The organism is Intrasporangium sp., from assembly GCF_030452765.1.
Taxonomy (GTDB): Bacteria; Actinomycetota; Actinomycetes; order Actinomycetales; family Dermatophilaceae; genus Intrasporangium_A.
On sequence record NZ_JAKDLO010000009.1, the window covers coordinates 1 to 46,549 of the forward strand.

The following is a 46,549-nucleotide window of genomic DNA, read 5'->3' on the forward strand; positions in this document are numbered from 1 at the left end:
GAGGGGGCTGGGCGGCATACTGGGGACATCGACGCGGAGGCGCTGCTGGCGGGCCTCAACCCCCAGCAGCGGGAGGCAGTCGTCCACGAGGGTGGCCCGCTGCTCATCGTCGCCGGGGCGGGATCGGGCAAGACCCGCGTGCTGACCCACCGTATCGCGTGGCTGCTCGGCGAACGCGGGGTGCAGCCCGGGCAGATCCTGGCGATCACGTTCACCAACAAGGCCGCCGCGGAGATGCGGGACCGGGTGGCGGCCCTCGTCGGGCCGCGAGCCCGGGCGATGTGGGTGATGACCTTCCACTCCGCCTGCGTGCGGATCCTGCGACGCGAGGCGACCAAGGTCGGCATGAAGTCGACGTTCTCGATCTACGACGCGGCCGACAGCCGGCGACTGATGAGCCTCGTGGTCCGCGATCTCGACCTCGACTCGAGGCGATACCCGCCGCGGACCTTCTCGGCCCTCGTCAGCAACGCGAAGAACGAGCTGATCGACGAGGAGACCTACGCCCGGCAGGTCAGCGAGGGCGACCCCTACCACCGCACCGTCGCCGAGGCCTACACCCAGTACCAGCGACGGCTCCGTCAGGCCAATGCACTCGACTTCGACGACCTCATCATGATGACCGTCAATATCCTGCAGGCCTTCCCCGACGTCGCCGAGCACTACCGGCGCCGGTTCCGGCACATCCTCGTCGACGAGTATCAGGACACCAACCGGGCCCAGTACCAGCTCATCCGCGAGCTCGTCGGCGTGGTGGGCCAGGCCGACGGCGACGCCCCCGCGATCCCGCCCGGTGAGCTGTGCGTCGTGGGCGACTCCGACCAGTCGATCTACGCCTTCCGGGGCGCCACGATCCGCAACATCCTCGAGTTCGAGCAGGACTACCCGAAGGCCCGCACGATCCTGCTCGAGCAGAACTACCGGTCGACCCACCGCATCCTGCAGGCCGCCAACGCCGTCATCGCCCACAACGACCAGCGGCGCGCCAAGCGCCTGTGGACCGACTCGGGTGAGGGCGCCCTGATCGTCGGCTATGTCTCCGACAACGAGCACGACGAGGCTGCCTTCATCGCACAGACGATCGACGATCTCGCCGACGACGGGGTCCGTCCGGGCGACATCGCCGTGTTCTACCGCACCAACGCGCAGAGCCGTGCCATCGAGGAGGTGCTCGTCCGGGTCGGCCTGCCCTACAAGGTCGTCGGCGGCACGCGGTTCTACGAGCGCAAGGAGGTCAAGGACGCGCTCGCCTACCTGCGGGTCGTGTCCAACCCCACCGACATGGTCAACCTCCGGCGCATCCTCAACACCCCCAAACGTGGCATCGGCGACCGGGCCGAGGCGTGCGTCGCCGCCCTGGCCGAGCGTGAGCGGATCCCCTTCGTTGCGGCGCTCGGCCGAGCCGAGGACGCTCCGGGCATCGCGACCCGCTCGGTGGCCGCGATCAGGACCTTCACCGACCTGCTCGAGCAGCTGCGGCAGGTCCGTGAGAGTGGTGACGGCATCGCCGCGCTGCTCGAGGCGGTGCTCGAGCGCAGCGGATACCTGCGGGACCTACGGGCGAGCCACGACCCGCAGGACGAGACCCGCATCGAGAACCTCGCCGAGCTCGTCGCCGTCGCCCAGGAGTTCGACGAACGCAAGGCACGCGAACGCGAGGAGTCCGGGGGGGAGCTGGCCGCGGGCCAGGAGCCCGCGGACATCCTCCCGGGCGGTGACCTCGAGGAGTTCCTCGAGCAGGTCTCGCTCGGCGCCGACGCCGACGAGGTCCCCGACGCGCCGGAGGGGGCCGACGGCGGGCCGGGCGAGGACCAGGGCGTCGTCACCCTGATGACACTCCACACCGCCAAGGGCCTGGAGTTCCCGGTCGTCTTCCTCACCGGGCTCGAGGACGGCACGTTTCCACACCTGCGCTCGCTCGGTGACTCCGCCGAGCTCGAGGAGGAGCGGCGTCTTGCCTATGTCGGCATCACCCGGGCCCGAGCTCGGCTCTACATCTCGCGTGCCGCGGTCAGGTCTGCGTGGGGGGCACCGCAGTATCATCCCGCCTCGAGGTTCCTCGACGAGATCCCTGACGAGATCGTCGACTGGCAGCGGCTCGGGCCGTCGTTCAGCGCGGCGCGAGGCTCAGGCCGACCGGCGGTCGCGACCCTCGCGGCTCGTCCCGGGGTCCGCAGCCCGGGCAACCGACCGGTCATCACCCTGCAACCGGGCGACCGGGTCACCCACGACGCGTTCGGCCTCGGCACGGTCGTGCGCGTCGAGGGGCAGGGGGACAAGGCGATGGCGCATGTCGACTTCGGTGCCGACACGGGTACGAAGCGGCTGCTGCTTCGCTACGCCCCGCTGGAGAAGATCTGAGGCACCGCCGAGCCACCTCGCCGGCGGGGCGATCGGCTCGGCCGGCGCCGAGCCAGGCGGTCAGAGGTGGACGCCCTTCTGGGTGAGCCAGGGGCGCGGCGAGACTGGCGCGCCGTCGTGCGGGTGGATCTCGAGGTGCAGGTGGGGACCGGTCGAGTTACCGGTGCTGCCGCTGTACGACACGACCTGCCCCGGCTTGACCTGCTCGCCGACGCTGACGAGCAGCCGGCTGTTGTGGGCGAACCACGAGACGGTGCCGTCCCAGTAGCGGATCTTGACGAACTGGCCGTAGCCCTCGTTGGACCAGCCCGCGAAGATCACGGTGCCGGTCGAGAGGGCGCGCACCGGCGTGCCGATCGGGGCGGCAAGGTCCTGCGCCGGGTGCATACGACCCCAGCGCCAGCCGTACCCGGAGGTGAGGGTGTAGTTGGAGATCGGCGACACCCAACGGTGCGCCTTCTTGCGGGCAGCCTCGGCCTTCTTGGCCCTTGCCTTCCTGGCCGCAGCGGCCTTCGCCGCGGCAGCCCTGGCCGCGGCAGCCCTGGCGGCGGCAGCCACCTTCTGCTCGCTGAGGCCGACCGTGCTCGCCACCGCAGACCGTGAGGTGTCTCGAGACACCTGCGAGCCGTCGCGGGCACTGCTGGCCGCGGCGGCCGCTTGGTCGCCAGTGCCGTGTCCAGACCCGGCGACGCTGGCCGAGAGGGACTGGCCGCCCGCTGCAGCTTCAAGACTCAGCTCGCCTGCGCCGGCGCTCTGCATCACGATGCCTCCGGCGACCGCCGTCGAGACGAGGGCGAGGGGAACGATGAGACGAGGGCCGTGAGGAGCCTGCGCGGGGGACCGATGCCGACCCGCGTAACGGATTTTGGACACGAATGTTGTTACCTAACTTGACCGGTTGGCGAAGCCCCCACGATATCCGTGACCATTTCGTTATGTAAAATCGGGTTTACGAGCGTCTAGGCTCAGCACCCACTGAAGGTGTGACGCATCTCGCATCTCCTTACCACATCGCACTGATGCGTTCGCGACGTGTCCAAGCCGAGTCAGGTGGTGTCGCTGGACCAGGCCGGCGTGGTCTGTGGGGCCGGCTCGCGACGCGCTCGCGATGACGAGAGTGTGACCCCCGTTGGCGGGCCGATCGGCACCATCAGGCGCGGCGCTGCTCCAACGGGATCACGCCAGGAGTCACCGTCGCGCCCGTGACGTCAAGGTGCGCCAAGGTGGACGAGATGCCGTGGACGACCGACCGGGTGATCGGCAGGCTCATGTGCCCGATGCCGCGCAGCGCGACGTTGTGGACATTGAGGTCTGGGTGGTGCAGGCCGGCATTCCGTTGCGGCACGACGAGCTGGTCGATGTCCGAGCTGTAGACGACGAACCGGGTGCGGCAGCGTGGAATCGGGGCGTCGAGCTCGGCGAACAGGGCGCTGCCCGGTCTGAGCTGGCGGGTCAGGCCGTTGGTCCACCCGTAGGCGACGTAGGTGCCCCGGTGGGGCGTGCCCAGCGTCACGAGCGTGTCCACCCTTTCGTCGCCTCCCAGCCGCGTGACGTAGTAGCGGGCGATGAGCCCGCCGAGGGAGTGACCGATGACGTGGAGCCGCTCGTAGCCGGTCTCTGCGACGATGCGCTCGACCTCCTCGCCGAGGTGTGCCGCAGCCCGCCGCACGTCGCCGGTGAGGATCGAGTAGTTCATCGTCTCGATCCGACCGAAGCCCCGGCGCCGCAGGCCGTGTCGCAGCACCGTGAAGATGGAGCGGTTGTCGACCATGCCGTGGACGAGCAGGATCGGGGTCTCGGCAGCCTCGATGTTGTGGACGGCGAGCCCGCGCTGGGTCGGCGACAGATGACCGAGCCGGTATCCACCGCGCTGGTCGCTCCGGCGTGACCCGATGTGTCCGAGGGGCCACAGCCCGAGGTGCAGCCCGATCCACGACGCCTCGAGCGCGACGCCCGCCAGACCGGTGGGGCTGCACAGCGCGCGGCCCATGGCGCGCACGTCGTCGAGGAGCCCCGGGCCATCCGATGTCTTGGCAGGTCCGGTCTTGGGTCCGTGCGGCCTCATCGCCGCGGGTGCCACCCCAGCCACGTCGCCGAGGCTACCCCCGGTCACGGCCGGATGACGTGCAATCCACACGGAGAGTTGCCATCTCGAGATGTCTGTATGGATTGCCCCTGTCCGGCACTGCCCGCCGGCATGTCCCGGCCGGACTCAAGGGCTGAGGCCGCGCTGGTAGCAGGACCGCCGCCACGACGGTCGGGGGCGAGACGTCACGGGAGGGATCATGGGCCCAACTTCGGCGGGCCTACCGGTGGGGCTACCGCCCGCGGTGGGTCTAGAGTCCGAGGGAACCTTGTCGACTGCGCGGGCGGGGCCCCTCCCGGCTGGCGGTGGTCGACGCCAACCGACGACGAGGACGGATGACCCGTGGATCTCTTCGAGTACCAAGCGCGCGACCTGTTCGAGGCGCACGGTGTGCCGGTGCTGGCCGGAGCCATCGCTACGACTCCCGAGCAGGCTCGTGACGCCGCCCAGCGCATCGGCGCGAGCTCAGGCGGTGTGACGGTCGTCAAGGCCCAGGTCAAGACCGGCGGACGCGGCAAGGCTGGTGGCGTCAAGGTCGCCAAGACCCTGGACGAAGCAGAGGAGGCTGCCCGCAACATCCTCGGGATGGACATCAAGGGCCACACGGTCGGCACCGTGATGGTCGCGGCCGGCGCCAGGATCGCCGAGGAGTACTACTTCTCGGTGCTGCTCGACCGGGCCAACCGCAGCTATCTGGCCATGTGCTCCAAGGAGGGCGGCATGGAGATCGAGCAGCTCGCGGTCGAGCGCCCCGAGGCCCTGGCGAAGGTCGAGGTCGACCCCAACGTCGGCATCGACGCGGCGAAGGCCAAGGAGATCGTCGACGAGGCCGGGTTCGACGCCGAGACCGGCGCCGCGATCGTCCCGGTCCTGCAGCAGCTCTGGACCGTCTACCGCGACGAGGACGCGACCCTCGTCGAGGTCAACCCGCTCGTCAGGACCGAGGACGGCTCGATCATCGCCCTCGACGGCAAGGTGACCCTCGACGCCAACGCCGACTTCCGCCACCCCGAGCACGCAGCCCTCGAGGACAAGGCGTCGGCCGACCCGCTCGAGGCCAAGGCCAAGGAGCTGGGCCTCAACTACGTCAAGCTCGACGGCAACGTCGGCATCATCGGCAATGGCGCCGGCCTGGTCATGAGCACGCTCGACGTCGTCGCCTACGCCGGCCAAGAGCTCAGCGGAGCGGCGCCCAGTGTTCTCGCCAGCCCAGCCAACTTCCTCGACATCGGCGGCGGCGCAAGCGCCGACGTCATGGCCAACGGCCTGAGCGTCATCCTCGGTGACGAGCAGGTCAAGGCGGTGTTCGTCAACGTCTTCGGTGGCATCACTGCTTGTGACGAGGTCGCCAAGGGCATCGTCGGGGCGCTCGAGTCCCTCGGTGGCTCCGCGAAGAAGCCGCTCGTCGTCCGCCTGGACGGCAACAACGTGGACGAGGGTCGCCGGATCCTCGCCGACCTCAACCACCCGCTGGTCACCATCGAGGAGACCATGGACGGCGCCGCCCGTAAGGCCGCCGAGCTGGCAGCCGAGAACTGAAAGGGACGCTCACTTCCATGTCGATTTTTCTGAACAAGGACTCCAAGGTCATCGTCCAGGGCATGACCGGCTCGGAGGGTATGAAGCACACCACCCTCATGCTCGCTGCCGGCACCGACATCGTCGGCGGGGTCAACCCGCGCAAGGCCGGTTCAACCGTCGAGTTCGCCACGCCTGACGGGGCCAGGCAGGTCAAGGTCTACGGCACCGTGAAGGAGGCGATGGACGAGACCGGCGCCAACGTGTCGGTCGTGTTCGTACCACCGGCCTTCACCAAGTCGGCGGTCATCGAGGCCGTCGACGCGCAGATCCCGCTCGCGATCGTCATCACCGAGGGCGTCGCGGTCCGTGACACGGCCGAGTTCTTCACCTATGCCCAGGCGGCAGGCACGACCCGGATCATCGGGCCGAACTGTCCGGGGATCATCAGCCCCGGACAGTCCAACGCGGGCATCATCCCGGCGACCATCGCCGGCCCAGGTCGCATCGGGCTCGTGTCCAAGTCGGGCACGCTGACCTACCAGATGATGTACGAGCTGAAGGAGATCGGCTTCTCGAGCGCGATCGGCATCGGTGGTGACCCGATCATCGGCACGACACACATCGACTGCCTGGCGGCCTTCCAGGACGACCCCGGCACCGACGCGATCGTGATGATCGGCGAGATCGGTGGCGATGCCGAGGAGCGCGCTGCCGAGTACATCAAGGAGCACGTGACCAAGCCGGTCATCGGCTACGTCGCCGGCTTCACCGCCCCCGAGGGCAAGACGATGGGCCATGCGGGCGCCATCGTCTCCGGCTCATCCGGCACCGCCGCCGCGAAGAAGGAGGCCCTCGAGGCCGCTGGCGTCAAGGTGGGCAAGACGCCGTCCGAGGCGGCCGCGCTGATGCGACAGGTCATGCAGGGCCTCATCACGTAGCCGCCCCCGGCCTGCGCCGCCTCCGCATCACCGATCTCATCGAGAGTGCAGTTCTCTTCATCGACAGGGCACCAATCCCGATCGACAGTGCACCAGTGCGCATCGAGTGTGCATGAGTCCCGATCGACAGTGCACCACGCGTGAACGGCAGGTATGCCGCCCAGCCCGGCTCAGCGGCATACCTCCGGCTGCTTTCGGGCACGACCTGCCGGCCTCTCGGCGTGGGCGCTCGCGTCGGCGGGGGAGTCCTGTGACCATGGCGGGGAGTCGATGTCAGGAGTGAGTCCAACGTCCAGCCACACCCCGTCCGCCCTGCCCACCGCCGCACGCGCCGGTCTGGTGACCGCGCTCGCCACATGGGCCCTCGTCGTGCTGCCCGCCCTCGTCGGCTGGGTCAGCGCGCCCGAGAGCTCGCTCGGCTGGTGGGCGGGAGTCGCCGTCGGCAGCGCGATCTGGTTCCTTGGCCACGGTCAGGCGATCGGCGGTCCCGGGATCGCCGTCTCGACGACCCCGTTGCTCCTGCTGGCGGTCTTCGTCGCCATCGCGTGGCGGATGTCGAGGCGCCTGGTGCTCGGTGCCCGGCCCGCTGTTCGGCGCGCCGAGTGGGACACGGTGGTGTGGCGCGGCCTGGTGCCCGGCTACCTGCTCGGCTACGCCGTCGCGGCCGCGGTCTTCGGTGCCCTGACGCTCGCCGGATCCGTGCACCCGGACCCCATCGGCATCGCGGGCACGATGCTCGTGCCGGTCGTCGGCCTGGCCGTCGTCCTCGTCCGCCCCGGGGCGGACACCACCCCGGCCCTGGTGGAGCGCGGGCTCGCTGCGCTGCCGCGCTGGTCGGTCGCGGCGTGGCGGGCCGCCTGCCGTGGTGCGGTGCTGCTCCTGGGCGCCGGGATGGTGCTCGTGGTGCTCAGCATGCTCGTGGCGTTGGGCGACGTGCTCCGGATCCAGGGCGAGTACGACGCTGGGCTGGTCGCGGGGGCCGTGCTGGCCATCGCCCAGGTCGCCTTCCTCGGCAACGTGGCGACCTGGGGCCTCGCCTTCCTGGTCGGGCCGGGGTTCTCCGTAGCGGTCGACGGGCTCGTCTCGCCGGCCGGCGCCCATCCGGGTCTCATGCCGCTCATCCCGATCCTCGGCGCGCTGCCGGACGAGGCTGCCTATCCCCGCATCGTGTGGGTGGTCCTCGTCGTGCCGGTCGTCATCGGTGCGATGGTTGCCCGGCGCACCGACCTGCTGCTCGGCAGTGCCGGACGTCGGGAGCGGGCCAGCGCGGTTGGTGCGGCCTGCGCGACGGCGGTGGCACTCGTGACGGTGCTGACCGCGCTCGCCAACGGTGCGATGGGTCTCGAACGCCTGGGGTCGGTCGGCGTCCAGATCTGGCCGCTCGCCGGTTGCCTGCTCGCCGAGCTCCTGGTCGGAGCCGCGGTCTGGCTTGCCGTCGCGTTCTACCGTGAGCGCACCGCTTCCGGCGACCCCGCTCGAGCGGGCACTTCTTCTCGGTCGGCCGGGCTGAAGGTCCCGGCCGACCGGTCATGAGTGCCCGCTCGACCCTGCGACAGTGCCGGCTCGACGGGGGTGAGGGCGCGGACAGGGCTACCTGATGATGAAGCCCACGCCGAACGGACCCTGCTCGCGGATCTGCTCGCAGGCCGCCCTAGCGGTGCTCGTCTGGGCGCCCGCCTGGCACTCCTCGTAGCGCCGCACCGTCGGGTAGAACACCGCCTGAACCGTGAGGCTCGTCAGGAGCAGCCCGGTCAGGGCGAGCGTGATCGCGGGCCAGACCTTCTCGCGCCCTGTACGCCCCCGAAGGAACCGCAGCAGCCGGATCGTCAGCACAATCGCGACGACGAACGGGAGAGCCGCCACGAACCGCTTCGGCAACGGAAGGTACATCGCGACGATGCCGAGCAGGACGAGCAGCGACACCGGCAGGGTGCGCTTGGCCTTCTCCCTGGCGAAGGCGATCTCTCGTGGGTCCGCTGTCACCGCCCCATCGTGTCCCATCCCCGACCGAGACGGGCAACCGGGCTACACTCACCGCCGTGTCGCGCGATGAGAGGGCCCCCGTCGACGTCGTCGTCCTCGTGTCGGGTTCCGGCACGCTGTTGCAGGCGCTGCTGGACGCCTCGCAGGACAGCACGTATGGCGTCCGCGTCGTCGCGGTCGGCGCCGACCGTGACGGGATCGCGGGGCTCGAGCGGGCCCAGCGAGCCGGTGTCCCGACCTTCGTGTGCCGGGTCAAGGACCATGCCAGCCGGGACGAGTGGGACCTCGCGCTGACTGAGCGGACGGCGGCCCACGACCCGCGGATCGTCGTCTCGGCTGGCTTCCTCAAGCTCGTCGGCGCCCGGTTCCTCGAGCGCTTCGCGGGACGCTACCTCAACAGCCACAACGCGCTGCTGCCGGCGTTCCCCGGGATCCATGGTCCGCGAGATGCGCTCGAGTACGGCGTCAAGATCACCGGGGCGACCCTCTTCGTCGTCGATGCGGGTGTGGACACGGGGGCGATCGTGGCGCAGTGCGCGGTTCCCGTCCTCGATGACGACACGGAGGAGAGCCTGACCGAGCGGATCAAGGCCTCCGAGCGGCCGCAGCTCGTCGAGTGGGTCGGGCGGATGGCGCGCGAGGGCTTCACCGTCGAGGGGCGCCGCGTCCGGGTCGGCCCTGACCCGGCGTCCCGCCCGAGTCCTCGGGGGATCGTTCCCAGCCCTTGACTGTGACGTAACGTCACATGTCACGGTGACGATATGCGAGTCAAAGAGCTTGCCGATCTGGCGGGCACCACCGTGCGGACCGTGCGTCACTACCACCACGTCGGGCTGCTGCACGTCCCTGCCCGGTCTGCCGGGCAACGGGACTACGACGTCGAGCATCTGGCGCGGCTGCTGCGGATCCGATGGCTGGCGGAGGCTGGGTTGCCGCTCGCCACGATCGCCGACGTCCTACCGGCGGCGGGCCGGTCGCCCAAGGCCACCGCTCTCGAGGACCTCGAGGCGACCCTGCTCGACATCGACGAACGACTGACCGAGCTGACCGTGCAACGCGCGCGGGTCGCCGGCTTGATCGAGCGGGTCCGGTCGGGCGCGGGCATCTCGCCGCTGCCGGCGCCGGTGGCCCTCATCTACGACGCGCTCGCCGAGCGGATGCCGCCTCGCGCCCGGCGAGTCCTCGAGATCGAGCGCGGCATCGTATCGGTGTTCGCCGTCCGCGGGCTGCTGCCCGGGGCCGCGACCCGGCTCGCCGAGGCACTCACGACCGAGGACCAGGATGTCCTCACCGAGATGTTCGAGGCGTTCGCAAGCCTCGACGCCAGCCAGGGGGACCAGCGCGACGAGGTGGTCGAGCGGCTGCTACCGGCCGTGATGGCGCTGGTCGACCGGCACGAGCACCTCCTGGCCGACCTCGTTGAGCAGTTCCCGACGGGGGCCAAAGGAGCCATCAGCTCTGCCCTGCTGAGACGGTTGATGCGACTGGGTTTCCCCGCGATGGGCCAGCAACAGCTCGTCGATGAAGCCTTTGCGGAGGCCTCCCGGCGCCCGGCGATCGCGAGCGCTCTTCGGACACGCACGATGAAGGAGGAGCTGGTATGACGACGACGAAGGGCTCACCGCGCTTCCTGCGGAGCGCGGGTGCCCAGCGGGCGGCATCGGTCATCGAGGTCTCGGGCCTGGTGAAGGAGTTCGGGGAGGTCACCGCCCTGCGAGGGCTCGAGCTGTCGGTCGAGCCCGGTCAGGTCCACGGTTTCCTCGGACCGAACGGGGCCGGCAAGACGACGACGATCCGCACGCTGCTCGGGCTGTGCCGCCGCACGGCAGGTGAGGTCCGGGTGCTCGGTCTCGACCCCGGGCAGTCCTCGGCCGAGATCAACCGTCGCGTGGCGTACGTGCCAGGCGACGTGCACCTGTGGCCGAGCTTCACGGGGTCGCAGGTCCTGGATGCTCTCGCAGGGCTTCGTGGTGACCGGGACGAGCCGGCCGAGCGGGCGCTCGTGGAGCGGTTCGGCCTCGACCCGACCAAGCGGATCCGCACCTACTCGAAGGGGAACCGGCAGAAGGTGGCGCTCGTCGCGGCCCTGTCCGCCCCGGTCGAGATCCTGCTGCTCGACGAGCCCACCAGTGGGCTCGACCCGCTCATGGAGCGCGTCTTCGGTGACTGCGTGGCGCAGGCCGCGGCGAAGGGGAGGACGGTCTTGCTCTCCAGCCACATCCTGTCGGAGGTCGACCACCTCTGCAGCCACGTGACGATCGTCAAGGACGGCCGCACCGTCGAGTCGGGCAGTCTCGCCTCCCTGCGCCACCTGTCGGCGAGCGCCGTGACGGCCCGGGGCGCCGGCGACGTCATCGACGACGCCGCCGAGCGGCTGGGCGGCTGGGGGCTGGAGGTCACCCGAAGTTCGACCAGTGCCGGCACGAGCAGCATCGAGCTGTCGGTCCCGCGGGACGAGATACCGCGGGTGCTCGGGCTGCTCGCACACGAGGGTCTGGCCGACATCACCTGTGCGACGGCGAGCCTCGAGGACCTGTTCCTGCGCCACTACGACGTCGGTGCGTCGTGAACGGCACCGTGGCCCTGGCCGGCGTGCTGGCTCGGCGCTACCGGATCATGATCCTGTCGTGGTCGGTCGGGCTGGTCGCGCTCGTCGCCGTGACGATCCCGTCGTATGCCGCGGCGTACCCGTCCCTGGCCGAGCGCGCCCCGCTCGTTGCGCAGATGCGAGCCGCGGTCGCCACCAAGATCCTCTACGGGCCGCTTCCCGAGCCGGGGACCTTGGGCCAGCTCGCCCAGTGGGAGACCGGGACCTACCTGACGATCCTGGCCGCCATGCTCGGCATCCTGCTCGGCTCGCGGTTGGGTCGCGGTGAGGAGGACTCCGGGACGACAGAGCTGGTGCGGTCCGTCGGGGTCGGCCGGCTCGCCCCCGTGCTGGCGGCCCTGACCGTGCTGCTCGCCACCTTCGTCCTGCTGGGGGCCGCGGTCGGGGGCGTGCTCGCCTGGCAGTCGCTCGACTCTGCCGAGATCACGGCCGCGGGCGGGTGGGTCCTCGGCGCCGTCGTCGCGCTCGTGGGCCTGGGTTTCGGTGCCACCGCGCTGGGTCTGGGCCAGGTCCTGCCGACTCGTGCTTCCGCGCATGCCGCGGCCTGGGTGGGCCTCGCGATCTTCTTCGTCGTCCGCGTGATCGCGGACTTCACCGACCGGCCCTGGCTGCGGTGGGCGTCCTGGTTCGGCCTGCGCGACCTCGCTGCACCGTTCACGGCGGACCGGGTCACGCCCCTGCTTGTGTTCGCGCTGGCCATCGCGGTGATCGCGGCCGCCACCGCCTGGCTGGACACGCGTCGTGAGCTGGGGGCCGGGCTGCTGACCTCGCGCCCACCCTCGAACCGCCCGGTGCGCGTCCGGTCGTCGCTGGGTCTCGCGCTGCGTCTCGACCGACGTGGCTACGCCGGGTGGCTTGCCGCCACGGGCGCCGTGGCCGCTCTCTTCGGCGGCATGAGCCACAGCATCATCGGGCTGGCCGCGAGCGACGAGCAGACCGCCGACATGCTCGGAAGCATGACTGGGCAGCAGGATCCGGTACGGCAGTTCTTCACGCTGTCGGTGGCCTTCGTCGCGATCATTCCGCTGGTCCACGGGGTAGGGGCGGTGCTCAGGGTGCTGTCCGACGAACGGTCCGGGCTCCTCGACGCCGAGATGACGACCGGTCTGCGGCGCTGGCGACCCCTCGCCGCGAGAGCTGCCCTGTCCGCACTGCTGACCTTCGGGATGCTCGTGCTCGGCGCACTCGTCCAGAGCGTCGTCGCCACCCTGGTACAGGCACCTGCAGACGCGCCGCGCTGGGCGCTGTGGACGGTCCTCGCGCAGCTGCCGGGCATGCTCGCAGCGGTCGGCCTCACCGCGCTGCTCGTGGGGCTCGTCCCCCGGGTGGCCCGTGTCGCATGGCTGCTCGTGGCCTGGAGCGAGTTCACCGCGCTCCTGGGCGATCTCGTGCAGCTGCCCACCTGGGCGCGGCACCTGTCCTACCTGTCGCTCGAGCTCAGGCATCTGCCCGGCGAGGTCGGCGCCCCGGTGGACTGGGGCACGGCGGCGCTGCTCGCGGCAGTCGCCCTCGCCGGAGCGGCGCTCGGCCTCGTCGCCATGTCCCGTCGGGACATCGTCCTCGGGCGCTGACCCGCCGCATCCCGGCCCCGGCCCGGCATGTCGAACCCGCCCGTGGGTCGCTACCCTGAGGACACGACTGGCGCAGGTGGGACACCACCAGGGAGTGACATCGGGAGCATCGACCCGCCTGGGTGCTCTCACTGCACCACCCCCTACAGCGCAGGAGTCAGCACATGTCCGACGGCCCCCGTCCCATCAGGCGCGCACTCGTCTCCGTCTACGACAAGACCGGTCTCGAAGGCTTGGCCCGGGCCCTCGCCGAAGCCGGCGTCGCGATCGTCTCGACCGGCTCGACGGCCGGGGTGATCGCCGCAGCGGGCATGCCGGTGAGCCAGGTCGAGGAGCTGACCGGGTTCCCGGAGTGCCTGGACGGTCGGGTCAAGACGCTTCACCCCAAGGTGCACGCTGGGATCCTGGCCGACACGCGCAACCCCGACCATGTCCAGCAGCTCGCCGCTCTCGGCGTCGAGCCCTTCGACCTCGTCGTCGTCAACCTCTACCCGTTCACCGAGACGGTCACCTCGGGCGCGAGCCCCGACGAGTGCATCGAACAGATCGACATCGGTGGTCCCTCGATGGTGCGCGCAGCGGCCAAGAACCACGCGAGCGTTGCCGTCGTGACGAGCCCGGCGGCATACGAGCTGGTCGTCGGTGCGCTGCGGTCGGGCGGTTTCACGCTCGGCGAGCGGCAGCGGCTCGCGGCCGAGGCGTTCGTCCACACGGCGACGTACGACGTGCACGTGGCCTCGTGGATGGGCAGCGTCGTCAGCGACCTGAGCGACGGCGACGGGTTCCCGGCGTGGGCCGGGGCGACGTGGGACAAGGCGCACACACTCCGCTACGGGGAGAACCCACATCAGCGGGCAGCCCTGTACACCAATGGGTTCCAGCCACGAGCTGGTCTCGCCCAGGCGGAGCAGCTGCATGGCAGGGAGATGTCCTACAACAACTACCTCGACACCGACGCCGCGGTCCGGGCAGCCTACGACCACGGCGACCAACCCACCGTCGCGGTCGTCAAGCACAACAACCCATGTGGGATCGCGGTCGGCGCCGACATCGCCGACGCGCACCGCAAGGCGCACGCGTGCGACCCCGTGTCGGCCTATGGCGGGGTCATCGCGACCAACCGCGAGGTGACGATCGAGATGGCGCAGACTGTCAAGGGCATCTTCACCGAGGTCGTGGCGGCTCCCTCGTTCGAATCCCAGGCCCTCGAGATCCTGCAGGGCAAGAAGAACATTCGTCTGCTCGTCGTCGCACCCCAGACCCCGGGCGGCATCGAGACCCGTCCGGTGTCGGGCGGGCTGCTCATGCAGCAGCGAGACGCGATCGACGCCGTCCTCGCCGGCGATGGGCCGGGTGGCGACGACCCGTCGCGGTGGGCTCTCGTCTCGGGGGAGGGTGCGGACGAGACGACGTTGCGCGACCTGGAGTTCGCCTGGCGGGCGGTTCGGGCCGTCAAGTCGAACGCGATCCTGCTCGCGCGAGACGGCGCATCGGTCGGTATCGGCATGGGCCAGGTCAACCGGGTCGACTCGGCGCATCTGGCCGTCCAGCGCGCAGGTCAGGAGCGGGCCCGCGGCGCGGTGGCCGCGTCCGATGCGTTCTTCCCGTTCGCCGACGGCCTGCAGGTGCTGCTCGACGCCGGCGTGCGCGCCGTGGTCGCTCCGGGCGGGTCGATCCGCGACGAGGAGGTCATCGAGGCGGCCCAAGGGGCCGGAGTGACGATGTACTTCACCGGCACGCGCCACTTCGCGCACTGACGACGCTGCCCATCGGGCGCCGGTGCAGCGCGTACGGCCTTCAGCCCGCAACACGCCCAGCAGTTGCCAACATCGACGGCTGCAACCATCGAGGCTGACGGCTGCTCGTGAGCTGGTCAGGGCAGCTGATGCGCGGGCCTTTGGCGCCGTGCGACCATCGAGCGATGAGCGATGCCGATCTCAAGCAAGCCCTGACGGCCTACCTGCAGACCGGTCGGGACGTGATGCTCTGGAAGCTCGACGGGCTGTCGGAGTATGACGTCCGCCGCCCGCTCACTGCGACGGGGACCAACCTGCTCGGCCTCGTCAAGCACCTCGCCGGCGTCGAGTCGGGCTACTTCGGCTTCGTGGTGGGGCGGCCGTTCCCCGAGCCGATGCCGTGGATGGACCGGCCCGAACCGAACGCGGACATGTGGGCGACCGCGGACGAGTCCCGTGCGGATGTCGTCGACCTCTACCGCCGGGTGTGGGCCCACGCCGACGAGACCGTCGCGGCAGTCCCCCTCGACCGGCGAGGCGAGGTGCCGTGGTGGCCCGAAGAGCGACGCCATCCGACCCTGCACACCCTGCTGGTCCATGTCGTCGCCGAGACCCACCGCCACGCGGGACATGCCGACATCGTCCGAGAGACGATCGACGGCTCAGCCGGATTCCGCAGGTCGAACGCCAACCTGCCCAGTACAGAAGGTGACTGGTGGGGCGCGTACCGTGATCGGCTCGAGAGAATCGCTCGTCGGTTCGGTGGACTGACGCCGGAGGCATAGGTTGGAGACATGGCGCTGACGACGGCCGAGGCCCTTGAGTTCATCACGCACAACAGCCACGCAGTGCTCGCGACGCGCCGCCGTGACGGGTCGCTCCAGATGTCGCCGCTCAACGCCGGAGTCATCGACGGCGCCGTCGTCATCTCGAGCCGCGCGATGCTCGCCAAGGTGCGCAACATCCGTCGCAGCCCCGAGGTCTCCCTGCTCGTCCTCAACGACCAGTTCTACGGCCAGTGGGTCCAGGTCGACGGCACCGCGGAGGTCATCGACCAGTCCCGGCCGGGCACCCTCGACCTGCTCGTCGAGGTCTACCGCGCCATCGCCGGCGAGCATCCCGACTGGGACGAGTACCGCGAGGCCATGGTCCAGGACGAGCGCGTCGTCATCCGGATCATGCCGGAGCGCGCGAGCGGCCGACTGTGACGCGGCGTGAGGTCAGGCCGGCTGGCCTTCGATCGGCGTGTCCCCATGGCTGTCCTCTCGTTCGGGTGGAGTGGGTCGTGCTGGGCTGGTCGGCGCACCGTCGATGACGGTGCCGACCGCGCCGGCCACCCCGGCGGTGATCTGGTGTACGGCGGTGATGACGGAGCGACCTCCGGCGCGCACGAAGCGCAGCGCTGCCTCGACCTTGGGGCCCATCGAGCCGGACGCGAAGTGTCCCTGAGCGGCATACTGCTCCATCTCGCCCACGCTGACGCGCCCGATCGGGCGGGCATGCGGGCTGCCGTAGCCGATCATGGCGTGCTCGACGTCGGTCGCGAGGACGAGGACGTCGGCGTGCAGCCGTTCGGCGAGCAGGGCCGCGGTGAGGTCCTTGTCGATGACGGCGTCGACCCCCACGAGCCTGCCGTCGGGCGTGCGGACGACGGGGATCCCGCCGCCGCCTGCCGCAGTGACGAGGTAGCCCGCGTCGAGGAGCGTGCGCAGCGTGTGTGCCTCGAGCATCTCGAGCGGCTCGGGGCTCGCGACGACCCGACGCCATCCCTTCGCGCCGCGGTCCTCCCACGTCTCGCCGTGGTCGATCAGCTTCTGGGCCAGGGCCAGTGGCAGGTAGCGCCCGATCGGCTTGCTGGGCCGGGCGAAGCCTGGATCGGCACTGTCGACGAGGGTCCTCGAGACGATCGCCGCAACGGGCCGCTCGACGCCGCGCCCGGCGAGGGCCGACTCGAGCGCGACGAGGATCAGGTAGCCGATCGTTCCCTGCGTCTGCGCCCCACACCAGTCGAGCGGCAGCGGTGGGACCACGTGGGCGGCGAACTCGTTCTGGACGAGGATGTTGCCGACCTGGGGGCCGTTGCCGTGAGTGAGGACGACGTCGTGGCCGGCCCTGACGAGCTCGGCGACATGTTCCATGGCACCGGTGACGGCCTCCCACTGCGCCTGCGGCCTCGCGCTGCCGTCTGGTCCGGTCATGGCGTTGCCGCCGAGCGCAACGAGCACCCTCATGCCTGCCTCCTCGTGCTTGCCGACCCTGTGGGCCCGAGCCTATGGAGCCGCAGGCGCTGCCGCCCTCGAACCGTCCGCTCGAGGTCGAGCCAGTCGGAGGATCGGGCAGCCGTGGCGGAATGAGGGAGAAAGGGCACGATGATGACTGTGACGACCTTGCCGCGGTCCCGGCCGCTCACGTGGCGCGACCTCGATGCGATGCCGGATGACGGACACCGCTACGAGCTCATCGACGGGGCGCTCGTCGTGACGCCGGCGCCCTCGCTCGGGCACCAAGGGGTCGCGTTCCGGTTGGCGAGGTGCTCGACGACGCGTGTCCGCGCCCGTTCAAAGTGGCCATCGCGCCGTTCGCGGTACTGCTCGCCGTGGAAGTGCTCTCGCCGAGCACCCGGCTCATAGACCTCAACCTCAAGCGAGCGCGCGCTACGAAGCATCGGGTTGCCCGTCCTACTGGGTGGTCGACCCGGTGACCCTCGAGCTGACTGCCTGGGAGCTCCGGGCCGGGACCTATGAGCTGATGGCGCACGTGGCAGGAGACGAGGAGCTGCGCGCGACGCGGCCGTTCGACGTCACGATCCGGCCTGGCCTACTGCTGGACTGAGCCGCCATGTCGCCCGGGCGTAGGGTCGGGACCATGGGCGAGCGAGTAGTGGTCATCATCGGTGTCGGCCCTGGCGTGGGGATGTCGGTGGCGCGACGATTCGGGTCGGAGGGGTTCCGGGTCGGGCTCGTTGCGCGCTCACGTGAGCATCTCGAGCAGCTCGGGGCGACGTTGGGAGACAACGGGATCATCACGGGATGGGCGCCGGCCGACATCGCCGACGCCACGGCCCTCGCCGCTGCCGTGCGGCGGCTCGGCGAGCACCACGGTCGGATCGACGTGCTCCACTACAACCCCAGCGTCTTCCGCCAGAAGGACCCGCTGCACCTCGGCGTCGACGAGCTGCTCGACGATGTGCGCGTCGGGGTCGGCGGGCTGCTCGCTGCGGTTCAGGCAGCCCGTCCGTTCATGTCGTCCGGGGCGCGCGTACTGGCAACGGGGAGCGTCGCGGCCGACGAACCGTGGAACGAGGCGTGCTCCCTCGGCGTGCAGAAGGCCGGGCTGCGCAACCTGGTGCGCAGCCTCGACGCGACGCTGGCGCCGGACGGCATCCGGGCGATGTCCCTGACCGTCCGCGGGACGCTGGGCGCGAGCCCGGCCCTCGCACCGGACCGTGTCGCGGAGGCGCTGTTCGCCGCCGCCATGACAGCCGACGAGAGCTGGCGAGCCCAGCTGTCCTATCCGGCCTGAGACTGCCCACCACCCCGCGCCCTTGCCCGAACGGGCCCGAGGCAGCCATCCCCGAGGCCTTCCTCGCCGCCCTCGACCTGCGTGAGGCGCGCGTCATGGACCATCCGCGCCGACAGAGCCGAGACACGACGAGCCGGCTCGTCGAGGAGCTCGAGGACCGCAGCACCGTCCTGGTCGTGGACAACTGCGAGCACGTCATCGGCGGCGCAGCCCGCCTCGTCGACGAGATCCTGCGCGCAGCACCCGCTCCCTCCCGTCGGGGCAAGCGCCACCGAGGCGAGCACGTATGCCGCTGTGTCCCTTTTCGTCGACCGCACCTCCGCGCTGCGCGCCGACTTCGCCCTTGACGAGGCGACCGTGGCTCCCGTCATCGAGGTCGTCCGGCGGCTCGACGGCATGCCCCTGGCCATCCAGACGGGCGACCCTGCCGCGACACCAGACGCTGCGGGCCGTCGTCGACTGGAGCTGGGAGCTGCTCTCCCCGCAGGAGCGGTTGCTCGCCGAACGACTCGACGTCTTCCCCTCCGGTGCGAGCGCCCCTGCGGCGCAGACGATCTGCGTGGGAGACGGACTCGACGCCTTGGCCGCCGCCGATGGGCTCGACGCGCTGGCCGAGAAGTAGACGTGATCGAGAGTGCACAAGTCCTGATCGACAGTGCACAAGTCCCCGGTACGCGGGAGATGGCACCCGGCAGATGGTGCGCTGGTGACCGCCCGGCCGCACAATAGCCGCATGGCTCTCGACACCCCGGACGGCGATGTCCTGCGTGTCCTGATCGTCGATGACCACCGCGTCGTGCGGGCCGGCCTCGTCGCGTTCCTCGGCACAGAGGAGGGCATCGAGGTGGTCGGTGACGCCGCCGACGGCCGTGCCGCGCTCGAGCAGATCGCCGTCCTCGAGGGCCAAGGCATGCTGCCGGACGTCGTGCTCATGGACCTGCGGATGCCACGACTGGACGGCGTGGGTGCGACCCGAGAGGTCAAGTCCCGCTGGCCGGCTGTCGAGGTCGTCGTCGTCACGTCGTTCACCGAGACCGAGACCGTGCGCGCAGCCCTCGAGGCGGGAGCGAGCGGCTACCTGCTCAAGGATGCCGCGGCAGAGGAGGTGGCTGCGGCAGTTCGGGCGGCTGCGGCGGGCCAGATGCACCTCGACCCAGCCATCGCCAAAGCTCTGACCACCTCTCTTCGCACTCCGCGCAGCGCGGCCGACGAGTTGACGACGCGCGAGCGGGAGGTGCTCGTGCTCGTCGCGACCGGCGTGACGAACCGGGAGATCGGGCGGCGCCTCGGGGTCGCGGAGCGGACCGCCCGCACCCATGTGTCGAACATCCTCGGCAAGCTCGGGCTCTCCTCCCGCACCCAGGCGGCGCTGTGGGCCGTCCGGGAAGGCCTCGTCGAGGAGTCGACGTGAGCACCCCGGACGACCAGAGGACGCTTCGTTCGACCTCGATGCCGACCATGCCCCTGATCGAGCCTGCCGAGGCCGCGACGAAGAGCGTCGAGGACCAGCTCGTCGAGCTCTTCTTCGACCGTGCCCCGATGGGGGTCGCGGTCTTCGACACCGACCTGCGGCTGCAGCGGTGCAACAAGACCTGGACGCACTTCTACGAGCACTACCTCGGCGTCGGCCCCGACTACACCTCGCCGGGCGTGACCCTCAACGAGCTCATCCCAGGCAACGAGGAGTCGGTGCAGGCCCTCGTCGATGCCGCTCTGGCCGGCCAGGTCATCCGCCAGGCGGCACACCGCATCGCCATCCCGGGACGCGAGACGTTCTGGGACGTCGTCTTCGCGCCGCTCTACGAGGACGGTCGCATCGTCGGGGTCGTCGACATCGTCACCGACGCGACCGACCGAGTGCTCTCGCTGCGCCGGCTCCAGGCCAGGGTCGCGACGTTCACCCGCGTCGCCACGGCCATGTCCCTCGACCAGCCACTGGACGCGATCCTGTCCGGGATCGTTTCGGCCGTCGGTGAGACGACGAGCGCGTATGGCGCCTCCGTCGTGTCGTGGGACTCGTCCGGCCAGCGGGCCGCCGTCGCGCACGCCGACCCGGCGTTGGGGGAGGGACTGGCGGATGCGATCGCGCAGACCTGGTCGCGCGACGATATGCCTGTCCGTGCGCCGGAGGGACCGCGAGTGATCCGCCGGCATGGGATGCGGCAGGTCGTCCTCGACAACCCTGCGTTCGAGGCGCTGCGCCCGTATGCCGTGACCGCCACTTGGGACGAGCTCGTCATCGTTCCCCTCATTGCCTCCGGGCTCTCCTTCGGGGAGCTGCACGTCTACCTCGACCCGGGCACCGAGCTCGACTCCGATGACGAGCAGTACCTCGTGGCGCTCGCCGACCAAGCCGCCGTGGCCGCCCAGAACGCGGAGCTCTTCGCCGCCGGTAGCAAGGCGGCCGAGCTCGAGGCGCGCCACCAGATCGCCCGCGACCTGCACGACTCTGTGAGCCAGGCCCTCTTCTCGATGACGCTGCACTCGGCCGCCGCCGCCCGTCATCTCGAAGCGACCGGGCTGGCGGACCACCCGGCTGCGACCCAAGTAGCCGAGTTGCGGGCCCTGACGCAGGGCGCCCTGGCCGAGATGCGGGCCCTCATCTTCGAGCTGCGACCCGATGCGCTCGCCGAGGAGGGGCTGGCCTCGGCCCTGACCAAGCAGGCTGCGGCGATCTCGTCGCGGGAGCGGCTCACCGTGCGAGTCGAGGCGAAGGGCGACGTGACGGGCCTTGCGCCCGAGGTCGAGGAGCATCTCTATCGCCTCGTCCTGGAGTCGGTCCACAACGCGGTCAAGCACGCCGAGGCAAGCCGGATCGACGTCGGTCTCTCGGTCAGCACCGATGGCGCGGCGCTCCTCGTGACAGTGCGTGACGACGGGCGGGGTTTCGACGCGGGTCAGTCGTATCCGGGTCACCTCGGGTTGCACACGATGGCTGAGCGGGCCGAGTCGATGGGTGCCACCCTCACCACCACGTCTCGGCCCGGTCGCGGGACGACGGTGTCGGTGTCGGTCCCCCTCCGCTGAGCCGGGGGCCGCCACGGTCCTACGTCATTCGGCCGAGACGGGATCGGCCGAAGATCCCGAGGCAACCGGGATGATCGGCCGATCCGGCCGAATGCCCTTGTCCGCGAACCTGGTTGGTGTCAGGGAACCCCACAGCCAGTTGACCCGGAGGTCTGGTCATGACCATTCTCGACACCACCACCCAGCCATCGCGTCCGACCACCAACCCGACGAGCATCGCGCCCTCGGGCTCTGACCGCCCCTTCACTCCGGTCCTCGTCGTCGCCGCCGACCACCGCATCCGCACAGCCCTGTCCGCCATCGTCACTGCGACAGCGCATCTCGAGCTCACCGGGCGGGCCGCCTCCGGCATCGAGGCCCGTGACCTGCTCGCCCACGACCGGCGGCGGCACGTCGTCATCGTCGACCTCGACGTGCCGGTCACGGCCGGGCCACTGGCGCTGATCGCAGACCTCGCCCAGAGCCACGTCGTCATCGCCCTCACCGCACGACACGCCGTCACGGTGTCTGCGCGCTCCGCCGGGGCGGTTGCGTCCGTCTCGACCATCGAGGAGGTCGAGTGCGCGATGTCGTGGGCCACCTGGCACAGCGCCGTCCGCGACGCCAAGACTGACGAGCCAACCCGTCGATCCGGTTCTGCACCCGACCGCGTCCGCCCGAGGTCGTCCGCGGACCTCACCGCGGTTCTCCTCGCGGCCTTCCTGCCCCCATGGGCCTTCTGGTTCTCGGCCATCGCCCACGATGCCGGCCTCATCGGCTGGCGTCTCCCGCAAGGGGCAGCCCTGTGGTCGATGTTCCTACCCCTGGTTGCCGTCGTCGCCTGGCGCTTCGGGCGACCGGGGCTGCGCGACCTGGCCTCCCGCGTCACCCGCTGGAAGGTTCCCGTGCGGGCATATGCCGCCGCGCTGCTCGCTCCACTCGTCATCGGTGCGAGCGCCGTCGGCGCCGCGAGGGCTCTCGGGGCCGGTGACCCGACCGGTCAGGTCCTGGCAGCCGGCCCGGCGCTCGGCTATCTCGTCACCGGCACCGGTGTCTTCCTGCTCACCGAGGAGCTGGCCTGGCGCGGTGTGCTCCTGCCACGGTTCCTTGCCCGGTGGAGCCCGTGGCACGCCTCGCTGGTGCTCGGCCTTGTCTGGGCGGCGTGGCACCTCCCCCTGCTCCAGGTCCGCAGCGGGAGCGACGCAGGCGCACCGGTGCTCGGCTTTCTCCTGCTCGTCGTGGCGACGAGTGTGCTGATGACGGCTGTCGTTGGGCTCGGCCGGGGGAGCGTGCTCGTCGCCGCACTGGCCCATGCCGCGCTCGATGCCTCCTACAGCTGGTTCGGCGTCGTCGGGCCAGACCACCGCGTCTTCTGGTCGACCGTGGCCCTGACCTCCCTCGCTGCCGTCGCCCTCGTCGTCGCCACCGGGGGGCGGCTCTGGACGAACGTCGAGAGCAGTGAGTCACCCGTCGTCACCCCAAGGTGAACACTGCATCCGAGCGCGCGGGCGAGCGTGTGCTTCGTGGAAGGGTCACTCACGTCGAGACGTGGGTGACCCTTCCACGCCCTTCGCGGATGGCCCCGAGCGGCGGATCAGCCCGGGTCAGGACCCTGGGGGGCCGGCGCGTAGCCCTCGTCGGCCAGCCACTGGCGGGCTCGCCCGCGTTGAGAGTCGTTCTCGATCTCGTGCCACTGCTCGAGCAGACCCACCTGCTCGAGCACGTCCCTGAAGTGGCGGAAGGCCCCTCGCCCGGAGATGGCCCGATCGAGGCGGTCCCGCAGGTGCTCGTCCGCCTGCTGGTCGATGAACCACTCCATGTCCCGGTATGCCGACCTCGAGCCCAACGAGTCGATGTATAGCCACCGGTCCGGGTCGAAGTCGTCGGTGTCCTCGCCAGGCAGCTCCCCGGTCTCGACGAGGTACTCGAAGGCCGAGCCCGGCAGGACGTCGCCGTTGCTCAGGTCGATGCGGCCCGCCGGGTAGTCGGGTTGCGACTCCAGCACGTACGCCAGTTCCTCCAGATCGACCGGGAGCGGGCGCAGCAGCGGCACCGGCCCGTCACCGAGGACGCCCGCCAGGGCGGCCGACAGCTCCTCGTCGCCGTCCCACTGTCGCGCGTCGAGACGACGGCGACACTCCCGGGCGAGTGCCGCTGCCCCCGCCGTACCCACACCGACCTCCCGCACCAGCGCGCCGCCGACGAGTTGGAGCGAGTGCTCGGACAGGCCCACCCTGCGCAGGCGTCCGATGAACCGGTCGCCGCCCTCGTGTGCGGTGACCCTGAGCTGCTGGACCTCGTCACCGTCCATGTCACCTGTCTACCGCACTCGTCAACGAAACGTGGTGCCGAGGGCGGGCGATGCGCGCCCCGAGCGCTACTGGGGCCGGCGCGACGAGCACAACTGTGCGGTGACCGTACCGTGCAGTGGCGCCACCGCACCGCCGCGACGCCCACGCTGATGCGGATCCTTCAGGCGTTCTGCCCGTCCTCGGTGAGCTTCATCGGTCACTCCTTCGGTATGCCGCTCGGCGAGCGGGCTCTCGGGTGTGCGGTCGTGTGGGTGGCGGAGCGTGGGGATGGCGCCGGCACGGTAGCCGGCCCAGGCCAAGTCGATGATGCCGCGGCCCCATGACCCCGCCGATCGAGTGCTTCACCCAGCTCTCGCCGCCTTCGCTCACGTTGTAGCGAGGTGACGCGATCAGTCAGCGGGTCGCCTCGCGCAGCGTCGACAGGCCCATGTAGAGCGCTCCGATGATGAGCAGCACTCCCACCCCCTGCCCGAGGTGCCCGAGCACGATCGAGACGATGGCCCAGATCCCGAAGGCCGCGACCACGACGACGCCGGCTCCGAGCAGGAGCGGGACGAGGCGCCGGCGCAGCAGGGCCTCGATGACGATCATCGCGCCGCCGAGCCAGAGGATGGCCTGGGTCGAGGCAAGGCCGACCAACATGAGGATGCCGAGGATGAGCAGCCCCAACGACGCAGACAGCGCCGTCCACACCCGCAGCGCCCGGCCCTGGACGAGCTGGTCCTGGCCCAGCGGCAGGGCGCGATGCCGCAGGTGCGCATGCGGTGACTGCACGGGAGCGGGCCTTTCGAGGGACCGTTCGGCACCCTCCAGGAGGGAGGTCAGCTCGGCGACCTGTCGCCGGGTCTCGGCGACTTCGTGATCCAGCTCCACGACCTGCCTGCCAGGGTGGTTGCTCGGTATGCCCAGCGCCATCTCTGCGGCATGAGCCCCCCGCAGCACGTCCCGGCGTTCACTGAGCCGCTGCTCTGACTCTGCCAGCCGGGTGACGAGGCGGTCGCGAATGCTGACGATCTCGTCATGCGCCTCCGCGGCTGTCGGCGCGAGCATGTCCAGCGCAGCCCAGGCGACTGGCCGCTCCCACGACGCACGCAGCGTGCCGTTCCGGTTGTACCGAAGGCCCGCAGGCGCACGCTCCCCACCGAACGGGTCCTCGGTGTCGAGACCCCAGAGGCCGGAGTAGTTGCGGACCCACGGTGTCGTGTCCTCGACCAGCACCGGTGTCCAGGCCAGGTCGCCGCCCTCACCGACCGTGGCCCCGTCTCCGCGCTTGTAGTCGATGTAGGGGATACGGAGCAGCCCGGCACCATCGCCCTTGAAGATGGCCGAAACCCTGCTCAACCAGGCCGGCAACGGTAGCTCCGACGTGATGAGGTACTCACCCTGCAGGTATGAGCCGGAGTGCGACCCCGCGCCGGCGAACACCACCGGGTGCTCCCCCACCCGGGACAGGTCAGGATCGTCCCAACGCCGTCGCAGGTCGGCTCCGACCTCGTCGTGTGACGAGTAGGCGACCCACGCGGGCCGAAGTGCCGCGGTCTCAGTCGCGACCACCTCTTCGGGCACGAGGTAGATCGTGACCTGCTCCCAGTCGCTCTCGTGGTCGTTGACACCGCCGAACGTCGAGCGCCAGTCGTTCATGGCGTAGAAGTACCAGTACTGCAGGATCGTGTAGCCGCCGTCGCACGTCACGTGGGCGTAGTAGTGCGGTTGCTGGTAGTGCTCGCTGCGAACGTAGGCCTCGTGCGCAGCGGCCGCGAAGCCACCGGGCACTCGGCCTCGGAGCAGGAGGGTGAGCCGCAGGCCGACGTCGATGAGCCGGGACGGCAGGCTGACCGCTGCGAAACGACTTGAGGCCCGGAACTTCTCCCGCTCGGGTCGCCGCCGCCAGGCTCGGTATTCTCGACGGTTCAGGGCGGCCTCGACGTGTTCGAGGGAGAGGTTGTGATCGGCTTCGGAGAGGCCGAGCTCCGCGAGCCCGTCGAGAGTCAGGCTGCCCCGCTCTGCCAGCACTCGCACCTGTTGGCCGTCGCGGGCCACGAGTCGAGAGTCGGCGACGTAGTCGGCCACCGACATCGGCAGGAAGAGCTCACCGTGCACGTAGCGGATCACCGGCTCGAAGCGCCGCAGCAGCGCAAGGTCCTGCGCCGGGTCACGCACCATGCGTCGCACTGTAGCGACTGCGGGGGTCGAGGCGGCCCAATCCAACCCCAACCTCCCCGAACGGACTGTTCGAGGTCGAGCGGGTCGCCCGAAAACTGGTGGAGCGCGGTCACCCGGGCCACCTAGGGTTGATGGGCCATGCAAGACTTCCCGCCCCCCGTTGCCGCCTATGTCGAGCGGACCGCCGACGAGCCTGACACCCGCTCGCCGCGGGCGTTCCTGCTCTGGGTCATCCGCGCACAGGGCAGCGTGTTCTGGTGGGGTCTGCTCGCTGCGCTGATGTGGATGGTGCCGCAGACCGTCGGGCCGTGGATCGTCGGCAGGGCCATCGACACCGGCATTGTCGCCGGCGATAGCGACATGACGATCCGGTGGGCGCTCGTCCTCACGGGCGTCACCGTGATCGGTGCGGTGTCCGGGATCGTCTTCCACACCTTCATCGTCAAGGAATGGCTGATCGCCCTCTACGGGACGACCAAGCTGGTCACCCGCAAGACCCTCCAGCTCGGCCACATCCTGACCCGGCGCACCCCGACCGGCGAGGTCCTGTCCGTCTCGGGCAGTGACGGCGACCAGTTCGGCGCGCTCATGGAGATCACCACCCGGGCCGTCGCCCAGCTCGCGGCCTACCTCGTGGTCGCGGCGATCGTCCTGCAGACCTCTGCCCGGATGGGTCTGCTCGTCCTCGTGGCCGCGCCGCTCCTCGTCATCCTCGACACCCCGCTGCTGCGGCCGATGCAGCGGTGGCAGGGCGTGGAGCGGGCCCGTAACTCGGAGCTCACCTCCATGGCGACAGACATCGTCGGCGGCCTGCGGATCCTGCGCGGCATCGGCGGTGAGGACACCTTCGGCGGCAACTACGCCGGCCAGTCCCAGCGGGTCCGGCAGGCCGGTGTGGCCGCCGGCCGGTGGCAGGGCGCAGTCGAGTCCGTCGGCGTCCTGCTCTCCGGCGGGTTCGTGGTCGCACTGCTCTGGATGGGCACCCGCGAGGTCGCCGTGGGCCGCCTGACCATCGGCGAGTTCGTCAGCTTCCTCGGCTACGGCCTCTTCCTCGTCCAGCCGATGCGGACCTTCGTCGAGTTCGCGCAGAAGTGGACCCGCTCGGTCGTCTCGGCTCGCAAGGCCATCGCGGTCCTCGAGCAGCAGCCGCCGTGGCGGCACCCCGCGGCGCCGACCCGCCTCCCGCATTTCGCGTCGATCCACGACGAGGCGTCCGGAGTGACGATCCACCCTGGCCGTCTGACCATGGTCGTCTCGTCCGTGCCCGACGACTCGGCGGCGCTCGCCGACCGGATCGGCCGCTACCTCCCCGCCGATGAGGGCGCTCTGGTCAGCGAGGAGATCCCGGAGGAGCTCAAGGGTCGAGCCGCCCGCCGGGAGCGGAGCGCCAGGGTCCGAGCCCGGGCCGAGCAGGCCCACCGCGACGAGGTGCGAGCCGATCGCGCGTGGGGCGTCAGCATCGGTGGCGTCGACCTCTGCCGGGCCGACCTCGATGAGATACGCCGCCGGATCCTCGTCAGCGACACGTCGCCGCACGTCTTCGCCGGCACCCTCCGCGAAGCGATCGACGTGCACGGCACCCTTACCCGTGCCGAGGCCGAACGCGCCCTGCACACTGCCGCCGCCGATGACGTCTTCGACGTGCTCCCCGGCGGCTGGCAGGGCCACCTCGACGAGTGCGGCCGCGGGCTCTCCGGCGGTCAGCGGCAGCGTCTCGTCCTGATGCGAGCCCTCGCTGCCGACCCCGAGGTCCTCGTCCTCGTCGAGCCGACGAGTGCCGTCGACGCCCACACGGAGGCCCGGATCGCCGAGCGCCTCGGCGGACACCGTGCGGGACGGACCACGGTCGTCATGACGGCCAGCCCGCTCCTGCTGCACCACGCCGACGAGGTCATCCTCCTCGAAGCCGGGCGGGCCACCGCTCGTGGCCGGCACGCTGACCTCCTCGCGAGCACAGCGGCATACCGCTCGTTGGTGGTCCGGGACGAGCCACCGACCACGCAGCCCGAGGGAGGTGTCCGGTGAGCCGGGTCGAGACTGCCGGTGCCTCCCCGCTGCCGGCCACCCTCGCGCGAGCCTCGGCAGACACGTGGGAGTCATGCAACCCTCACGAGGCGATCCCCGTCGAGCTGCGGCCACCACGTGACGCCACGGCCCAGCAGCGGGCCCGGGCGCTGCGCACGCGGCACCTGCTCCGCGAGCGGCGGGCCAAGGAGTTCGTCGCGGCGACGATGCACCCCGACCATGGCCTGCCGATCGCCGAGAACCGGCAGGTCGTCACCTTCATGGGCCGGCTTCTCGCGGACCATCGCCCATGGGTCGTGCTCGTCGTCCTCGCCAACGTTCTGGCCGCAACCGCGGGACTGCTCGTGCCGCGTTACCTCGGCACACTCGTCGACGAGACGGTCTCCCATGTCGAGGCCGGCCAGACGAGCGCTGCCCTCGCCGCAGCGAACTCGATGGCGATGCTCGTCGCCGGGCTGGTCATCGTCCAGGCGCTCTTCACCTTCGCCGCGAAGGCCTCGTCGGCGGTTCTCGGCCAGGGCGTGCTCGCCGCGGCCCGAGAGTACGTCGTGCGCGCCATCCTCCGACTCCCGCTGAGCAGGGTCGAGAGCGCGAGCTCCGGCGACCTCGTCACCCGCGTCACCCGGGATGTCGGCACGATGAGCGAGTCGGTGCGGTGGGCCCTGCCCGAGGCCATCGTCGCGTCGATCACCGTCGTGCTCACGGTCGTCGCCATGGTCGCGAACTCGTGGGTCCTGGCGTTGCCGTCGGTCATCCTGATGGCCCTCTCGCTCATCCAGGTGCGGCGCTACCTCGAGCGCGCGCCGAAGGGCTACCTCACCGAGGGCGGCACGTACTCCCGGATCAACACGACCCTGACCGAGACCGTCGAGGGCGCGCGCACCGTCGAGGCGCTCCGAATCGGGGGGCACCGGCTCGGGCAGGGCGACCTCGACATCGAGGTGTCGGCCCAGGCCGAGCGCTACACGCTGACGCTGCGCAACCTGCTCTTCGCCGTCATGGACTTCGCGTTCAGCGCGCCGCGGGTCCTCGTCCTGCTCATCGGCGCGCTCGGCTACCTGCAGGGCTGGGCCTCACTGGGGCAGATCACCACGGCGGTCCTCTACGCCGAAGCGCTGTGGGGCCCGTTCGACATGCTCGTCTCGACGATCGACCGCATCCAGGTCGGCATGGCCTCGACGACCCGCCTGCTGGGCATCGCCACCGTTCTGCCGGACCGCACCCCGGGCGTCGACGAGCCGGCCGGTGCCGAGCTGATCGGCGCCGATCTGCGCTACGCCTACCGCGACGGACACGATGTCCTGCACGACATCGACCTCGACCTGTTCCCCGGCGAACGGCTGGCAGTCGTCGGCCCGTCGGGGTCGGGCAAGTCGACGCTCGGCCGCCTCCTCGCCGGCATCCATGCTCCGCGTACCGGCTCGGTCACCGTCGGCGGCGTCGAGCTGACCTGCCTGCCGCTCGACCGGCTCCGCACCGAGGTCGCCCTCGTGACGCAGGAGCACCACGTCTTCATCGGCACGCTGCGCGACAACGTCGTCCTCGCCCGCGAGGGGGCGAGCGACGACGACGTCCTCGCGGCCCTGAGGGCGGTCGAGGCGACCGACTGGGTCATGCGCCTGCCCGATCGTCTCGACACGCGCCTCGGCTCGGGCAGCCTCGCACTCACCCCGGGACGCGCCCAGCAGGTGGCGCTCGCCCGGCTCATCCTCGCCGACCCGCACACGATCGTGCTCGACGAGGCGACCTCGCTGATCGACCCCCGCACCGCGCGCCACCTCGAGGGCTCGATGAGTGCCTTGCTCACCGACCGCACCGTGGTCGCGATCGCGCACCGCCTCCACACCGCGCATGACGCGGACCGGATCGCGGTTGTCATCGACGGGCGGATCGTCGAGCTCGGCAGCCACGAGCAGCTCGTCGCCCGGGATGGGGAGTATGCCGCTCTCTGGCGTGCCTGGACGTCGTGACCACCCGCCGATCGCGGGGGGCCGACTCGACGGAAGCACACGATCGGAGGGAGAGTGGCCTTATGAGCGACGCAGGAAGCACCCAGGGACAGACGAGCTACGTGATCATCGGAGGCGGTCTAGCAGCGGCCAAGGCGGTCGAGGGGATCCGCGAGGCGGACGCCGACAGCCCGGTCACCGTCGTCACCGCGGAACCCCACCTGCCGTACGAGCGGCCACCCCTGTCCAAGGGGCTGATGCTGGACAAGGAGGGGCCCGACGTCGTCTTCACCCATGACAAGGACTGGTATGACGAACAGCACGTCGACCTCAGGATCGGCGACGCGGCCACCGCGATCGACCCGCAGGCCCACACGGTCACTCTCACCGACGGCGCGACCATCCGGTGGGACAAGCTCCTGCTCGCGACCGGGTCCTCCGTGCGCACCCTGCAGATCGACGGTGCCGACCTGCAGGACGTCTTCTACCTGCGCACCCTCGAGGACAGCGAGGCGATCAAGGCTCGCCTCGTCGCCGGCAGCGACGTCGTCATCGTGGGCGCCGGCTGGATCGGCCTCGAGATCGCCGCGGCAGCCCGCGAGCACGGTTGCGAGGTCACCGTCGTCGAGCCGCAGCCGACCCCGCTGCACGCCGTTGTCGGCCCCGAGGTCGGCGGGTGGTTCGCCGACCTGCACCGTTCGCACGGTGTGGAGTTCCGGTTCGGCGACGGCGTGGAGCGCTTCACCGGCACTGACGAAGGCGCGGTCGACGGCGTCGTCACCTCCTCGGGCGCCACGATCGCCGCCGACACCGTCGTCGTCGGGGTAGGTATCCGGCCCAACACCGGTCTTGCCGAGGCGGCCGGGCTCACCGTCGACAACGGGGTCGTCACGGACGCGCAACTTCGTACCTCCAACCCCGACATCTGGGCCGCAGGCGATGTCGCGAACTGGTACAGCACGACCCTCGACACCCGGCTGCGGGTCGAGCACTGGGCCAACGCGAATGACTCCGGTGCCGCGGCCGGGAAGGCGATGGCGGGCGCGGATGTCACCTTCGACCCGATCCCGTTCTTCTTCAGCGACCAGTACGACATCGGGCTCGAATACTCCGGCTACGTGCCGCGTGGCGTCACGCCCGAGGTCGTCCTGCGCGGCGACCCGAAGACCAACGAGTTCATGGCCTTCTGGCTCGACGGGGAGCGGATTCTCGCCGGCATGCACGTCAACATGTGGGACACGATCCCGGCGATCGAGCAGCTGATCCGTGAGGGGAAACCCGTCGACCGCACGAAGCTGGCCGACCTAGCGGTGGACCTCTCCGAGGCAGCATCCTGATCGACATCGGCCATTTCGCACCCTAATCCCCGTATCCATCCGTATCGTCGGACATGGAGGTTGGGCGCCGGGGGGCGAACAGCAAGCCAGGGAGTATGCCGCTGAGCCCCCTCCCAGCGACCAGTACCGTTGGGGGGTGGGCTCGCCCGGCCCCGGCTGCGGGGCGCCCACCTCCGTCATCAGGTGAGCTTGACGGTCGCCGAGGCGATGAGGATCCCGAGGGCGAGGGCGAGCAGGATCAGCACGTCGAGGCCCTTGTTGCGCACGGCGATGCCCCCGGCGCCCGATCGTGTCGTGACCGCCCTGACGAGTGCTGCCACGGCGAAGCCGCCGGCCATGGCCTGACCGCCGAGCCGCACCTGCCCGAGCCAGAACAGCACGAGCCCGGCGCCGACCGCTGCGGCGACGAGCCACCACGGGCCGAGCCGGCGGAACCCGCTCCCGCGCAAGGTCATCCAGCGAGCCGAGCAGCGGTGGCCTGCTCGGCGGCATCGACGATGTTCGTCAGGAGCATCGCTCGGGTCATCGGCCCGACACCGCCGGGGTTGGGTGCGACCCAGCCGGCCACCTGCGCCACGTCGGCTGCGACGTCACCGGCGATCCGGCCCTCGACCCGGCTCACGCCGACGTCGAGCACGGCGGCGCCCGGCTTGACCATGTCAGCGGTGACGATGTTGGGTACTCCCGCGGCAGCCACGACCACATCGGCCTGAGCCACCTCGGCCGCCAGGTCCTTCGTGCCGGTGTGACAGATGGTGACCGTGGCGTTCTCGGACCTGCGGGTCAGGATCAGGCCGAGCGGTCGGCCGACGGTCAGGCCACGTCCGATGACGGTGACCTTGGCTCCCGCGATCGGGACCTCGAAGCGACGCAGCAGCTCTACGATGCCGATCGGGGTACAGGGCAACGAAGCACGCTTGCCGAGCACGAGCCAGCCGAGGTTCATCGGGTGCAGGCCGTCCACGTCCTTGGTCGGGTCGACCCGGGAGAGCAGGGCCATCTCGTCGAGCCCGGTCGGCTGCTGGACGAGGAAGCCGGTGCAGGCCGGGTCGGCGTTGAGCTCGTCGATGACGGACTCGACCTCGGCCTGGGTCGCGGTCGCCGGGAGGTCTCGACGGATGCTGGTGATGCCGATCTCGAGGCAGTCCTGGTGCTTGGCGCCGACGTACCACAGGCTCGCCGGATCGTCACCGACCAGGACGGTCCCCAGCCCGGGCACGACGCCCAGCTCCGCGAGTGCCGAGACGCGGTCCTTCAGCTCTGCCTTGATCACCCTGAGGGTGGCCTTGCCGTCGAGGATCTGTGCCGTCACGGCGCCCATCCTCGCATGCCGCGCGCGATTGGACGTGCAGCCCCGGGCATGCTCCGTGAGGGCGCTATCGTTCCCCGGGTGACCGTCAGGGCAGAACATTCGGACGATGGCAGACAGGCAGACAGCGCGGAGGTATCGCCGCCTCCAGGGCTGCGTTCGGCAGAGCGGATCACCTTCTTCACCGACGCGGTCGTCGCCATCGCGTTGACGCTGCTGATCATCCCGCTGCTCGAGAGCGTGATCGACTCCGAGGGACAAGGCCACACCGGGCATCAGTGGCTCGTCGAGCACGGCGGCCTGCTACCCGGATTCGCGCTGTCCTTCGTGCTCATCGCGACGTTCTGGATGGGCCACCACTCGCTGTACGAGCATGTCCGCGCGCTCACGCCGGCGATGACCTGGCTCAACGTGCTGTGGATGTTCACGATCGTCTGGCTACCCGTCGCGACAGCGATCACGGGGCTGCGGACCGACCGGACGAGCGTGTCCATCTACATCGGCACCCTCGTCGTCACGAGCGTGACGGCGCTGGCGGTCAACCTCATCGTCGAGCGCCGGCCGGTCACCTGGGTGCCCGGCAACCCGCCCACGGGACGGAGCATCGGGGTGGCCGCAGCCTTGAGCATCCTCTATGCCGTCGCCCTGGTGGTGGCACTCGTGATCGCCACAGTGGCCCCCGAGGGACAGCGCGGCAACGCGTACTACGCCCTGTTCGTCCTCGCGCTCACCTCGCCGTTGGCCCGGGTGCTCCGTAGGGTCCTGTCGACCCGGCCGGCGGCGACCCGGCCCTGAGACCGAAGCCGGCGCGGCCGCCTGCACGCCGCAGAACGGTCGATCGCGCTGGATGCTGCACGCTCGATCCGTGGTTCTGCACGCTCGATCGGGAGTACTGCACGCTCGATCCGTGGTTCTGCACGCTCGATCGGGAGCGGGCGGGCGGGCGCACGCCATACGACTGCGCTCAGATGAGGCCGAGTTGCTTGACGGCATCCCGCTCACCGGCGAGCTCTGCCATGGATGCGTCGATCTTGCCGCGGGAGAAGTCGTCGATATCGAGGCCTTGCACGATCGACCACTGGCCGTCCTTCACCGTGACGGGGAAGGACGAGATGAGCCCCTCCTGCACGCCGTAGGACCCGTCCGAGCGGACCGCCATCGAGACCCAGTCACCCTCGGCAGTGCCGGTCAGCCAGGTGCGGGCGTGGTCGATCGTCGCCGACGCGGCCGACGCCGCCGAGGAGGCACCGCGCGCCGCGATGATCGCGGCGCCGCGCTTGGCGACGGTCGGGATGAAGGTGTTCGCGATCCACTCCTGGTCACCCACCGCCTCGGCCGCGTTCTTGCCGCCGACCTCCGCGTGGTAGATGTCAGGGTACTGCGTCGCCGAGTGGTTGCCCCAGATCGTCATCTTGCGGATCTCGGCGACCGGCACGCCGAGCTTGGTGGCGAGCTGACCGATCGCGCGGTTGTGGTCCAGGCGTGTGAGGGCCGAGAACCGCTCGGCCGGGATGTCGGGGGCATTGCTCATCGCGATGAGGCAGTTGGTGTTGGCGGGGTTGCCGGTGACGACGACGTGGATGTCGTCGGCGGCGACCTCGTTCAGGGCCTTGCCCTGCGGGGCGAAGATGCCGCCGTTGGCCTCGAGCAGGTCGCCCCGCTCCATGCCCGGACCGCGGGGGCGGGCACCGACGAGCAGCGCGAGGTTGACGCCGTCGAAGACCTTCGCCGCGTCGTCGCCGATCTCGACCCCGGCGAGCGTCGGGAAGGCGCAGTCGTCAAGCTCCATGACGACGCCCTCGAGGGCCCCCAGCGCCGGCGTGATCTCGAGCAGGCGCAGCTCGACGGGCGTCTCGGGGCCGAGGATCGCGCCACTCGCGATACGGAACAGGATGCTGTAGCCGATCTGGCCGGCGGCGCCGGTGACGGCGACCTTGACTGGAGATGTGCTCACGGTAGGCCCTTCACGAGGAGCGGTGTGGACCCTCCCGAAACTATCAGTCGACGGGGGCGCGCTCCGAGGCCAGGTCTCAGTTGTCGAGCACGGGCTGTCCCTGCTCGTCCAGCTCGGCATTGCGGATGTCGTCGGTCGACCCGTCCACGTCCAGTGCCGACTTGTCCTCGCCGGTGATGAAGTGGAACGTCGCGCCGGCGATCAGACCGCCGAGCAGCGGCGCCACCCAGAAGAGCCAGAGCTGGCCCGGGGCGCCGTCGCCGTTGAAGAATGCCACGGCGGTCGAACGGGCCGGGTTGACCGAGGCATTGCTGACTGGGATCGCCACGAGATAGGCGGCGGTCAGCGCGAGACCGATGGCGAGGGGGGCGAATCCGCGGGGTGCATCGTCCTTCGTGGTGCCGAGCACGACGTAGACGAAGAACGCGGTGACGATCGCCTCGAGTGCGAGCGCGCCACCGAGCCCGAACCCGCCGGGGGAGTGGGCGCCATACCCGTTGGCGGCCAGGTTGCCCGTCGTGGACATCCCCTTCGATGAGACGAGGCCTGCGAGAGCCGCCCCGGCGGCGAGACCGCCGAGCACCTGCGCGACGACGTAGCCAGGGACATCTCGCCACTCGAACCGGTTCGAGACGGCGAGGCCGAGAGTGACCGCTGGGTTGAAGTGCGCTCCGGAGACGTGCCCCATCGCGTAGGCCATCGTCAGGTAGCCGAGGCCGAAGGCAAGGGCGATGCCGAGGTGGCCGATGCCGAGCTGGACCGGCTGGCTGTCCGACAGGGCCTGGACCATGAACTTGCCGTTGAAGATGGCCGCACCGCAGCCGATGAAGACGAGCCAGAACGTACCGAGTGCCTCGACCGAGAGACGAGAGAGCAGTCTCGGCTGGTACATCGGTCTCCTCCGGATGGGTCGGGTACGGCGCTTGAGCGGTTCGTGTCTCGCAGCGTAATGGACCAACCGGACAGGCCCGGCTGCGAATCACCGACCGATCTGCGCGTACACCTGCTCGGCGTGGACCTTCGCGGCCTGCCACCATTCGGGGTTGTCGCGGTACCACTGGACGGTCTGGGCGAGCCCGGCCCGGATGTCGCCGTAGCGCGGCCGCCAGTCGGTCTCCCGTCGCAGCTTGCCCGAGTCGATGGCATAGCGCAGGTCGTGCCCGGGCCGGTCGCTCACGTGCTCGAACCAGTCGGCCGGCCGGTCCATGAGGTCGAGCAGGGTCGCGACGATCTCGAGGTTGTTCCGCTCGCCGTCGGCGCCGATGAGGTAGGTCTCGCCGAGTCGGCCCTGTTCGATGATCGCGACGACGGCGTCGTTGTGGTCGTCGACATGGATCCAGTCGCGCACGTTCGTGCCGGACCCGTACACCTTCGGCCGGATGCCCTGCAGGATGTTGGTGACCTGGCGCGGGATGAACTTCTCGACGTGCTGGCGCGGACCGTAGTTGTTCGAGCAGTTCGAGATCGTCGCGCTGATCCCGAACGAGCGGATCCACGCGCGCACCAGCAGGTCGGCGCTCGCCTTGCTCGCCGAGTAGGGGCTCGACGGGTTGACCGGCGTCGCCTCGACGAACCGGTCCGGGTCGTCGAGCTCGAGATCGCCGTAGACCTCGTCGGTCGAGATGTGGTGGATTCGCTTGTCGTGGCGGCGCACCGCCTCCAGCAGCCGGAAGGTCCCGACGATGTTCGACTCGATGAACGGCCACGGGTGCTCGAGGCTGTTGTCGTTGTGCGACTCGGCGGCGAAGTGGATCACCAGGTCGTGCTCGGCCACCAGCCGGTCGACGAGGGCCTCGTCGGCGACATCGCCGACCACGAGGTGCACGTCCGCCGCCCCGTCGCCGAGGACGGGGGCGAGCGAGTCGCGGTGAGCGGCATACGTCAGCTTGTCGAGGACCGTCACCGACCACTCTGGGCGGGTCTCGCGTGCACGCAGCACGAAGTTCGATCCGATGAAGCCGGCACCGCCGGTCACGAGGACACGCATGGGGCCAGCCTAATGATCCGCCGGTGCGAGCGGACCGAGACCGGTAACCTCGCATGGCATGAAGGGGATCATCCTCGCCGGGGGGAGCGGGACGCGACTGCACCCGATCACCCGCGCGATCAGCAAGCAGCTCATGCCCGTCTACGACAAGCCGATGGTCTACTACCCGCTCTCCACGCTCATGATGGCCGGCATCCGCGAGATCCTCGTCATCACGACCCCGCACGACAGCGAGCAGTTCCAGCGGCTGCTCGGCGACGGGTCGCAGTGGGGGACGAGCATCACGTATGCCGTCCAGGCGCGTCCCGAGGGTCTCGCCCAGGCGTTCGTGCTGGGCGCCGACTTCATCGGGCCCGAGAAGGTGGCCCTGGTCCTCGGAGACAACATCTTCTTCGGCCCGGGGCTCGGCACGCGCCTGGCCGACAACGTCGACGTCGACGGCGGGCACATCTTCGCCCAGCGGGTCTCGGACCCGACCGCCTACGGCGTCGTCGAGTTCGACGAGGCCGGCCGGGTCCTGTCGATCGAGGAGAAGCCGGCCAACCCGAAGTCGCCCTACGCGGTGCCGGGCCTCTACTTCTACGACAACGAGGTCGTCGAGATCGCGAAGGGCCTCATCCCGAGTGCCCGCGGCGAGCTCGAGATCACCGCGGTCAACGAGGCCTACCTCAAGCGGGGGTCGCTGACGGTCAGCGTGCTGCCGCGAGGGACGGCCTGGTTCGACACCGGCACGTTCGAGGGGCTCATCGAGGCGAGCCAGTTCGTGCACGTCATCGAGGCTCGGCAGGGACAGAAGATCGGCTGCCTCGAGGAGGTGGCCTGGCGCAACGGGTGGATCGACGACGAGCGACTGGCCCGGCACGGGGACGACCAGCTCAAGAGCGGCTACGGCGCCTACCTGCACAGCCTGCTCGTCGACGGCGGGGGGTTGCTCTGATGCAGATCCGAGCGCTGTCGGTCGCTGGGGCGTTCGAGATCACGCCGCGCCAGTTCCCCGACGACCGGGGTGTCTTCCTCGAGTCGTTCCGCGGCGATCGTCTCGGCGAGGTGATCGGGCACCGGATGGAGGTCGCGCAGACCAACGTCTCCGTCTCCTCCCGCGGGACGCTGCGCGGGATCCATTTCGCGGACGTGCCGGTCGGGCAGGCGAAGTACATCACCGCCCTGACCGGTGCGCTGATCGACTTCGTCGTCGACCTGCGCGTCGGGTCGCCCACCTTCGGCCGATGGGACTCGGTCCTGCTCGATGCCGCCGACCGTCGAGCGGTCTACCTCGCCGAGGGCCTGGGGCACGCGTTCGTCGCGCTCGAGGACGGCACGACCGCCCACTACCTGTGCTCCTCGGCCTACAGCCCGACGGCCGAGCACGGCATCCACCCGCTCGACCCGGCGGTCGGGCTGGCGTTGCCCGACGGTCTGGAGCCGATCCTGTCGCCGAAGGACACAGCGGCACCCAGTCTCGAGGAGGCTGTGGCGTCAGGTCTGCTGCCCACCCACGAGGCGTGCACTGCCTTCTATACGCAGCTCGCGTCGGGCGCCGGCCGGTCGGCCAGGTAGCGACCGAGGGACGCCCGCCACGGGCCGACCGGCGCGATGCCTGCCGCGTCGAGCTCGACGTGGCCGAGCACGCTCCACGCCGGCCGGGGCGCGGGCCGCGGGAAGGCCGCCGTCGTGGTCGGTTCCACCCGCTCCGGGTCGAGACCGAGCTCCTCGAAGATCGCCCGCGTGAAGCCGAACCAGGTCACCTGCCCCCGGCTCGTCCCGTGGTACGTGCCGTATGGCGCTGCGCCGGCGACCAAGCGCACGACGAGGTCCGCGAGGTCGACCGTCCACGTCGGCTGGCCCACCTGGTCGTCGACGACGGCGAGGGTCTCGCGTTCCCCGGCGAGACGACGCATCGTCGCGACGAAGTTCGGTCCCGCCGCGCCGTACAGCCAGGCGGTCCGGACGACCCACGACATAGGGCACAGCGCGCGGACGGCCCACTCGCCGGCCGCCTTGGTCCGGCCGTAGGCCGAGCGTGGGCACACGGGGGCGTCGGCGGCATACGGCTCCGTGGCCTGCCCGTCGAAGACGTAGTCCGTCGAGACCTGCACGAGCTGTGCCTCAGCCGCTGCGGCTGCGCGAGCGATGTTGGCCGCGCCGAGCGCGTTGACCGAGAACGCCTGCGGCTCATGGGTCTCCGCGTCGTCGACAGCGGTCCAGGCGGCCGCGTTGACGACCAGATCGTGCCCCGCCGCTGCGATACGACAGGCGTCCGGGTCGGTCACGTCGAGGTCGGCGCGCGCCAGCGCGGTCACCTCGTGTCCCGCGGTCCGCAGTGCCGGGACGAGGTCGTGCCCGAGCATCCCCCGGGCACCCGTGACGAGGACACGGCTCATCGGATCACCCTGTCAGTTGTAGGAGTTCATCGTGTCGGTGCGGATCGCCTCACCGAGCTGCTTCATCTTGGGCCAGTCCGTCACGTCGATCGACTGGCCGTCCTTGCTCCACCCGAAGCCGGTGAACGGCGCGGTGATGAAGTGGATGTCGCTGCCACGAAGGTTGCGCATCGCCAGGGCCTGCGACCTCATCTGTCCCACGTCGAGCTTCTGGTCGACGGTGAGGTTGCTCGTAGCGGCGTCCACGAAGGTCGCGAGCTTGGCCGGGTTGAGCAGCACGTCCTTGGACAGCGTCTTCAGCATCAGGGCCTTGATGAAGGCCTGCTGCCGTTGGCCGCGCGAGATGTCGCCCTCGCTCAGCTGCTTGCGCTCGCGGACGAAGGCCAGGGCCATGTCGCCGTCCATGTGCATGGTGCCCGTGGTGAAGCGGTAGCCGTCGCTGGTGCTCGGCTCGGCGACGTTGACCTCGACCCCGCCGACCGCGTCGGTCATCCGCTTGAAGCCCTCGAAGCCGATCACGGCGACGTGGTCGATGTCGACACCGAGCATGTTCTGCATGGTCTGCACGAGCAGCGGAGCGCCGCCAAACGCATAGGCCGCGTTGAGCTTGGCCTCACGGTGCCCCGGGATCGGCACCCACAGGTCGCGTGGGAAGTGGATGAGCTGGACCGTCGCGCGGTCCTCGGGGACGTGGACCAGGACCATGACGTCCGAACGCGACCCGGTGTCACCCGGCCGGGCGTCGTTGCCGATGAGCAGGTAGTTCGTCCCGGTGCCGGCCGGCTGCGGGATCGCGTCGCCCTGCGCGTCGGTCGGCGGGTTCGGTGCGGGCAGGAGCAGCTCTTGCTTGATGTTGTCCGTGACGACGTGGTTGAGGTAGGCGAGGTAGGTCCCGATCGCGACGACCGGCACGAGGATCATGACCAGCGCGGCGACGAGGACGATGCGGTTGCGGCGCTTGCCGGAACGTTTGCGGCGGTCTGGACCGGCTCCGCCGTCTCCCTCCCCGGACAGCTCGCCCGTCAGCTCCTCGTGGATCGTCACCGGGCAAGTCTAGGTCAGCCCGTCAGGGGCGACTGGCCGATTCGGTGTCACGCACCACGGTCCGCCAACCGGGGGACCTCGCCGGCGGGGGCAACCCCCAGTGCGCGACAATGACGCCCATGCCCGCCACGTCCAAGCCACGCAGCCTGTCCGGAATGCAGCCGACGAGCGACTCGCTCCACCTCGGCAACTACATCGGGGCGCTCGTCGAGATGGTCAGGCTGCAGGAGACGCACGACGCCTACTACTTCGTCGCCGATCTGCATGCCCTCACCGTCGCGACCGAGCCGGAGGTGCTGCGCGAACGCACCCGCGTCACCGCCGCCCAGTTCATCGCCGGTGGCGTCGACCCGAGCACGTCGGTGCTGTTCGTGCAGAGCCACGTGCACCAGCACACCGAGCTGACCTGGGTGCTCTCGACGCTGACCGGCTTCGGCGAGGCGAGCCGGATGACCCAGTTCAAGGACAAGACCGCCAAAGGGCATGCGGCCAACGTCGGCCTGTTCACCTATCCGGTCCTGATGGCCTCCGACATCCTCATCTACGACTCTGACGTCGTGCCCGTCGGCGAGGACCAGCGCCAGCACCTCGAGCTGTCCCGTGATCTCGCAGCCCGGTTCAACCAGCGCTTCGGCGACACGCTCGTCGTCCCGGAGCCGCACATCATGAAGGAGACCGCGAGGATCCAGGACCTGCAGGAGCCGACGGCCAAGATGAGCAAGTCCGCCGCGACCGACGCGGGGCTCATCAGCCTCCTCGAGGACCCGAAGCGGATCGCCAAGAAGATCCGCTCCGCGGTCACCGACACCGAGCGCGAGATCCGCTTCGACCTCGAGACCAAGCCGGGTGTGTCCAACCTGCTCTCGATCCACGCGGCCCTGTCCGGGACGCCCATCCAGGCGCTCGAGGCCGCCTACGAGGGCAAGGGCTACGGCGACCTGAAGAAGGACGTCGCCGAGGTCGTGCTCGAGGCGATCGCCCCGTTCCGGGAGCGGACTCTCGAGCTCATGGCCGACCCGGCCGAGCTCGACCGGATCCTCGCCGACGGCGCCACCCGCGCGGCGCAGGTGGCCGAGGCGACCGTCCGACGCGTCTACGACAGGGTCGGTCTCCTGTCGAGCCTGCGCCGCGCCTGAGTGTCGGGCACGGAACGGTCGAGCTCGCTCCGGCCGGATTGGTACGGTCGTCCGGTGACGTCTTCCCGCCTCACGACGATCGGTGTCTCGATCCCGATCCCGGCCCCGGATGGGGAGTACCTCCAGCAGCGGAGGGCCGAGTTCGGCGACCCCGCGGCCCGGCGGATCCCTGCACACATCACCCTCGTCCCGCCGACCGAGGTCGACGAGGCGACGTATGCGGGCTTCGTGGAGCACTGCTCGACGGTGGCCGACGGCCGGCCGCCGTTCGAGGTGATCCTGCGCGGTACCGGCACGTTCCGGCCGATCTCGGACGTCGTCTACATCCACGTCGCTCAGGGTGTCTCGGCGTGCGAACGGCTCGAGAAGCACCTGCGCAACGGCCCCGTGAAGCGGGACCTGGCCTTCTACTACCACCCCCACGTCACTGTGGCGCACAACGTGTCCGTCGACTGCCTCGACCGGGCCTTCACCGAGCTGGCCGACTTCCGCGCCGACTTCGTCGTGGGGGCGTTCCAACTCTACGAGCAGGGCGAGGACGGCACCTGGCGTCCCGTGAAGGACTTCGCGCTCCAAGGAGGCTGATCCTGTGCAGGTCGTCCGGAGGATCATCGACTGGGTCAAGAGTTCACGCGCGTTTCAGGCGTGGGAGCGGTACGGCCTGAACAACGGCAACCTTCTCGCGGCCGGGGTCGGCTACTACGCGTTCTTCTCGATCTTCCCCGCCCTGGCCGTCGCCTTCACGATCTTCGGCTTCGTCCTGCGTGGCCGGCCGGCGCTGCTCGAGACGATTGCGGACTCCCTCAACGATGCCTTGCCCGGCATGGTCAAGACCGCCACGAACCCGGACGGCATCATCAGCCTGTCCGCGCCACAGGCCGCGACCCTGACCATTACGGGCGCCGTCGGCTTCGTCATCCTGCTCTGGGCAGGCCTGGGCTGGATCAGCGCGTTGCGCAAAGGGATTCGTGCCATCTACGGACTGACGACGAAGCCGAGCAACCTGGCCCTGGCGAAGCTGCGTGACCTCGGCGTGCTGGTGACCTTCGGGCTCGCCGTCGCCGTATCGGCCATTCTCACGAGCGCCGTCGGCGGTATCACCGCGAGGATCGCAGACTGGGTCGGGCTCGGGGGGCAGACCTGGGTCGTCACGCTCGTCGGCCTGCTCATCAGTGCCGCCTTCGACACCTTGCTCATGGTCGTCCTGCTGCGCCTGCTGTCCGGCGCGCCGCTGCCGTGGCAGGAGGTACGGGTGGGCGCGCTGATCGGCGGAATCGCCCTGACCGTGATGAAGTTCTTCGGCGGCTTCCTGATCGCCCGCGCCACGAGCAACCCGCTCCTCGGTGCCGTGGCCGTCCCGGTCGGTCTGCTCTTCTGGCTCAACCTCATGTCGCGCGTCGTGCTTCTGTCCGCGGCGTGGACAGCCACCGGCTCTGCGTCCTTGCCGGTCGTGCGGGGCGGACCCGCCGAGGACGTGCCCGCCCCAGCCCCGTCCCGACCCGTTCCGTATGCCGCAGAGCCGGCCCCCGCTGCCCAGCAGGGTCGCGCTCAGGACCGGGTCTCGCTCGCGATCGGTGCCGTCCTCGGTGCCGGTGCGGCCCTCGCGTGGTCTGCCGCGCGGCACAGAACGCCGCCGCCCTCCTGACCGTCGGCGCCGACCACGACAAGTGCTGTCGGTGTCAGTTGTCGTGGCGTCGGCGGCGGGCCAGCCAGGTCCCGGCCCCCGCGAGCAGGGAGATGACGACGACCGCGCCGGCGATCGCACCGCGGCCCGGGATCGGGAACGGCCGGTCGAGTGCCACCCGACGGGTGGCCGCGGCGTGCGCGGACGCGGTCGGCCGGGGCGTTCCGGATGCCGGTGCCGCGACCGCGGATGCCGCTGGGGCAGTTGGCTGGATCGCCGCCGGCACTTCGCGGGGAGCCTTCGGAGGAGACGCCTCTCCCGGCCCGACGAGGCGGCCGATCGGTGTCACGCGGTCGGCGTTGGCGAAGCCCCAGTCGAGCAGGGCCGCTGTCGGCTTCCACGACCCGGTCGTGCTGCCCATCTGGGTGACGATGAGACTGCGACCCTTCCGGGTGGCCGCCCCGATGAACGTGTGTTGGGCATGGTTCGTCCGGCCGGGCTTGATCCCGATGGCGCCGGGATAGTTCACGAGCAGGCGGTTGATGTTGGGGATATGGAAGGGCTTGTAGGTCTGCTTCGTCCGCTTGCTGGTGCCGCCGGGGAAGACCGCGTCGCGCATCGTGATGTACTTCCGGAAGTCCCGCAACGCCATCGCCGCCCGACCGAAGAGCGCGAGGTCGTAGGCGCTCGAGTGCTGCCCCGGCTCGTCGAGCCCGCTCGGGTCGAGAGCGACGGTGTCGAAGGCGCAGAGCTGCCTGGCCTTCGCGTTCATCAGGGCCAGGGTCTTGTCATAGCCACCGCCCGCGTCGGCCAGGCCGTACGCTGCGTCGTTGGCCGAGAGCATGAGCATCGCCTCGAAGAGGGATCGCACCGGGTAGGGGTTGCCTGCGATCATGCCGGCCCGTGTGCCGTTCGCTGCGACCTGCCCGTCCGTCGCGACGACGACCTGCTTCGGGTCGAGCCGGGGGATCAGTGTCAGGGCGGTCAGCGTCTTGAGGGTGCTCGCCGGCCGTAGCCAGGCATGCGGCGACTTCGCGGCCAGGATCTCGCCCGTGTCGAGGTCGGCGATCAGGTAGGAGACATCGCCGACCTCGGGGAGGCCCGGCACGCCCGGCCCGGCCTGCACGATGACGCCGGTGTGCGCGAGGAGCGGCCCGCCGACGACCGTGTCCGGGTCCCGTGCTGCGTGGGTGAACGGCGTCGGAGGCGCGTTGTGGCACCACGGGACCCAGCTCGTGGGAGAAGCCGAGGCGGACGGGACCTTGGGAACGAGCGTGACCGTCTGCCACTCCTGGCACGACGGAGTCGGATGCGCAGCCCCCGGGACCAGGGCAGGCGCCGCCGCTGCGGGGAGCATGTCAGCGGAGGCAGCGGAGGCAGCGGAGGGCGCGGTGAGCGCGGTGGCGGGCTGAGCGGCATACCCGAGGGTCATGACGAGCCCGAGTGGCCACGCGGCGCATGCGACCGCCCATCGTGTACGCCTCGTTGACACCCGGGCCACCCTACCCAATCCGCGGGTCGCCGGTTCCCGGACACTTGTCGATGGTAGATAGGTAGATATGAGTAAAGGTAGAATTACGCCATGAGCCTCAACATCAAGAACGACCGGGTGCACGACTTGGCTCGACAGGCTGCTCGCGTGACGGGCAAGACCCAGACGGGGGCGATCGAGGAGGCGCTCGAGCGGCTGCTGCGAGACTACGGTGCCGACCCCGATGCCGCGCGAGTGGGCCACACCCTAGACGTGGTGTGGGCGATCGCGACCGAGTACGTCCGGGACCCGGGTCGTGGCGACCTGGTCATCGCCCGAGTGGAGGATCTCTACGACGAGCGAACAGGACTGCCGCAGTGATCGTCGACTCCTCGGCGTTGATGGCCATCCTCGGTCAGGAGCCGGGCTGGGACGGGATCGCGCAGGCCGCCGCCTTGAGCACCTGCCGCATGTCCACGGCGACCTGGCTGGAGGCAGGTATCGTCGCCGACCACCGTTCCGCGAGCCACGGCGAGCGGCTGAACCGCCTCGTCGAGGTGCTCGGCATCGAGCTCGTGCCGGTGAGCGTCCAGCACGCAACGGTCGCGCGCGCGGCATACCGTCGGTACGGACGGGGCAACGGCAGGGCCGCTCTGAACTTCGGTGACTGTTTCAGCTACGCGCTCGCCGTCACGACCGGCGAGCCGTTGATGTTCACGGGCGACGAATTCACGCGCACCGACGTCGTCTCCGCCCTATAGGGCTCCGCGCCAGATCAAGATCATGTAGGAACGTCAAGGGCGGCTCAGGTCATCTGCCGGAGTGCATGCCTCAGGTCGATGTTGAGCTGGTTGATCGCGTCCTGCTGGATCTCCTTGGGGCAGGCCAGCGTGCACTCGCCGATGTTGGTGCATCCGCCGAAGCCCTCCTCGTCCATCTGGGCGACCATCTTGACGACTCGGGGGTTGCGCTCCGGCTGGCCCTGGGGGAACTCGCCGAGATGGGCGACCTTCGCGCCGACGAAGAGCATCGCCGACGCGTTGGGGCACGCCGCGACGCAGGCACCGCAGCCGATGCACTTGGACATGGCGAAGGCGCGGTCGGCCTTGGGCTTGGGCACCGGCACCGAGTGCGCCTCTGGGGCTGCGCCGGTGTTGACCGAGATGAAGCCGCCGGCCTGGATGATCCGGTCGAAGGCCGACCGGTCGACGACTAGGTCCTTGATGACCGGGAAGGCGTCGGCCCGCCACGGCTCGACCGTGATCTCGTCGCCGTCGTGGAAGGAGCGCATGTGCAGCTGGCACGTCGTCGTGACCTCGGGGCCGTGGGCCTTGCCGGAGATCATCAGGCCGCACATGCCGCAGATGCCCTCGCGGCAGTCGGAGTCGAACGCGATGGGCTCCTCGCCCTTGTCGTTGAGCTGCTCGTTCAGCACGTCGAGCATCTCGAGGAACGACATGTCGGGGGAGATGTCGGACACCTGGTAGGTCGCCATCGCCCCGGTGGCCTTGGGGCCGGCCTGTCGCCAGATCTTCAGGGTCAGGTTCATGCCGCTCACTTGTAGCTCCGCTGCTTCAACTCGATGGCCGTGTAGACGAGGTCCTCTTTGTGCAGCACCGGCTTGTCGCCGGTGAACTCCCAGGCGGCCACGTACGCGTACTCGTCGTCGTCGCGCAGCGCCTCGCCGTCGGGGGTCTGGGACTCGGCGCGGAAATGGCACCCGCACGACTCTCGACGGTGCAGCGCGTCGATGCACATGAGCTCGCCGAGCTCGAGGAAGTCGGCGACCCGGCCCGCCTTCTCGAGACTCTGGTTGAGGGTGTCGGCCGAGCCGAGCACCCGCACGTTGCGCCAGTACTCGTCACGCAGGGCGCGGATGAGGTCGATCGCCTTGAGCAGGCCCTCCTCGTTGCGCTCCATCCCGCAGTACTCCCACATGATGTGTCCGAGGTCCTTGTGGAAGGAGTCGACCGACCGCTCTCCCTGGACGGACAGCAGTGTCGTGATCCGCTCCTCGACCTGGGCCCGGGCCGCGACGACCTCGGGGGCGTCCTGCGCGACCGCCGGATACGGGCCGCTCGCGAGGTAGTCCCGGATCGTGTTGGGCAGCACGAAGTAGCCGTCCGCGAGGCACTGCATGAGGCTCGACGCACCGAGCCGGTTGGCGCCGTGGTCGGAGAAGTTCGCCTCACCGGCCGCGAAGAGCCCGGGGATCGTCGTCTCGAGGTCGTAGTCGACCCAGAGGCCACCCATCTGGTAGTGCACGGCCGGGTAGATCCGCATCGGGACCTCGTACGGGCTCTCACCCGTGATCTGCTTGTACATGTCGAAGAGGTTGCCGTACTTCTCCGCGACGACCTCTTGGGACAGCCGTGCGAGGGCGCTGGCGAAGTCGAGGTAGACGCCGCGGCGGAAGTCCCCGACCATCGGGCCGACGCCGCGGCCCTCGTCGCAGACGTTCTTGGCCTGGCGGGAGGCGATGTCCCGCGGGACGAGGTTGCCGAAGCTCGGGTAGATCCGCTCCA

General features: G+C 70.1%; 45 protein-coding genes. 29 read left to right on the forward strand and 16 right to left on the reverse strand.

Features of this window, described 5'->3' with window-relative positions:
- The coding region (pcrA, locus tag L0H79_RS02105; RefSeq protein WP_301482886.1) for a DNA helicase PcrA at positions 1 to 2,361 on the forward strand (2,361 nt) is incomplete at its 5' end.
- Positions 2,362 to 2,421: 60 nt separating this feature from the next.
- Here the strand turns inward: pcrA and L0H79_RS02110 are convergent.
- Both L0H79_RS02110 and L0H79_RS02115 read right to left on the reverse strand, forming a co-directional pair.
- Complete coding sequence (locus tag L0H79_RS02110) at positions 2,422 to 3,120, reverse strand: M23 family metallopeptidase (RefSeq protein WP_301482930.1); 699 nt, start codon at positions 3,118 to 3,120, stop codon at positions 2,422 to 2,424.
- Positions 3,121 to 3,511: 391 nt separating this feature from the next.
- Positions 3,512 to 4,450: an alpha/beta fold hydrolase gene (locus L0H79_RS02115; protein ID WP_301482887.1), complete on the reverse strand. Its 939-nt coding sequence runs from the start codon at positions 4,448 to 4,450 to the stop codon at positions 3,512 to 3,514.
- 339 nt (positions 4,451 to 4,789) lie between these two features.
- Here L0H79_RS02115 and sucC point away from each other — a divergent pair, with 339 nt between their 5' ends.
- The 3 genes from sucC to L0H79_RS02130 all read left to right on the forward strand — a co-directional run bounded on the left by sucC (position 4,790) and on the right by L0H79_RS02130 (position 8,439).
- Entirely contained in the window at positions 4,790 to 5,986 is a 1,197-nt protein-coding gene (sucC, locus tag L0H79_RS02120; RefSeq protein ID WP_301482888.1) for an ADP-forming succinate--CoA ligase subunit beta, read from the forward strand.
- A 17-nt stretch (positions 5,987 to 6,003) separates the two neighbouring features.
- Positions 6,004 to 6,906 (forward strand): succinate--CoA ligase subunit alpha, encoded by a 903-nt coding sequence (gene sucD / locus L0H79_RS02125; protein WP_301482889.1) that lies wholly within the window; start codon positions 6,004 to 6,006, stop codon positions 6,904 to 6,906.
- A 279-nt stretch (positions 6,907 to 7,185) separates the two neighbouring features.
- Positions 7,186 to 8,439, forward strand: coding sequence for a DUF6350 family protein (locus L0H79_RS02130; RefSeq protein ID WP_301482890.1), 1,254 nt, complete (start codon positions 7,186 to 7,188; stop codon positions 8,437 to 8,439).
- A 57-nt stretch (positions 8,440 to 8,496) separates the two neighbouring features.
- Here L0H79_RS02130 and L0H79_RS02135 read toward each other — a convergent pair whose 3' ends face one another.
- Positions 8,497 to 8,889 carry a hypothetical protein gene (locus L0H79_RS02135; protein ID WP_301482891.1) on the reverse strand — a complete coding sequence of 131 codons (393 nt, stop codon included), beginning with the start codon at positions 8,887 to 8,889 and terminating at the stop codon, positions 8,497 to 8,499.
- 56 nt (positions 8,890 to 8,945) lie between these two features.
- Here L0H79_RS02135 and purN point away from each other — a divergent pair, with 56 nt between their 5' ends.
- The 7 genes from purN (at position 8,946) to L0H79_RS02170 (ending at position 16,012) form a co-directional block, all read left to right on the forward strand.
- Positions 8,946 to 9,617 (forward strand): phosphoribosylglycinamide formyltransferase, encoded by a 672-nt coding sequence (gene purN / locus L0H79_RS02140; RefSeq protein WP_301482892.1) that lies wholly within the window; start codon positions 8,946 to 8,948, stop codon positions 9,615 to 9,617.
- A gap of 33 nt (positions 9,618 to 9,650) precedes the next feature.
- Complete coding sequence (locus L0H79_RS02145; protein WP_301482893.1) at positions 9,651 to 10,493, forward strand: MerR family transcriptional regulator; 843 nt, start codon at positions 9,651 to 9,653, stop codon at positions 10,491 to 10,493.
- Entirely contained in the window at positions 10,490 to 11,458 is a 969-nt protein-coding gene (locus tag L0H79_RS02150; RefSeq protein ID WP_301482894.1) for an ABC transporter ATP-binding protein, read from the forward strand. The genes L0H79_RS02145 and L0H79_RS02150 overlap by 4 nt, the downstream gene beginning before the upstream one ends.
- The gene (locus tag L0H79_RS02155; protein WP_301482895.1) at positions 11,455 to 13,068 is read left to right on the forward strand and encodes an ABC transporter permease; all 1,614 of its coding nucleotides are present in this window, start codon (positions 11,455 to 11,457) and stop codon (positions 13,066 to 13,068) included. Before L0H79_RS02150 ends, L0H79_RS02155 begins: the two co-directional genes overlap by 4 nt.
- A gap of 164 nt (positions 13,069 to 13,232) precedes the next feature.
- Positions 13,233 to 14,825, forward strand: coding sequence for a bifunctional phosphoribosylaminoimidazolecarboxamide formyltransferase/IMP cyclohydrolase (purH, locus tag L0H79_RS02160; RefSeq protein WP_301482896.1), 1,593 nt, complete (start codon positions 13,233 to 13,235; stop codon positions 14,823 to 14,825).
- 164 nt (positions 14,826 to 14,989) lie between these two features.
- Positions 14,990 to 15,589, forward strand: coding sequence for a DinB family protein (locus tag L0H79_RS02165; protein WP_301482897.1), 600 nt, complete (start codon positions 14,990 to 14,992; stop codon positions 15,587 to 15,589).
- Positions 15,590 to 15,598: 9 nt separating this feature from the next.
- Positions 15,599 to 16,012, forward strand: coding sequence for a PPOX class F420-dependent oxidoreductase (locus L0H79_RS02170; RefSeq protein WP_301482898.1), 414 nt, complete (start codon positions 15,599 to 15,601; stop codon positions 16,010 to 16,012).
- Between the two features lie 12 nt (positions 16,013 to 16,024).
- On the opposite strand, the gene L0H79_RS02175 is transcribed toward L0H79_RS02170, so the two are convergent.
- On the reverse strand, positions 16,025 to 17,035 hold the full coding sequence (locus L0H79_RS02175) for a carbamate kinase (protein WP_301482899.1): 1,011 nt from the start codon (positions 17,033 to 17,035) through the stop codon (positions 16,025 to 16,027).
- Positions 17,036 to 17,501: 466 nt separating this feature from the next.
- Here L0H79_RS02175 and L0H79_RS02180 point away from each other — a divergent pair, with 466 nt between their 5' ends.
- The 7 genes from L0H79_RS02180 (at position 17,502) to L0H79_RS02210 (ending at position 22,819) form a co-directional block, all read left to right on the forward strand.
- Positions 17,502 to 17,636 carry a hypothetical protein gene (locus tag L0H79_RS02180; protein ID WP_301482900.1) on the forward strand — a complete coding sequence of 45 codons (135 nt, stop codon included), beginning with the start codon at positions 17,502 to 17,504 and terminating at the stop codon, positions 17,634 to 17,636.
- 33 nt (positions 17,637 to 17,669) lie between these two features.
- Positions 17,670 to 18,326, forward strand: coding sequence for an SDR family oxidoreductase (locus L0H79_RS02185; RefSeq protein ID WP_301482901.1), 657 nt, complete (start codon positions 17,670 to 17,672; stop codon positions 18,324 to 18,326).
- Between the two features lie 95 nt (positions 18,327 to 18,421).
- On the forward strand, positions 18,422 to 18,673 hold the full coding sequence (locus tag L0H79_RS02190) for a hypothetical protein (protein WP_301482902.1): 252 nt from the start codon (positions 18,422 to 18,424) through the stop codon (positions 18,671 to 18,673).
- Positions 18,670 to 18,948 carry a hypothetical protein gene (locus tag L0H79_RS02195; RefSeq protein ID WP_301482903.1) on the forward strand — a complete coding sequence of 93 codons (279 nt, stop codon included), beginning with the start codon at positions 18,670 to 18,672 and terminating at the stop codon, positions 18,946 to 18,948. Before L0H79_RS02190 ends, L0H79_RS02195 begins: the two co-directional genes overlap by 4 nt.
- Positions 18,949 to 19,059: 111 nt before the next feature.
- On the forward strand, positions 19,060 to 19,737 hold the full coding sequence (locus tag L0H79_RS02200; protein ID WP_301482904.1) for a response regulator transcription factor: 678 nt from the start codon (positions 19,060 to 19,062) through the stop codon (positions 19,735 to 19,737).
- Positions 19,734 to 21,353, forward strand: coding sequence for an ATP-binding protein (locus L0H79_RS02205; RefSeq protein WP_301482906.1), 1,620 nt, complete (start codon positions 19,734 to 19,736; stop codon positions 21,351 to 21,353). Before L0H79_RS02200 ends, L0H79_RS02205 begins: the two co-directional genes overlap by 4 nt.
- Before the next feature lie 158 nt (positions 21,354 to 21,511).
- Positions 21,512 to 22,819, forward strand: coding sequence for a CPBP family glutamic-type intramembrane protease (locus tag L0H79_RS02210; protein ID WP_301482907.1), 1,308 nt, complete (start codon positions 21,512 to 21,514; stop codon positions 22,817 to 22,819).
- A gap of 107 nt (positions 22,820 to 22,926) precedes the next feature.
- Here L0H79_RS02210 and L0H79_RS02215 read toward each other — a convergent pair whose 3' ends face one another.
- Positions 22,927 to 23,643 carry a UPF0158 family protein gene (locus tag L0H79_RS02215; RefSeq protein ID WP_301482908.1) on the reverse strand — a complete coding sequence of 239 codons (717 nt, stop codon included), beginning with the start codon at positions 23,641 to 23,643 and terminating at the stop codon, positions 22,927 to 22,929.
- Positions 23,644 to 24,037: 394 nt separating this feature from the next.
- Positions 24,038 to 25,807: a hypothetical protein gene (locus L0H79_RS02220; RefSeq protein WP_301482909.1), complete on the reverse strand. Its 1,770-nt coding sequence runs from the start codon at positions 25,805 to 25,807 to the stop codon at positions 24,038 to 24,040.
- 138 nt (positions 25,808 to 25,945) lie between these two features.
- Here L0H79_RS02220 and L0H79_RS02225 point away from each other — a divergent pair, with 138 nt between their 5' ends.
- From L0H79_RS02225 to L0H79_RS02235, 3 genes are all read left to right on the forward strand, one after another.
- Complete coding sequence (locus L0H79_RS02225; protein WP_301482910.1) at positions 25,946 to 27,832, forward strand: ABC transporter ATP-binding protein; 1,887 nt, start codon at positions 25,946 to 25,948, stop codon at positions 27,830 to 27,832.
- A complete protein-coding gene (locus L0H79_RS02230) occupies positions 27,829 to 29,802 on the forward strand; it encodes an ABC transporter ATP-binding protein (RefSeq protein WP_301482911.1) in 1,974 nt (657 codons plus the stop codon). Before L0H79_RS02225 ends, L0H79_RS02230 begins: the two co-directional genes overlap by 4 nt.
- A gap of 62 nt (positions 29,803 to 29,864) precedes the next feature.
- On the forward strand, positions 29,865 to 31,118 hold the full coding sequence (locus L0H79_RS02235; protein ID WP_301482912.1) for an NAD(P)/FAD-dependent oxidoreductase: 1,254 nt from the start codon (positions 29,865 to 29,867) through the stop codon (positions 31,116 to 31,118).
- A gap of 179 nt (positions 31,119 to 31,297) precedes the next feature.
- Here L0H79_RS02235 and L0H79_RS02240 read toward each other — a convergent pair whose 3' ends face one another.
- Entirely contained in the window at positions 31,298 to 31,573 is a 276-nt protein-coding gene (locus L0H79_RS02240) for a DUF3017 domain-containing protein (protein ID WP_301482913.1), read from the reverse strand.
- Positions 31,570 to 32,430: a bifunctional methylenetetrahydrofolate dehydrogenase/methenyltetrahydrofolate cyclohydrolase gene (locus tag L0H79_RS02245; protein WP_301482914.1), complete on the reverse strand. Its 861-nt coding sequence runs from the start codon at positions 32,428 to 32,430 to the stop codon at positions 31,570 to 31,572. Before L0H79_RS02245 ends, L0H79_RS02240 begins: the two co-directional genes overlap by 4 nt.
- Positions 32,431 to 32,508: 78 nt before the next feature.
- Between L0H79_RS02245 and L0H79_RS02250 the strand changes: the two genes are divergently transcribed.
- Complete coding sequence (locus tag L0H79_RS02250; protein WP_301482915.1) at positions 32,509 to 33,222, forward strand: TMEM175 family protein; 714 nt, start codon at positions 32,509 to 32,511, stop codon at positions 33,220 to 33,222.
- A 169-nt stretch (positions 33,223 to 33,391) separates the two neighbouring features.
- Here L0H79_RS02250 and L0H79_RS02255 read toward each other — a convergent pair whose 3' ends face one another.
- The 3 genes from L0H79_RS02255 to rfbB all read right to left on the reverse strand — a co-directional run bounded on the left by L0H79_RS02255 (position 33,392) and on the right by rfbB (position 36,368).
- Positions 33,392 to 34,381, reverse strand: coding sequence for a malate dehydrogenase (locus tag L0H79_RS02255; protein WP_301482916.1), 990 nt, complete (start codon positions 34,379 to 34,381; stop codon positions 33,392 to 33,394).
- A gap of 76 nt (positions 34,382 to 34,457) precedes the next feature.
- A complete protein-coding gene (gene aqpZ, locus L0H79_RS02260) occupies positions 34,458 to 35,273 on the reverse strand; it encodes an aquaporin Z (protein WP_301482917.1) in 816 nt (271 codons plus the stop codon).
- 87 nt (positions 35,274 to 35,360) lie between these two features.
- Positions 35,361 to 36,368 carry a dTDP-glucose 4,6-dehydratase gene (gene rfbB, locus L0H79_RS02265; RefSeq protein WP_301482918.1) on the reverse strand — a complete coding sequence of 336 codons (1,008 nt, stop codon included), beginning with the start codon at positions 36,366 to 36,368 and terminating at the stop codon, positions 35,361 to 35,363.
- 58 nt (positions 36,369 to 36,426) lie between these two features.
- Here rfbB and rfbA point away from each other — a divergent pair, with 58 nt between their 5' ends.
- Both rfbA and L0H79_RS02275 read left to right on the forward strand, forming a co-directional pair.
- The gene (gene rfbA / locus L0H79_RS02270; protein WP_301482919.1) at positions 36,427 to 37,305 is read left to right on the forward strand and encodes a glucose-1-phosphate thymidylyltransferase RfbA; all 879 of its coding nucleotides are present in this window, start codon (positions 36,427 to 36,429) and stop codon (positions 37,303 to 37,305) included.
- Positions 37,305 to 37,925, forward strand: a complete 621-nt coding sequence (locus tag L0H79_RS02275) for a dTDP-4-dehydrorhamnose 3,5-epimerase family protein (RefSeq protein WP_301482920.1) — start codon at positions 37,305 to 37,307, stop codon at positions 37,923 to 37,925. Before rfbA ends, L0H79_RS02275 begins: the two co-directional genes overlap by 1 nt.
- On the opposite strand, the gene rfbD is transcribed toward L0H79_RS02275, so the two are convergent.
- Together rfbD and L0H79_RS02285 are read right to left on the reverse strand one after the other, a co-directional pair.
- Complete coding sequence (gene rfbD / locus L0H79_RS02280) at positions 37,883 to 38,749, reverse strand: dTDP-4-dehydrorhamnose reductase (protein WP_301482921.1); 867 nt, start codon at positions 38,747 to 38,749, stop codon at positions 37,883 to 37,885. The two genes, L0H79_RS02275 and rfbD, sit on opposite strands and share 43 nt — an antisense overlap.
- 12 nt (positions 38,750 to 38,761) lie before the next feature.
- Positions 38,762 to 39,793, reverse strand: a complete 1,032-nt coding sequence (locus L0H79_RS02285; RefSeq protein WP_301482922.1) for an LCP family protein — start codon at positions 39,791 to 39,793, stop codon at positions 38,762 to 38,764.
- 110 nt (positions 39,794 to 39,903) lie between these two features.
- On the opposite strand from L0H79_RS02285, the gene trpS reads away from it, so the two are divergent.
- Genes trpS through L0H79_RS02300 form a run of 3 tightly spaced genes read left to right on the forward strand, consistent with a single transcriptional unit; the run spans position 39,904 to position 42,574 of the window.
- Complete coding sequence (gene trpS, locus L0H79_RS02290) at positions 39,904 to 40,929, forward strand: tryptophan--tRNA ligase (RefSeq protein ID WP_301482923.1); 1,026 nt, start codon at positions 39,904 to 39,906, stop codon at positions 40,927 to 40,929.
- A gap of 54 nt (positions 40,930 to 40,983) precedes the next feature.
- A complete protein-coding gene (locus L0H79_RS02295; protein WP_301482924.1) occupies positions 40,984 to 41,514 on the forward strand; it encodes a 2'-5' RNA ligase family protein in 531 nt (176 codons plus the stop codon).
- 4 nt (positions 41,515 to 41,518) lie between these two features.
- A complete protein-coding gene (locus tag L0H79_RS02300; RefSeq protein ID WP_301482925.1) occupies positions 41,519 to 42,574 on the forward strand; it encodes a YihY/virulence factor BrkB family protein in 1,056 nt (351 codons plus the stop codon).
- Positions 42,575 to 42,608: 34 nt separating this feature from the next.
- Here the strand turns inward: L0H79_RS02300 and L0H79_RS02305 are convergent, their stop codons facing one another.
- A complete protein-coding gene (locus L0H79_RS02305; RefSeq protein ID WP_301482926.1) occupies positions 42,609 to 44,045 on the reverse strand; it encodes a D-alanyl-D-alanine carboxypeptidase family protein in 1,437 nt (478 codons plus the stop codon).
- 90 nt (positions 44,046 to 44,135) lie between these two features.
- On the opposite strand from L0H79_RS02305, the gene L0H79_RS02310 reads away from it, so the two are divergent.
- Both L0H79_RS02310 and L0H79_RS02315 read left to right on the forward strand, forming a co-directional pair.
- A complete protein-coding gene (locus L0H79_RS02310) occupies positions 44,136 to 44,405 on the forward strand; it encodes a type II toxin-antitoxin system VapB family antitoxin (RefSeq protein WP_301482927.1) in 270 nt (89 codons plus the stop codon).
- Positions 44,402 to 44,785 carry a type II toxin-antitoxin system VapC family toxin gene (locus L0H79_RS02315; protein ID WP_301482928.1) on the forward strand — a complete coding sequence of 128 codons (384 nt, stop codon included), beginning with the start codon at positions 44,402 to 44,404 and terminating at the stop codon, positions 44,783 to 44,785. The genes L0H79_RS02310 and L0H79_RS02315 overlap by 4 nt, the downstream gene beginning before the upstream one ends.
- 44 nt (positions 44,786 to 44,829) lie before the next feature.
- Here the strand turns inward: L0H79_RS02315 and L0H79_RS02320 are convergent, their stop codons facing one another.
- Both L0H79_RS02320 and L0H79_RS02325 read right to left on the reverse strand, forming a co-directional pair.
- The gene (locus L0H79_RS02320; protein ID WP_301482931.1) at positions 44,830 to 45,573 is read right to left on the reverse strand and encodes a succinate dehydrogenase/fumarate reductase iron-sulfur subunit; all 744 of its coding nucleotides are present in this window, start codon (positions 45,571 to 45,573) and stop codon (positions 44,830 to 44,832) included.
- 5 nt (positions 45,574 to 45,578) lie between these two features.
- Positions 45,579 to 46,549: FAD-binding protein (locus tag L0H79_RS02325; RefSeq protein WP_301482929.1), on the reverse strand; the 971-nt coding region annotated here is incomplete at its 5' end.

What these genes read in the sequence shown, in the direction of transcription:
- L0H79_RS02110 (WP_301482930.1), bottom strand. Translation starts at nt 3,120, where the DNA reads ATGCAGAGCGCCGGCGCAGGCGAGCTGAGTCTTGAAGCTGCAGCGGGC.
- rfbB (WP_301482918.1), bottom strand. Translation starts at nt 36,368, where the DNA reads ATGCGTGTCCTCGTGACCGGCGGTGCCGGCTTCATCGGATCGAACTTC.
- L0H79_RS02215 (WP_301482908.1), bottom strand. Translation starts at nt 23,643, where the DNA reads ATGGACGGTGACGAGGTCCAGCAGCTCAGGGTCACCGCACACGAGGGC.
- aqpZ (WP_301482917.1), bottom strand. Translation starts at nt 35,273, where the DNA reads ATGTACCAGCCGAGACTGCTCTCTCGTCTCTCGGTCGAGGCACTCGGT.
- L0H79_RS02185 (WP_301482901.1), top strand. Translation starts at nt 17,670, where the DNA reads ATGGGCGAGCGAGTAGTGGTCATCATCGGTGTCGGCCCTGGCGTGGGG.
- L0H79_RS02235 (WP_301482912.1), top strand. Translation starts at nt 29,865, where the DNA reads ATGAGCGACGCAGGAAGCACCCAGGGACAGACGAGCTACGTGATCATC.
- L0H79_RS02225 (WP_301482910.1), top strand. Translation starts at nt 25,946, where the DNA reads ATGCAAGACTTCCCGCCCCCCGTTGCCGCCTATGTCGAGCGGACCGCC.
- sucD (WP_301482889.1), top strand. Translation starts at nt 6,004, where the DNA reads ATGTCGATTTTTCTGAACAAGGACTCCAAGGTCATCGTCCAGGGCATG.
- L0H79_RS02170 (WP_301482898.1), top strand. Translation starts at nt 15,599, where the DNA reads ATGGCGCTGACGACGGCCGAGGCCCTTGAGTTCATCACGCACAACAGC.
- rfbD (WP_301482921.1), bottom strand. Translation starts at nt 38,749, where the DNA reads ATGAGCCGTGTCCTCGTCACGGGTGCCCGGGGGATGCTCGGGCACGAC.
- L0H79_RS02240 (WP_301482913.1), bottom strand. Translation starts at nt 31,573, where the DNA reads ATGACCTTGCGCGGGAGCGGGTTCCGCCGGCTCGGCCCGTGGTGGCTC.
- rfbA (WP_301482919.1), top strand. Translation starts at nt 36,427, where the DNA reads ATGAAGGGGATCATCCTCGCCGGGGGGAGCGGGACGCGACTGCACCCG.
- L0H79_RS02145 (WP_301482893.1), top strand. Translation starts at nt 9,651, where the DNA reads ATGCGAGTCAAAGAGCTTGCCGATCTGGCGGGCACCACCGTGCGGACC.
- L0H79_RS02190 (WP_301482902.1), top strand. Translation starts at nt 18,422, where the DNA reads ATGGACCATCCGCGCCGACAGAGCCGAGACACGACGAGCCGGCTCGTC.
- L0H79_RS02320 (WP_301482931.1), bottom strand. Translation starts at nt 45,573, where the DNA reads ATGAACCTGACCCTGAAGATCTGGCGACAGGCCGGCCCCAAGGCCACC.
- L0H79_RS02165 (WP_301482897.1), top strand. Translation starts at nt 14,990, where the DNA reads ATGAGCGATGCCGATCTCAAGCAAGCCCTGACGGCCTACCTGCAGACC.
- L0H79_RS02175 (WP_301482899.1), bottom strand. Translation starts at nt 17,035, where the DNA reads ATGAGGGTGCTCGTTGCGCTCGGCGGCAACGCCATGACCGGACCAGAC.
- trpS (WP_301482923.1), top strand. Translation starts at nt 39,904, where the DNA reads ATGACGCCCATGCCCGCCACGTCCAAGCCACGCAGCCTGTCCGGAATG.
- L0H79_RS02200 (WP_301482904.1), top strand. Translation starts at nt 19,060, where the DNA reads ATGGCTCTCGACACCCCGGACGGCGATGTCCTGCGTGTCCTGATCGTC.
- L0H79_RS02210 (WP_301482907.1), top strand. Translation starts at nt 21,512, where the DNA reads ATGACCATTCTCGACACCACCACCCAGCCATCGCGTCCGACCACCAAC.
- purH (WP_301482896.1), top strand. Translation starts at nt 13,233, where the DNA reads ATGTCCGACGGCCCCCGTCCCATCAGGCGCGCACTCGTCTCCGTCTAC.
- L0H79_RS02220 (WP_301482909.1), bottom strand. Translation starts at nt 25,807, where the DNA reads ATGGTGCGTGACCCGGCGCAGGACCTTGCGCTGCTGCGGCGCTTCGAG.
- L0H79_RS02275 (WP_301482920.1), top strand. Translation starts at nt 37,305, where the DNA reads ATGCAGATCCGAGCGCTGTCGGTCGCTGGGGCGTTCGAGATCACGCCG.
- L0H79_RS02150 (WP_301482894.1), top strand. Translation starts at nt 10,490, where the DNA reads ATGACGACGACGAAGGGCTCACCGCGCTTCCTGCGGAGCGCGGGTGCC.
- L0H79_RS02310 (WP_301482927.1), top strand. Translation starts at nt 44,136, where the DNA reads ATGAGCCTCAACATCAAGAACGACCGGGTGCACGACTTGGCTCGACAG.